Source organism: Kitasatospora sp. NPDC032150 (assembly GCF_055579945.1).
In genome coordinates this window covers 148,468-203,320 of the sequence record NZ_JBVIMH010000006.1, presented here as the reverse complement: position 1 = coordinate 203,320, position 54,853 = coordinate 148,468, and the positions used below count along the sequence as shown (strand labels likewise).

Annotated in this window: 53 protein-coding genes and 1 tRNA gene (1 of these 54 cut by a window edge); 31 read left to right on the top strand and 23 right to left on the bottom strand. The window is 71.7% G+C overall.

What is annotated here, in order from left to right; all coding sequences use genetic code 11:
• The first annotated feature begins 81 nt into the window (after positions 1-81).
• Positions 82-975, top strand: a complete 894-nt coding sequence (locus ACZ5ON_RS10280) for a rhomboid family intramembrane serine protease (protein ID WP_465588506.1) — start codon at positions 82-84, stop codon at positions 973-975.
• Between the two features lie 308 nt (positions 976-1,283).
• Here the strand turns inward: ACZ5ON_RS10280 and crgA are convergent, their stop codons facing one another.
• On the bottom strand, positions 1,284-1,532 hold the full coding sequence (crgA, locus tag ACZ5ON_RS10275) for a cell division protein CrgA (protein ID WP_465588501.1): 249 nt from the start codon (positions 1,530-1,532) through the stop codon (positions 1,284-1,286).
• A 215-nt stretch (positions 1,533-1,747) separates the two neighbouring features.
• Between crgA and ACZ5ON_RS10270 the strand changes: the two genes are divergently transcribed.
• The 6 genes from ACZ5ON_RS10270 to ACZ5ON_RS10245 all read left to right on the top strand — a co-directional run bounded on the left by ACZ5ON_RS10270 (position 1,748) and on the right by ACZ5ON_RS10245 (position 6,194).
• Entirely contained in the window at positions 1,748-2,497 is a 750-nt protein-coding gene (locus ACZ5ON_RS10270; protein ID WP_465588702.1) for a DUF881 domain-containing protein, read from the top strand.
• Positions 2,498-2,620: 123 nt separating this feature from the next.
• A complete protein-coding gene (locus ACZ5ON_RS10265) occupies positions 2,621-2,791 on the top strand; it encodes a hypothetical protein (RefSeq protein WP_344638999.1) in 171 nt (56 codons plus the stop codon).
• A gap of 66 nt (positions 2,792-2,857) precedes the next feature.
• Positions 2,858-3,520 carry an aminodeoxychorismate/anthranilate synthase component II gene (locus tag ACZ5ON_RS10260; protein ID WP_465588496.1) on the top strand — a complete coding sequence of 221 codons (663 nt, stop codon included), beginning with the start codon at positions 2,858-2,860 and terminating at the stop codon, positions 3,518-3,520.
• A gap of 4 nt (positions 3,521-3,524) precedes the next feature.
• Complete coding sequence (locus ACZ5ON_RS10255) at positions 3,525-4,505, top strand: class E sortase (RefSeq protein ID WP_465588490.1); 981 nt, start codon at positions 3,525-3,527, stop codon at positions 4,503-4,505.
• 204 nt (positions 4,506-4,709) lie between these two features.
• Entirely contained in the window at positions 4,710-5,396 is a 687-nt protein-coding gene (locus ACZ5ON_RS10250; RefSeq protein ID WP_465588487.1) for a class E sortase, read from the top strand.
• 129 nt (positions 5,397-5,525) lie between these two features.
• The gene (locus tag ACZ5ON_RS10245) at positions 5,526-6,194 is read left to right on the top strand and encodes a hypothetical protein (RefSeq protein WP_465588484.1); all 669 of its coding nucleotides are present in this window, start codon (positions 5,526-5,528) and stop codon (positions 6,192-6,194) included.
• 55 nt (positions 6,195-6,249) lie between these two features.
• Here the strand turns inward: ACZ5ON_RS10245 and pknB are convergent, their stop codons facing one another.
• The 7 genes from pknB to ACZ5ON_RS10210 form a co-directional block, all read right to left on the bottom strand.
• Positions 6,250-8,295 carry a Stk1 family PASTA domain-containing Ser/Thr kinase gene (gene pknB, locus ACZ5ON_RS10240; protein ID WP_465588481.1) on the bottom strand — a complete coding sequence of 682 codons (2,046 nt, stop codon included), beginning with the start codon at positions 8,293-8,295 and terminating at the stop codon, positions 6,250-6,252.
• Between the two features lie 256 nt (positions 8,296-8,551).
• Complete coding sequence (locus tag ACZ5ON_RS10235; RefSeq protein WP_465588478.1) at positions 8,552-10,015, bottom strand: peptidoglycan D,D-transpeptidase FtsI family protein; 1,464 nt, start codon at positions 10,013-10,015, stop codon at positions 8,552-8,554.
• Between the two features lie 76 nt (positions 10,016-10,091).
• On the bottom strand, positions 10,092-11,480 hold the full coding sequence (locus ACZ5ON_RS10230; RefSeq protein WP_465588698.1) for an FtsW/RodA/SpoVE family cell cycle protein: 1,389 nt from the start codon (positions 11,478-11,480) through the stop codon (positions 10,092-10,094).
• Between the two features lie 123 nt (positions 11,481-11,603).
• Entirely contained in the window at positions 11,604-13,208 is a 1,605-nt protein-coding gene (locus ACZ5ON_RS10225; RefSeq protein WP_465588475.1) for a PP2C family protein-serine/threonine phosphatase, read from the bottom strand.
• Positions 13,205-13,366, bottom strand: a complete 162-nt coding sequence (locus ACZ5ON_RS10220) for a hypothetical protein (protein WP_465588472.1) — start codon at positions 13,364-13,366, stop codon at positions 13,205-13,207. Before ACZ5ON_RS10220 ends, ACZ5ON_RS10225 begins: the two co-directional genes overlap by 4 nt.
• Before the next feature lie 6 nt (positions 13,367-13,372).
• Positions 13,373-13,891 carry an FHA domain-containing protein FhaB/FipA gene (locus tag ACZ5ON_RS10215; protein WP_465588467.1) on the bottom strand — a complete coding sequence of 173 codons (519 nt, stop codon included), beginning with the start codon at positions 13,889-13,891 and terminating at the stop codon, positions 13,373-13,375.
• A gap of 12 nt (positions 13,892-13,903) precedes the next feature.
• Positions 13,904-14,788, bottom strand: coding sequence for an FhaA domain-containing protein (locus tag ACZ5ON_RS10210; RefSeq protein WP_465588464.1), 885 nt, complete (start codon positions 14,786-14,788; stop codon positions 13,904-13,906).
• 436 nt (positions 14,789-15,224) lie between these two features.
• On the opposite strand from ACZ5ON_RS10210, the gene ACZ5ON_RS10205 reads away from it, so the two are divergent.
• A tRNA-Leu gene (locus ACZ5ON_RS10205) sits at positions 15,225-15,308 on the top strand.
• A gap of 135 nt (positions 15,309-15,443) precedes the next feature.
• On the opposite strand, the gene ACZ5ON_RS10200 is transcribed toward ACZ5ON_RS10205, so the two are convergent.
• Both ACZ5ON_RS10200 and ACZ5ON_RS10195 read right to left on the bottom strand, forming a co-directional pair.
• Positions 15,444-16,625, bottom strand: coding sequence for a sensor histidine kinase (locus ACZ5ON_RS10200; protein ID WP_465588461.1), 1,182 nt, complete (start codon positions 16,623-16,625; stop codon positions 15,444-15,446).
• Positions 16,622-17,293 (bottom strand): response regulator, encoded by a 672-nt coding sequence (locus tag ACZ5ON_RS10195; protein WP_465588458.1) that lies wholly within the window; start codon positions 17,291-17,293, stop codon positions 16,622-16,624. Before ACZ5ON_RS10195 ends, ACZ5ON_RS10200 begins: the two co-directional genes overlap by 4 nt.
• Before the next feature lie 394 nt (positions 17,294-17,687).
• Between ACZ5ON_RS10195 and ACZ5ON_RS10190 the strand changes: the two genes are divergently transcribed.
• Positions 17,688-19,406 (top strand): phosphatidylglycerol lysyltransferase domain-containing protein, encoded by a 1,719-nt coding sequence (locus ACZ5ON_RS10190; protein ID WP_465588695.1) that lies wholly within the window; start codon positions 17,688-17,690, stop codon positions 19,404-19,406.
• Positions 19,407-19,775: 369 nt separating this feature from the next.
• On the opposite strand, the gene ACZ5ON_RS10185 is transcribed toward ACZ5ON_RS10190, so the two are convergent.
• Entirely contained in the window at positions 19,776-22,559 is a 2,784-nt protein-coding gene (locus tag ACZ5ON_RS10185) for a SpoIIE family protein phosphatase (protein ID WP_465588455.1), read from the bottom strand.
• Between the two features lie 351 nt (positions 22,560-22,910).
• Between ACZ5ON_RS10185 and ACZ5ON_RS10180 the strand changes: the two genes are divergently transcribed.
• From ACZ5ON_RS10180 to ACZ5ON_RS10160, 5 genes are all read left to right on the top strand, one after another.
• Entirely contained in the window at positions 22,911-24,116 is a 1,206-nt protein-coding gene (locus ACZ5ON_RS10180) for a rhodanese-like domain-containing protein (protein WP_465588450.1), read from the top strand.
• Positions 24,117-24,309: 193 nt separating this feature from the next.
• Positions 24,310-24,951, top strand: coding sequence for a DUF5819 family protein (locus tag ACZ5ON_RS10175; RefSeq protein ID WP_465588447.1), 642 nt, complete (start codon positions 24,310-24,312; stop codon positions 24,949-24,951).
• Positions 24,948-26,123: an HTTM domain-containing protein gene (locus ACZ5ON_RS10170; protein ID WP_465588444.1), complete on the top strand. Its 1,176-nt coding sequence runs from the start codon at positions 24,948-24,950 to the stop codon at positions 26,121-26,123. Before ACZ5ON_RS10175 ends, ACZ5ON_RS10170 begins: the two co-directional genes overlap by 4 nt.
• On the top strand, positions 26,105-26,332 hold the full coding sequence (locus ACZ5ON_RS10165) for a hypothetical protein (RefSeq protein ID WP_465588439.1): 228 nt from the start codon (positions 26,105-26,107) through the stop codon (positions 26,330-26,332). Before ACZ5ON_RS10170 ends, ACZ5ON_RS10165 begins: the two co-directional genes overlap by 19 nt.
• Before the next feature lie 5 nt (positions 26,333-26,337).
• Positions 26,338-26,994: a TrmH family RNA methyltransferase gene (locus tag ACZ5ON_RS10160; protein ID WP_465588692.1), complete on the top strand. Its 657-nt coding sequence runs from the start codon at positions 26,338-26,340 to the stop codon at positions 26,992-26,994.
• A gap of 30 nt (positions 26,995-27,024) precedes the next feature.
• On the opposite strand, the gene ACZ5ON_RS10155 is transcribed toward ACZ5ON_RS10160, so the two are convergent.
• The 3 genes from ACZ5ON_RS10155 to ACZ5ON_RS10145 form a co-directional block, all read right to left on the bottom strand.
• Complete coding sequence (locus tag ACZ5ON_RS10155; protein WP_465588436.1) at positions 27,025-28,023, bottom strand: XRE family transcriptional regulator; 999 nt, start codon at positions 28,021-28,023, stop codon at positions 27,025-27,027.
• A 189-nt stretch (positions 28,024-28,212) separates the two neighbouring features.
• Positions 28,213-30,378 (bottom strand): S53 family peptidase, encoded by a 2,166-nt coding sequence (locus ACZ5ON_RS10150; protein ID WP_465588433.1) that lies wholly within the window; start codon positions 30,376-30,378, stop codon positions 28,213-28,215.
• A gap of 568 nt (positions 30,379-30,946) precedes the next feature.
• Positions 30,947-32,428, bottom strand: a complete 1,482-nt coding sequence (locus ACZ5ON_RS10145; protein ID WP_465588430.1) for an FAD-dependent oxidoreductase — start codon at positions 32,426-32,428, stop codon at positions 30,947-30,949.
• Between the two features lie 110 nt (positions 32,429-32,538).
• On the opposite strand from ACZ5ON_RS10145, the gene ACZ5ON_RS10140 reads away from it, so the two are divergent.
• A complete protein-coding gene (locus ACZ5ON_RS10140) occupies positions 32,539-33,798 on the top strand; it encodes a bifunctional glycosyltransferase family 2/GtrA family protein (RefSeq protein ID WP_465588426.1) in 1,260 nt (419 codons plus the stop codon).
• 164 nt (positions 33,799-33,962) lie between these two features.
• Here the strand turns inward: ACZ5ON_RS10140 and paaN are convergent, their stop codons facing one another.
• Together paaN and ACZ5ON_RS10130 are read right to left on the bottom strand one after the other, a co-directional pair.
• Positions 33,963-35,663 carry a phenylacetic acid degradation protein PaaN gene (paaN, locus tag ACZ5ON_RS10135; protein WP_465588423.1) on the bottom strand — a complete coding sequence of 567 codons (1,701 nt, stop codon included), beginning with the start codon at positions 35,661-35,663 and terminating at the stop codon, positions 33,963-33,965.
• Positions 35,664-35,807: 144 nt separating this feature from the next.
• Positions 35,808-37,100 (bottom strand): hypothetical protein, encoded by a 1,293-nt coding sequence (locus tag ACZ5ON_RS10130; protein WP_465588418.1) that lies wholly within the window; start codon positions 37,098-37,100, stop codon positions 35,808-35,810.
• Between the two features lie 274 nt (positions 37,101-37,374).
• Between ACZ5ON_RS10130 and ACZ5ON_RS10125 the strand changes: the two genes are divergently transcribed.
• Positions 37,375-37,965: a TetR/AcrR family transcriptional regulator gene (locus ACZ5ON_RS10125; RefSeq protein ID WP_465588415.1), complete on the top strand. Its 591-nt coding sequence runs from the start codon at positions 37,375-37,377 to the stop codon at positions 37,963-37,965.
• A gap of 46 nt (positions 37,966-38,011) precedes the next feature.
• On the opposite strand, the gene ACZ5ON_RS10120 is transcribed toward ACZ5ON_RS10125, so the two are convergent.
• Positions 38,012-38,458 carry an Lrp/AsnC family transcriptional regulator gene (locus tag ACZ5ON_RS10120; protein WP_344638974.1) on the bottom strand — a complete coding sequence of 149 codons (447 nt, stop codon included), beginning with the start codon at positions 38,456-38,458 and terminating at the stop codon, positions 38,012-38,014.
• A 231-nt stretch (positions 38,459-38,689) separates the two neighbouring features.
• Between ACZ5ON_RS10120 and pdhA the strand changes: the two genes are divergently transcribed.
• The 5 genes from pdhA to ACZ5ON_RS10095 all read left to right on the top strand — a co-directional run bounded on the left by pdhA (position 38,690) and on the right by ACZ5ON_RS10095 (position 45,146).
• Complete coding sequence (gene pdhA, locus ACZ5ON_RS10115; protein ID WP_465588411.1) at positions 38,690-39,832, top strand: pyruvate dehydrogenase (acetyl-transferring) E1 component subunit alpha; 1,143 nt, start codon at positions 38,690-38,692, stop codon at positions 39,830-39,832.
• 62 nt (positions 39,833-39,894) lie between these two features.
• A complete protein-coding gene (locus ACZ5ON_RS10110; protein WP_465588689.1) occupies positions 39,895-40,872 on the top strand; it encodes an alpha-ketoacid dehydrogenase subunit beta in 978 nt (325 codons plus the stop codon).
• Between the two features lie 5 nt (positions 40,873-40,877).
• A complete protein-coding gene (locus tag ACZ5ON_RS10105; RefSeq protein WP_465588408.1) occupies positions 40,878-42,245 on the top strand; it encodes a dihydrolipoamide acetyltransferase family protein in 1,368 nt (455 codons plus the stop codon).
• Positions 42,246-42,792: 547 nt separating this feature from the next.
• On the top strand, positions 42,793-44,466 hold the full coding sequence (locus tag ACZ5ON_RS10100) for a globin domain-containing protein (protein ID WP_465588405.1): 1,674 nt from the start codon (positions 42,793-42,795) through the stop codon (positions 44,464-44,466).
• A gap of 125 nt (positions 44,467-44,591) precedes the next feature.
• A complete protein-coding gene (locus ACZ5ON_RS10095) occupies positions 44,592-45,146 on the top strand; it encodes an alpha/beta hydrolase fold domain-containing protein (protein WP_465588402.1) in 555 nt (184 codons plus the stop codon).
• Positions 45,147-45,173: 27 nt separating this feature from the next.
• On the opposite strand, the gene ACZ5ON_RS10090 is transcribed toward ACZ5ON_RS10095, so the two are convergent.
• Together ACZ5ON_RS10090 and ACZ5ON_RS10085 are read right to left on the bottom strand one after the other, a co-directional pair.
• A complete protein-coding gene (locus ACZ5ON_RS10090; RefSeq protein WP_465588399.1) occupies positions 45,174-45,395 on the bottom strand; it encodes a DUF397 domain-containing protein in 222 nt (73 codons plus the stop codon).
• The gene (locus ACZ5ON_RS10085; RefSeq protein WP_465588396.1) at positions 45,395-46,252 is read right to left on the bottom strand and encodes a helix-turn-helix domain-containing protein; all 858 of its coding nucleotides are present in this window, start codon (positions 46,250-46,252) and stop codon (positions 45,395-45,397) included. The genes ACZ5ON_RS10090 and ACZ5ON_RS10085 overlap by 1 nt, the downstream gene beginning before the upstream one ends.
• A 274-nt stretch (positions 46,253-46,526) precedes the next feature.
• Between ACZ5ON_RS10085 and ACZ5ON_RS10080 the strand changes: the two genes are divergently transcribed.
• From ACZ5ON_RS10080 to ACZ5ON_RS10060, 5 genes are all read left to right on the top strand, one after another.
• Positions 46,527-46,967 carry an ATP-binding protein gene (locus tag ACZ5ON_RS10080; protein WP_465588393.1) on the top strand — a complete coding sequence of 147 codons (441 nt, stop codon included), beginning with the start codon at positions 46,527-46,529 and terminating at the stop codon, positions 46,965-46,967.
• A complete protein-coding gene (locus ACZ5ON_RS10075) occupies positions 46,964-47,254 on the top strand; it encodes a hypothetical protein (protein ID WP_465588390.1) in 291 nt (96 codons plus the stop codon). Before ACZ5ON_RS10080 ends, ACZ5ON_RS10075 begins: the two co-directional genes overlap by 4 nt.
• Before the next feature lie 2 nt (positions 47,255-47,256).
• Positions 47,257-47,412 (top strand): hypothetical protein, encoded by a 156-nt coding sequence (locus tag ACZ5ON_RS10070; RefSeq protein WP_465588387.1) that lies wholly within the window; start codon positions 47,257-47,259, stop codon positions 47,410-47,412.
• Between the two features lie 100 nt (positions 47,413-47,512).
• Entirely contained in the window at positions 47,513-47,890 is a 378-nt protein-coding gene (locus ACZ5ON_RS10065; protein ID WP_465588383.1) for a PadR family transcriptional regulator, read from the top strand.
• Entirely contained in the window at positions 47,887-48,486 is a 600-nt protein-coding gene (locus ACZ5ON_RS10060) for an HAAS signaling domain-containing protein (protein WP_465588380.1), read from the top strand. Before ACZ5ON_RS10065 ends, ACZ5ON_RS10060 begins: the two co-directional genes overlap by 4 nt.
• 62 nt (positions 48,487-48,548) lie before the next feature.
• Here the strand turns inward: ACZ5ON_RS10060 and ACZ5ON_RS10055 are convergent, their stop codons facing one another.
• Both ACZ5ON_RS10055 and ACZ5ON_RS10050 read right to left on the bottom strand, forming a co-directional pair.
• Positions 48,549-48,719: a hypothetical protein gene (locus ACZ5ON_RS10055; protein ID WP_465588377.1), complete on the bottom strand. Its 171-nt coding sequence runs from the start codon at positions 48,717-48,719 to the stop codon at positions 48,549-48,551.
• A 454-nt stretch (positions 48,720-49,173) separates the two neighbouring features.
• Complete coding sequence (locus ACZ5ON_RS10050; protein ID WP_465588374.1) at positions 49,174-49,698, bottom strand: NUDIX domain-containing protein; 525 nt, start codon at positions 49,696-49,698, stop codon at positions 49,174-49,176.
• A gap of 495 nt (positions 49,699-50,193) precedes the next feature.
• On the opposite strand from ACZ5ON_RS10050, the gene ACZ5ON_RS10045 reads away from it, so the two are divergent.
• On the top strand, positions 50,194-50,610 hold the full coding sequence (locus ACZ5ON_RS10045) for an SsgA family sporulation/cell division regulator (RefSeq protein ID WP_465588371.1): 417 nt from the start codon (positions 50,194-50,196) through the stop codon (positions 50,608-50,610).
• 74 nt (positions 50,611-50,684) lie between these two features.
• Here the strand turns inward: ACZ5ON_RS10045 and ACZ5ON_RS10040 are convergent, their stop codons facing one another.
• Positions 50,685-51,062 carry a phage holin family protein gene (locus tag ACZ5ON_RS10040; RefSeq protein ID WP_465588368.1) on the bottom strand — a complete coding sequence of 126 codons (378 nt, stop codon included), beginning with the start codon at positions 51,060-51,062 and terminating at the stop codon, positions 50,685-50,687.
• 172 nt (positions 51,063-51,234) lie between these two features.
• Here ACZ5ON_RS10040 and ACZ5ON_RS10035 point away from each other — a divergent pair, with 172 nt between their 5' ends.
• From ACZ5ON_RS10035 to ACZ5ON_RS10020, 4 genes are all read left to right on the top strand, one after another.
• Positions 51,235-51,552 (top strand): cupin domain-containing protein, encoded by a 318-nt coding sequence (locus tag ACZ5ON_RS10035; protein ID WP_465588365.1) that lies wholly within the window; start codon positions 51,235-51,237, stop codon positions 51,550-51,552.
• A gap of 222 nt (positions 51,553-51,774) precedes the next feature.
• Positions 51,775-52,557 (top strand): thiaminase II, encoded by a 783-nt coding sequence (gene tenA / locus ACZ5ON_RS10030; protein WP_465588362.1) that lies wholly within the window; start codon positions 51,775-51,777, stop codon positions 52,555-52,557.
• Positions 52,558-52,864: 307 nt separating this feature from the next.
• A complete protein-coding gene (locus ACZ5ON_RS10025; protein ID WP_344637428.1) occupies positions 52,865-53,065 on the top strand; it encodes a DUF5326 family protein in 201 nt (66 codons plus the stop codon).
• A gap of 591 nt (positions 53,066-53,656) precedes the next feature.
• Complete coding sequence (locus tag ACZ5ON_RS10020; RefSeq protein ID WP_465588358.1) at positions 53,657-54,418, top strand: VC0807 family protein; 762 nt, start codon at positions 53,657-53,659, stop codon at positions 54,416-54,418.
• An 89-nt stretch (positions 54,419-54,507) separates the two neighbouring features.
• Here ACZ5ON_RS10020 and ACZ5ON_RS10015 read toward each other — a convergent pair whose 3' ends face one another.
• Positions 54,508-54,853, bottom strand: the end of a protein-coding gene (locus ACZ5ON_RS10015) for a flotillin family protein (protein ID WP_465588355.1). It continues 1,148 nt past the right edge of the window; the window shows 346 of its 1,494 coding nt (coding positions 1,149-1,494); the start codon falls outside the window, past its right edge — the gene reads right to left on this strand; its stop codon occupies positions 54,508-54,510.

Below are 54,853 nucleotides of genomic sequence, written 5' to 3'. Positions count from 1 at the left end.
CCGGCAGTAGCCTTGACGGTCCCGGCGGTACCCCGTTCTCGGCGGTGCCGCCGGGATCGCTCTTGAGGAGGGAAACCCCGGATGCTCCCGGACGAGTCGGCCCGACCACAGCCCGAGGCGGCCTCGGGTCTGTCCCGCTGCTATCGGCACCCCGAGCGGGAGACCGGCATCGCCTGCACCCGCTGCGGGCGCGCGATCTGCCCGGAGTGCATGGTGAGTGCCTCGGTGGGCTTCCACTGCCCGGACTGTGTGCGGGGCACCCGGCAGGAGGCCGTGCGGACGCAGGCCCGCACCCGCTTCGGCGGTGTGCACGCGCAGGACGGCGTGCTGATCACCAAGATCCTCATCGGGATCAACGCCGCGGTCTTCCTATTGACCGAGTACCTGCGCCCGGAGCTGAAGGAGACGCTCTCCCTGCACAGTCTGGTCCCGCCCTACTGGTTCCAGCCGTACGGCGTCGCGGCCGGGCCGGACCAGTGGTACCGGCTGGTGACCGCCGCCTTCGTGCACACCGGGCCGCTGCACCTGGCGATGAACATGGTCTCGCTCTGGGTGATCGGCCCCAACCTGGAGCGGACGCTGGGCCGGCTGCGCTTCACCGGCCTGTACGCCGTCTCGGGACTGGCGGGCAACGCCTTCGCGTACCTGGTCTCCGGGGGGAGCCTCTACTCGATGGGGGCCTCCGGGGCGATCTTCGGGCTGCTGGGAGCCACCGCGGTGCTGTTCCGGGTCACCAGGACGCCGCTGGCGCCGCTGATGGCGCTGCTGGTCTTCAACCTGGTGATCACCTTCTCGGTGCCGTACATCGACTGGCGCGCCCATGTCGGCGGCCTGGTGGCCGGGGCCGTCACCGGAGTGGGCCTGATGTACGCCCCTCGGGCGCACCGCGGCCTGGTACAGGGGTTGACGGTGGCCGGGATGCTCGGGCTCTGCGTGCTGCTCGTGGTGGTGGAGACGGCCCGGCTCGGGGTGTGAGCGGCGAGCGGCGCGGCAGTGGTGCGCCCCGTTGTCCACAGCGTGCACGGGGCTGTGCACAGCCCGTGTGGAGGGCTGGCTGGGGATATCGCTTCTACGCGCGTCCAGCTGTGTCTTTGTCGAGTCGCAGGGACGCTTTCCACTGGGTGTGGAGAAGAAGTTATCCACAGGCCGGGGTGACTTTTCCCCAGTGTGGATAACTGTGTGGATAAACGTACGGTGCGACGGTCCGGGCCGGGGCGAGCGCAGGCAGCAGCACCGCTCCGGGCCGGGGCTCGGAGCGGTGCGGGAAACAGGTCAAACAGGACTTACTTCCACTGGGTGGAGACGCCGAAGCCGGCGGCGATGAATCCGAAACCGGCCAGGATGTTCCAGTTGCCCCAGCTCTGGACGGGCCAGGTGCCGCTGGTCACGTAGTAGGTGACGATCCACACCAGGCCGATCAGGAACAGCGCCAGCATCAGCGGTGCGACCCAGCTGCGTCCGGAGCTGATCTTCACCGCGGCCGTGGTCGGCGGGGTGTAGTCGGACTTCTTGCGGAGTCGAGACTTCGGCACGAGGGGTTCTCCTGTCGATGCGCTGTGACCGCGCAGGGTGCAGCGGGGCGGGCGGCGGTGGCGACCGGTCTGTGCGGGGGAACGACCGGTCCGGACCTCCGCCAGACGAACCTGGGGACGTTCCGGACAGGGCACTCCGCACATGCCACCTGCGTCCGTTAGCGTAGTGGCTCGCCGGGTCTGAGGGAGATAAGGGTACGGTGCCGAATTTCACGATTCCCCGGGGTTCCGGCGCTGCTCGCCGCCCCGGCACCCGAATTGTCGGACGTGCCCTGACCTGCACTGTTTTCGCCCTGGCCGGTCTGCTCTTCTACATCAGCGCGGAGACCGCCCACGGCACCGATCTGCGCACCGACAACTCGCTGCTGCGCATGAGCGACGTGATACGCCAGCGCAGCGCCCAGAACCAGCAGCTCCAGGCGCAGCTGACCGATCTCCAGCACCGTGCCGACGCCCTCGCCAAGCAGCAAGCGGGCCCGTCCGACACGGGCCGTCTCGATCCGCTGCGCGGGGCCGCCGGGCTGGAGCCGCTGAAGGGCCCGGGTCTGGTCGTCACGCTCAACGACGCCCCACCGGACGCCACCGCCCGCATCCCGGGCGTCCCCGAGCCGGGGGTCAACGATCTGGTGATCCACCAGCAGGACATCCAGGCCGTGGTGAACGCGCTGTGGCGCGGGGGCGCGGAGGGCGTCCAGGTGATGGACCAGCGGCTGATCGCCACCAGTGCGGTCCGCTGCGTCGGCAACACCCTGCTGCTGCAGGGCCGGGTCTACTCGCCGCCGTACGTGATCAGGGCGGTCGGCCGCACCGAGGCGCTGCGGGCGGCGGTCAACGCCGATCCGGCGATCGGCAACTACCTCAAGTACGTCGCCGCGTACGGGCTCGGCTGGAAGGTGCAGGAGAGCACCGGGGTGACCCTGCCGGGGTACGCGGGCAGTGTCGATCTGCACTCGGCGGACGGTTAGCGGGCGAATGGCCCGGGCCGTCGGCGGGCGCCGGGGCGCGGAAGTGGACAAGTCCGGCGATGTGGCCTGCCCGGCAGGTGGTGCGGTCTAGTCTTGACACCGACCTGAACCCGAAGGAGCGGCATGTACGGCTGGATCTGGCGGCACCTGCCTGGGAACACCCTGGTCCGGTTGGTCCTCGCGGTGCTGCTCGTGCTCGGGGTGGTCTACGTCCTGTTCCAGTACGTCTTCCCGTGGGCCGAGCCGCTGCTGCCCTTCGGGAACGTCACGGTGGACCAAGGCGGAGCCGGCTGACCGGCCCCGCTCTCCCGCTCTTCCCCCTGCCGGCCGGCAGGATCGCACTTCAGGAGTAGCGCGCGTATGACCTCCGCCGGAAGTTCACCCCGGATCCTCGTGGTGGACAACTACGACAGCTTCGTCTTCAACCTCGTCCAGTACCTGTACCAGCTGGGCGCCACCTGCGAGGTGGTGCGCAACGACGAGGTGACGGTCGAGCACGCGGTGCGCCGTGACGGCGAGCGGGGATTCGACGGGGTGCTGCTCTCCCCCGGGCCCGGGGCGCCGGAGGAGGCCGGGGTCTGCATCGAGATGGTGCGCCACTGCGCGTCGATCGGGCTGCCGGTCTTCGGGGTGTGCCTGGGCCTGCAGTCGATCGCGGTGGCGTACGGGGCGGTGGTCGGCCGGGCGCCGGAGCTGCTGCACGGCAAGGTCTCGCAGGTGACGCACGAGGACGGCGGGGTGTTCGCGGGGCTGCCCTCGCCGATGACCGCGACCAGGTACCACTCGCTCGCGGTGGAGCCGGTCACCGTTCCGGACCACCTGGTGGTCACCGCGCGAACCGACAGCGGCGTGATCATGGGGCTGCGGCACCGCGATCTCCTGGTCGAGGGCGTGCAGTTCCACCCGGAGTCGGTGCTCACCGAGGGCGGGCACCGGATGCTCGCCAACTGGCTGGCGGAGTGCGGCTTCCCGGAGGCGGTGCCCCGCTCGGCCGGGCTCGCCCCGGTGATCGGCCGGAGCTGACGGGGTGACGACACTGCGCCCGGAGGGGGGCGCGCAGACCGGGGCGGGACCGGGGCGGGACGCGGGTACGGGTGAGTGGGGCGTCTACGAGCCGGCCCGGGAGTCCGCCTGGCCCCCTGCTGAGCAGACACTGAAGCTGCGGCCGGTACCCGGGGAGGGCCCGGCCGGCCCGGACACCGCCGCGCCCGGTTCCCGGGCGGAGCGGCGCCGCGCGACGGGCCGTACGGCGGCCCGCTCGGGCGGCGGACGGCGCCGGGCCGTCGGCCGGCCGAGCGGGCCGAGGCCCAGGCCCAGGGAATCCAAGCGGGTGGTGCTCGGCCGGCTGGTCGGCGAAGTGTTCATCACCCTCGGCGCGGTGATGCTGCTCTTCGTCGCCTACCAGCTGTGGTGGACCAACGTGCAGGCGGACGCCTCCGCCGACGGCACCCGCAGCAAGCTGGAACAGCAGTGGAGCAAGCCGCAGCCCGCACCGACCCCGGGCGGTACGGACAAGCCCGCCGGGGCGTTCGAACCGGGCCAGGGCTTCGCGATCATCCACATCCCCAAGCTCGGCCTCACGTACCCGATCGCCGAGGGCACCGGGAAGCAGCAGGTGCTGGACAAGGGCCTGGTCGGGCACTACGTCGGCACCGCGATGCCCTCCGACAAGACCGGCAACTTCGCGGTCGCGGCGCACCGGACCACGCACGGCCAGCCGTTCCGGAAGATCGGGCAGCTGGTGCCGGGGGACAAGATCGTGGTGGAGACCGCGACCTCGTTCTACACGTACGAGGTGGCGGGCGGCATCCCGGAGACGCCGCCGTCCGACGTCTCGGTGCTCCAGCCGGTGCCGAAGGGGTCGCCGTTCACCCAACCGGGTCGTTACCTCACCATGACGACGTGCACACCCGAGTTCAGTGCCCGGGGAAGGCTGATCGTCTTTGGCAAGATGGTCGAGGAACGGCCGCGGAGCCAGGGGCAGCCTCCTGCGCTGACCGGCGGCTAGGCACCCGTACCCGAGGGGCGAGGCGGCGTGGACATCGTGCTGGACGGACCCTCAGGCCCCTCAGGACCCCCAGGACCCCCAGGACCCTCAGGACCCCCAGGACCCTCAGGACCCTCAGGCCCCTCAGGACCCCCAGGACCCCCAGGCCCCTCGGGGCCCTGTGGACCTTCACGGGCCACCCGGCGGCGCGGGTGGCGCCGTCAGGTGGGCGCGGTGGCGGGCGTGGCCGGAGAGCTGCTGATCACCGTCGGTCTGGTGCTGGCGCTGTTCGTCGGGTACTCGCTGTGGTGGACGGACGTGGTCGCCGACCGGCGGGCCGGGATGCAGGCGCAGCGGCTGCGCGGCAGTTGGTCCGCCCCGCCGGTGCCCAGCACCTCGGCGCAGGCGCCTCCCCCGCTGTACCGGGCCGGGGACGGGGTGGGCTTCCTGCACCTGCCCGCGCTCGGCCGGGACTACCAGGTGCTGATCCGGATGGGCACCGGCAGCGAGGTGCTCGACGAGGGCGTGGCCGGGGTCTACGAGGAGCCGTACCGGGCCGCGATGCCCTGGGAGGAGCAGGGGAACTTCGCCCTCGCCGCCCACCGGGACGGCCACGGCGCCAAGTTCCACGACCTCGACCGGCTCGCCGAGGGCGACCCGATCGTGGTCGAGACCAGGGACCGCTGGTACGTCTACCGGGTCGACGGCACGCTGCCGCAGACCTCGAAGTACGACACGGGCGTCATCGCCCCCGTCCCGGCCGGCTCCGGCTACACCGCTCCCGGCCGGTACATCACGCTGACCACCTGCACCCCGGTGTACACCTCCACGTACCGGATGGCGGTCTGGGGAAGTCTGGTGAGGGTGGATCAGGTGGACGCGGGGCGGACCCCGCCACCGGAGCTTCGCTGAGGCGTGTGGCAGGGGTGCGCGCGGGGTGCGCGCCTCGGCGCGCTCCTCCGCAGAGGTGACGCGGCGTCAACCGAGGTCGTTGGAAGTTCGGCAGAACAGGTGCCTGACGACGGGTTGAGGCGAGCGCCGATGAACCACGAAGCCGTACTTCTCGAATCCCGCACCATGCGCGGCAGCCTGGTGGAGCGCACCGAGGTGCTGGACAAGGTCCGGGCGCTGCGGTTGCTTCCGGACGGGGTGCATGTGACGCGGTCCATGGTGGCCGCCTACTTCGAGGTGGACGAGGAGGCCGTCCGGACCCTGGTCCGCCGCCACCGTGAGGAGTTGACGGACAGCGGCATGGCGCTGCTGAAGGGTGCTGACCTGCAGGATTTTCTAGGGGTCAATATGACCCCTAGAAAATCCCCGGGCCGCGGCCTGCTGGTCTTCCCCCGCCGGGCGGTGCTGAACGTGGCGATGCTGCTGCGGGACAGCGAGGTGGCGCGGCGGGTCCGCCGGCAGCTGCTCGACCTGGCCGAGGCCCCGGCCACCTGGCCGGAGGCGCTGGTCGCGGAGATCGCCGAGCGGGCGGCGGCGGGGGCGCGGGCGGAGCTGGCCGAGTTGCGCGGGGCTTACGCACGCCTGGTCCGCCGGCTGGAGACGGAGCAGGCGCTGGTGGCCGCGATGAGCGTCCGGCTCGCGGACACGGTGGGCGAGGTGCGCACCCTGGGCGGCCGGATGGACATGCTGTGCGCCCTGAGCGGCGCCCCCGGGCCTGGCAGGCGGCGGCACCCGGGGCCGGGCCCGGGCAGGCGGTAGCGGGGCAACGCGAAGGGGGCCGCGGTTGCGGCCCCCTTCGGTGTGCGTGCGGTGATCAGTGGGTCTGGCCCTGCCCCGGCGGGGTGGGGCTGTTGTTGCCCCGGGGGTCACCCGGCCTGGTCCAGAGCTGGACGGTGGTGCCCGGGTCGACCTGCCCGGTCGCCGGGTTGGCGTTCATCACGATGGCGTTCTCGTCCACCGGGCCCATGACCACCTGCGGGACCAGGCCCGCCTTCTGGAGGGCGTCGAAGGCCGCCTTGTAGGTCTTGCCCACCAGGATTGGGACGGGCACCTTGTCCGGGGTCTTGTAGACGGTCAGGGTGACCCTGGCACCCTGGGCCGCCTTGCTGTTACCCGGAGGGTCCTGGTCCGAGACGATGTTGACCTTGGAGGGGTCGGGGGCCGGTGCGTTCTTGATGGCGACCGTGAAGCCGGCGCTCTCCAGGGCCTGCCGGGCCGCGTCGACCTGCTGGCCGATCACGCTGGGGACGTTGGTCGGCTGCTTGCCCTGGGAGACGACCAGGTCCACCGAGGTGTTCGGAGCGGCGTTGCCGGTGACCGACTGGGAGATGACCTTGTCCTGGGCGACGCTGTCGTCGTTCTTGTAGGTCACGTTGCCGACCGTGAAGCCCGCCTTTTGCAGGGCGGCCTTGGCGTCGTCCTGGGACTTGCCGGTGACGTCCGGGACGGGGACGGCGGCCGGGCCGCTGGAGAGGTGCACCTTGATCGGGGTGTTCACGTCGACCTGGGTGCCGGCGGCCGGGTCCTGGGTGCAGACCTGGTCCTTCTGGATGTTGTTGTCCGGGCAGGCCACGGCGTCGGCCGCGGTCACCTGGAGCTTGGGGTTCGCCGCGGCCGCGGCGGCCTGGGCGTCCTTCAGTGACTTGCCGACCAGGTTGGGCGCGGCGACCTTGGAGCCCGAGGTGTTGTTCGACTGGGTCATGGCGTCGAGCACGAAGTAGGCGCCGACCAGCACCAGTACGGCCGCGATCCCCAGGATGATCCAGGAGGTGCTGCCCTTCTTCGACTGGTCCTGGCGCCGGCCGCCCGACTCGTAGCCGTCGTCGCCGTCCTGGTAGCCGTAGCCGGACTGCTGCCCGCCGACCGGGGCCATCATGGTGGTCGGTCCGGAGCCGCCCTGCTGCGGGAGCAGGTTGGTCTGGCCGTACGGGTCGTGCTGGGCCTGGAAGCCCTGCTGGTCGTAGCCGTAGCCGGGGGCGCCCATGCCGAAGGCGGCGGCCTGCTGGGCGGCGGCGACCGGGAGGCCGTCGAGGAAGCGCTCGATGTCGTCGCGCATCTCGTCGGCGCTCTGGTAGCGGTAGTCGCGCTCCTTGGCGAGGGCCTTGAGCACGATCGCGTCGATCTCGGGGCGGACCTCGGGGTCGTACGAGGACGGCGGCATGGCCTCCTCGCGGACGTGCTGGTAGGCCACGGCGACCGGCGAGTCGCCGATGAACGGCGGGCGCACGGTGAGCAGCTCGTAGAGCAGGCAGCCGGTGGAGTAGAGGTCGGACCGGGCGTCGACGGTCTCGCCCTTGGCCTGCTCGGGGGAGAGGTACTGGGCGGTGCCGATGACGGCGGAGGTCTGGGTCATCGTCATGCCGGCGTCACCCATGGCGCGGGCGATGCCGAAGTCCATGACCTTGACGTTGCCCTGGCGGGTGAGCATGACGTTGGCGGGCTTGATGTCGCGGTGGACGATGCCGGCCCGGTGGGAGTACTCCAGGGCCTGGAGGATGCCGATGGTCATCTCCAGGGCGCGCTCGGGCAGCAGGCGGCGGCCGGAGTGCAGCAGTTCGCGCAGGGTGGACCCCTCGACGTACTCCATCACGATGTACGGGATGGAGATGCCGTCGATGTAGTCCTCGCCGGTGTCGTAGACGGCGACGATGGCGGGGTGGTTCAGGGACGCCGCGGACTGGGCTTCGCGGCGGAAGCGGGCCTGGAACGACGGATCCCTGGCCATGTCGGCCCGGAGCGTCTTCACAGCGACGGAGCGGCCGAGTCGGGTGTCATGGGCGAGGTACACCTCGGCCATGCCGCCGCGCCCGAGGACGCCGCCGAGCTCGTACCTGCCGCCGAGGCGACGAGGCTCTTCCATAGTTCCGACCCTCTCCCTCACCTAGGTGGTGAGGATGTGACGTAGGTGTCCGCGCACGCTCTCTTGGACGCTGTCCGCCGTCGTGATGGTTCTGCGACGACGTGGGCGAGCGGCGGGCACACCCGCTGCTGCGGATACGCTACCGGTCCTGCCGGAACCTGCCGGGACAGGCGGCCGGCTGAGACCAGACCGGTATCGACCGGCCGCGTCCCATTGTGACAAGACTGCCACCCGTACAGCGGCCACTCTTCGGGTCCTACTTGTTGAGAGCGGCCTCCATCACCGACTTGGCGATGGGTGCGGCGATGCTGCCGCCGCTGATCTCGTTGCTGGAGGCGGCGCCGTCCTCGACCACCACGGCGACCGCGACCTGCTGGCCGTCGGAGGCCTTGGCGTAGGAGACGAACCAGGCGAACGGCAGGCCGGAGTTGTCCTGGCCGTGCTGGGCGGTGCCGGTCTTGCCGCCGACCGTGACGCCGTCGATCTGGGCCTTCTTGCCGGTGCCGTCCTTGACCACGCTCTCCATCAGCTGCTGCAGCTTCTGCGCGGTCTCGGGCTTCATCGGCTGGCTGAACTGGTGCTCGGAGTGCGTGGAGACGGCGGTGAGGTTGGCCGAGCGCTCCTCGCTGACCAGGTAGGGCTGCATCAGGGTGCCGTTGTTGGCGATCGCGGAGGCGACCATGGCCATCTGCAGCGGGGTGGCGCGGGTGTCGTGCTGGCCGATGGCGTCCATCGCGGTGCCGTCGGGGGTGGAGCTCTTGGGGTAGTAGCTGGCGGTGGCCCGGATCGGGATGTCGATCTTGTCGTTGTTGAAGCCGAACTTCTCGGCCTGGGCCCGCAGCTTGTCCCGGCCCAGATCGGCGCCGATCTTGCCGTAGACGGTGTTGCAGGAGACCGCCATCGCGTCGCGCAGGGTGGCGCCCTCGCAGGGCTCGTCTTCGCTGTCGTTCTTCAGCTCGGTCTTGGTGCCGGGCAGGATGTACGGCTTCGGGGTGTCGGTCTTGTCGTCGGGCCCCTGGAACATGCCGTTCTCGAACGCGGCGGTGGCCGTCACCAGCTTGAAGGTCGAGCCGGGCGGATAGGTCTCCTTCAGCGCCCGGTTGAGCATCGGCTTGTTCGGGTCGCTCTGGAGCGCGGTCCAGGCCTTGCCGTCGGTGGCGGGGTCGCCGCCGGCGAAGGTGGACGGGTCGTACGAGGGGGTGGAGACCAGGGCGAGGATCGCGCCGGTCTTCGGGTCCAGGGCGACGGCGGCGCCCTTCTTGTTGCCCAGGCCGTCGAAGGCGGCCTTCTGCGCCTTGGGGTTGATCGTGGTGACCACGTCGCCGCCCTGCTTCTGCTTGCCCGTGAGCATGTCGAGGGTGTTGCGGAAGAACAGGCGGGAGTCGGTGCCGGCCAGGATGCCGTCCTCCAGCTTCTCCAGCTGGCTGCTGTCGTAGGCCTGGGAGGAGTAGCCGGTGACCGGGGCGTACAGCGGACCGTCGATCCAGGCGCGCTTGTACTTGTAGCGCAGGCCGTTGACGAAGTCGGACTTGGTGACGGGCTGCCCGGCCACGATGATGTTGCCGCGCGGGTAGGCGTAGCGGTCGTACTTGTTGCGGTCGTTGTGGCTGTTGCTCGCCCAGGCGTCGGCCTGGACGCCCTGGACCCAGTTGGTGCGGACCATCAGGGCGAGGATCAGGACCAGACAGAAGACCGAGACCCGTCGGATGGGCTTGTTCACTGGGCTCCTCGCCTCCTTCGTGCGGTCACTGGGATTGATTCAACCGCATCTTTCTTTACGTCCGCTGTGGGGGTATTCACGACTGCGCGGCCTGGGTCGGTTCCGCCGAGGGTCGCCGGGCGCTGTCGCTTATCTTCAGCAGCAGGGCGAGCAGGGCCCAGTTGGCGACCACCGAGGACCCGCCCTGGGCGAGGAACGGCATGGTCATACCGGTGAGCGGGATCAGTCCGGTGACGCCGCCGGCGACCACGAACACCTGGAGTGCGAACGCCGAGGAGAGGCCGACGGCGAGCAGTTTGCCGAACGGGTCGCGGGCGGCGACGGCGGTGCGCAGGCCGCGCTGGACGACCAGGGCGTAGAGCAGGAAGAGCGCCATCATGCCGGTGAGGCCGAGTTCCTCGCCGAAGGATCCGAGGATGAAGTCGCTCTTGGCGGCGAACTGGATCAGCCAGGAGCGGCCCTGGCCGAGGCCGGTGCCGGTGACGCCGCCGGAGCCGAAGGCCATCAGGGTCTGGCCGATCTGCTCGGTGGAGCCCGGCGGGGGGTGCGGCGAGAAGGCCGCCATCGGGTCGAGCCAGGCGTCGATGCGGGTCTTCACATGTGGTTCGGAGGTGGCGACCAGGGCGGCGCCGCCGAAGGAGAGCAGCAGGCCGACCACGATCCAGCTGGTGCGTTCGGTGGCGACGTAGAGCATCACCACGAAGAGGCCGAAGAACAGGAAGGAGGTGCCGAGGTCGGTCTCGAAGACCAGGATCAGGATGGAGAGCAGCCAGACCACGATGATCGGGCCGAGGTCGCGTCCGCGTGGCAGGTACAGGCCCATGAAGCGGCGGCTGGCCAGGGCGAGGGCGTCGCGCTTGACCATCAGGTAGCCGGCGAAGAACACGGTGAGGATGATCTTGGCGAACTCGCCGGGCTGGATCGAGAAGCTGCCGATGCGGATCCAGATCTTGGCGCCGAAGTCCTCGGCGCGGGAGGGGAAGAAGGCGGGCGCGGCGAGCAGCACCAGGGCGACGGCCATCGAGATGTAGGTGTAGCGCTGCAGGATCCGGTGGTCCTTGAGCACCACGATCACGCCGATGAACAGGGCGACGCCGAGAGCGGACCACATCAGCTGGTTGGCCGCGGCGGGGAAGTTGCCGCGCAGCAGCTTGCCGGCCTTGTCGAGGCGCCAGATCATCACCAGGCCGAGCCCGTTGAGCAGGGTGCCCAGCGGCAGCAGCAGGGGGTCGGCGTACGGCGCGAAGCGGCGCATCGCCAGGTGTGCGACCAGCGCGAGCGCCCCCATCCCGACGCCGTACGCCAGCATGCCGGTGGGGAGCCGGTTGTCCATGGCGAGGCCGACGTTGGCGTAGGCGAAGATCGGCACCAGGACCGCGAAGGCCAGCAGGGCCAGTTCGGTGTTGCGCCGGTTGGGCGCGCCCTGTGGCGTGATGGTGGTGTTGGCACGGCGCCCGGGGCGCATGCCGGAGCGGGCGCTGGGGCGGTCGGCTCCGCGCCGACCGCCGCTATGGCTGCTGCTCAGGTCAAAGGTGCTCACGTGGTAACCGCCCCCTGACGGCTGAGTGGGCCCGTGCGGGGGCCGGGGTCACTGGGTCGCGCAGGAGTTGGCCAGCTGCTGTTCCTGCTCGCTGAGGGTCGGCGCGGCGCCGGGGCTGCCGGCCGGGTGGGCGGCGTCCTGCGCGGGGGCCGGGCTGCTCTGGGTCCCGATGGCGCTGCCGGCGGCCGCGGGGCTGGGGCTCGCGCTCGGGGTGGCGGCCGGCGGCTGGGCGGAGGGCTTCGCCCCTTCGGAGATCTTCTTGCAGATCTCGGCCTGGGCGGCGAGGTGCTTCACCTGGTCGTGGGCGTCGTCCAGGCTCTTGGCCTGGATGGTGTTGCTCACCTGGGTGCGCTGGTAGGCCGGCAGGAACTTGAGTTCGATGTCGTCGTGGCGTTCGTACACCGACGAGAGGTTGATTCCGGCCAGGTTCTGGTTGAGGCCGCGGTAGACGGCCACGTGGTCGCCGTCGGTACCGACGTAGTACTGGTCCTGGGTCCACTGCCAGCCGAACCAGCCGGCCCCGCCGATCAGCCCGAGTGCCAGGGCCACGGCGAGCGAGACCTTCAGTCCGCGGCCCTTGCGGCGCGGGGTGTCCTCGTCGTCCTCGTAGTCGTCGTCCTGGTACGGCTGCTGCGGCTCCGGGGTGCCGTACGCGTCGTACGTCCCGTCGTAGCCGGCCCCCTGGGGTTCGCCCTCGGGGTAGCCGTAACCGTCGCCGTAGCCCTCGGCCGGGCCGAAGCCCGGCTGCTCGTAGCCGCTGGCCGGGCCGAAGGCGCCCTGCGGGCCCTGCGGCGGGCGGCCGAGACCGGCGGCGCGGCCGGCCGGGGTGTTCAGGATGGCCTGGTCGTGCGCGCTGGACGGCGGGGCGTCGGCGACCGCGCCGACCACCACCGGGATGTCGGCGAGCTGGCCGCTGAGGGTGTCGGTGGCGCCGACGTCGATCACGTCCGCGACGATGCAGGTGATGTTGTCGGGGCCGCCGCCGCGCAGCGCCAGCTGGATCAGCTCCTGGACGGTCTGCTGCGGGGCGTAGAAGCTCCCGAGCGTCTCCTCCAGGGTCTGGTGGCTGACCGGCCCGGAGAGGCCGTCCGAGCAGATCAGGTAGCGGTCGCCGGCCCGTACGTCGCGGATCGACAGGTCGGGCTCGACCTGGCCGCGGCCGTCCAGCGCGCGCATCAGCAGGGAGCGCTGCGGGTGGGTCTCGGCCTCCTCCGGGGTGATCCGACCCTCGTCCACCAGGCGCTGCACCCAGGTGTGGTCCTGGGTGATCTGGCTCAGGGCGCCGTCGCGCAGCAGGTAGGCGCGGGAGTCGCCGATGTGGACCAGGCCCATCCGCTGGCCGGTCCAGAGCATCGCGGTGAGGGTGCAGCCCATGCCCTCGAGCTGCGGGTCCTCCTCGACCATCTGGCGCAGTCGGTCGTTGGCGCCCTGGACCGCGTCCTTGAGCAGGGTGAGCAGGTCGGCGCCCGGGATGTCCTCGTCCAGCCGGACGATCGAACCGAGCACCTCGGAGGAGGCGACCTCGCCGGCCGCCGCGCCGCCCATGCCGTCGGCGACGGCCAGCAGCCGCGGCCCGGCGTAGCCGGAGTCCTCGTTGCCCTCCCGGATCAGACCCTTGTGGGACCCGGCCGCGAAACGCAGCACCAAGCTCATGCCCCCGCCTCGCTTCGCTCGGCGGTGTTCCCGCCGGACCTGGACACGATGTGCTCGCTCATGCGGAACGGGACCCCCTTCAGGGCGTCGGCGCGCACCAGGGCGGCAGCGTGGCAGCCGCGTGCCCGGCCGGGCGTGAACGGGATGCTGTCCCTCATGCGCTACTACTTCCGCAGTTCGATGACGGTCCTGCCGATACGGATCGGCATGCCCGGCTGGAGCGGGGTGGGCGTCGTGAGCCGCTGCCGGTCCAGATAGGTGCCGTTGGTGGAGCCTAGATCCTCGACCGTCCACTGCCCAGTCTGATCCGGGTAGATCCTGGCATGCCTGGAGGACGCGTAGTCGTCGTCCAGCACGATCGTGGAGTCGTGCGCCCGGCCGAGCGTGATGGTCTGGCCCTGCAGGGCCACGGTGGTGCCGGCCAGCGAGCCCTGCACCACGACCAGCTGGGTCGGCGCGCCGCGGCGCGGCCTGGACTGGGTCGCGGCGGTCTGCGGCGGCCCGGCGGGCCGGGCCGCGCCGGAGGCGCTCTGGGTCGGCGCCCCGGTGGGACGCCGCGAGGACCGCGGGTTCACCTTGGTGCCGAACAGGTCGCTGCGGATCACTTGCACCGCGACGATGACGAACAGCCACAGCACGGCGAGGAATCCAAGCCGCATGACCGTCAGGGTCAGATCTGACATAGGTGGCCCGTTCTACCCTTCGACCTGTCGGTAGACGATGGTGGTGCTCCCCAGGACGATCCTGGAGCCGTCGCGGAGCGTAGCGCGCTGGGTGTGCTGTCCGTCCACCACGATGCCGTTGGTGGACCCCAGGTCGAGCACCATGGCGGGCGTGCCGGGACGGATCTCCGCGTGCTTGCGGGAGACACCGGGGTCGTCGATCCGGACGTCCGCCTCGGTGGAACGGCCGAGCACCACGCCGTTGCCGGTCACTTGGTGCCGGGCGCCGTTGACCTCGATCCAGCGGCGGGTGGTGGACGCGCCACCGCCCGAGCCGGGGAACGGGCGGACGTTGCCGCCCGCGGCGGGCGGCACGGTGGGGGGCGCCGACGGCATCGGGGGCATCGCCGGGGGCGAGGCGGGCGGCGGCGGCGCGCCGTACGCGCCCGCGCCCTCCTGCTGCCACGGCGCGCCGGGCGCGGGCGGGGTGGGCTGGCGTCCGTAGCCGGCCTGGGCCGGCGGCGGGACGGCCTGCGGGGGCTCCTCGGAGGCGAGGGTGCGGCTGCGCACCCGGTAGAGGCCGGTGTCGAGGTCGTCCGCCTTCTCCAGGGTGACCTGGAGCGGGCCCATGAAGCTGTAGCGCTGCGCGTCGGCGTACTCGCGCACCATGCCGGCCAGCTCGGTGCCGAGCTGGCTCGAGTACGGGCTGAGCCGCTCGTGGTCGTGCGGACTGAGCTCGACGATGAAGTCGTTCGGGACCACGGTGCGGTCCCGGTTCCAGATGGTGGCGTTGTTGTCGCACTCGCGCTGCAGCGCCCCGGCGATCTCCACCGGTTGGACCTCGGATTTGAACACCTTGGCGAAGGTGCCGTTCACAAGACCCTCGAGCCGCTGCTCGAACTTCTTCAGGACTCCCATGGGGCACCCCCTTCCAAGGGCTTCGGTCGGGCCCGCTGCTCGGCCTACTTGCGGTACTTCCGTACTGATCGTATCCACGCCCGGCCCGTTCGTACGGTTCCCCGGGGATGTGGTGGCCGCCACGGACCCCTGCGCGGGGCGGTGACGGCCGCTTCGGCGGGGCGCTCGGGACGGTGTTCGGGAGTGGCAAGCCAGGGCTACCCGGACACGGGCCCGCTCACCCCTGGCGGATCGGGCCGGGACTCCGTCCGGGGGTACCGGGGCCGCCTCCGGTTGCGGGGCCGGGGGAACGGATTCGTAGGCGGCCCGCAGGTCGTGCTAATGTTTTCCACGTCGGAAGGGGCGCCCGCAAGGGAGCCGAACGGAAGACCAGCAGAGATAAGGTAAACTTCTCGGCGGGTCGGAAGAGCGGAAACACTCCAACGGCAACACCCATGCGCGGGTGGCGGAATAGGCAGACGCGCTGGATTCAGGTTCCAGTGCCCGAAAGGGCGTGGGGGTTCAACTCCCCCCTCGCGCACAGCGAAGCCCCGCAGATCTTCGGATCTGCGGGGCTTTTTTGTTGATTCACGGGTTTGTTGATTCACGGGCCCGGTGGTGATTTCGGAGCACCGGGGTTCTCCCGGGAATTCCCGGTGCTCCGGTGCCGGGCCGGCTACTCGCCCACGGCGGGGAGTTCCGCCTGGACGGTGAAGCCGCCGTCGGGGGTGGCGGCGGCGCTGAAGGAGCCGCCGAGCAACTGGGCGCGCTCGCGCAGGCCGACCAGGCCGTGGCCCCCGCCGGGGAGCGGGCCGGGACCGGTGCCCCGCCGCAGCGGCGGGCGCTCGTTGTGGACCTCCACCAGCAGCCGGGTGCCCTTGGAGGCGAGGCGGACCGCGACCGGGGCGCCGGGGGCGTGCTTGGTGATGTTGGTGAGAGCCTCCTGGACGGTGCGGTAGGCGGCCCGCTCGACCGCCTCGGGCCAGGGCCGGTCGCCGGGGCTGAGCTCACTGCTCACGGACAGCCCGCTGCCCTCGATCAGCCGGGGCAGGTCCGCGAGCCTGGGCTGCGGGACGAGCGGCTCCTCCTGCCGCACGCCGGCGGCGCGCAGCACGCCCACCATCTGGCGCAGCTCCACCAGGGTGCGCACGGACAGCTCCCTGATGGTGAGCGCGGCGGTTCTGGCCGCGGGGTCCGCGGTGCTCACCTGGAGGGCTCCGGCCTGGATGCTGATCAGGCTGACCTGGTGGGAGACCACGTCGTGCATCTCGCGGGCCAGCCGGGCCCGTTCGGTGGCCAGCACCCGCTCGGCCAGCAGCCGGCTCTCGCGCTGCTGGCCTTCGGTCAGCTCGTCCAGCCGGAGGGCCAGCTCGCGCCGGGTGCGGGCGAGCAGGCCGAGCGCGGTGGGCGCGGCGCCGAGCATCGCGCACTGGATGGCGTAGAGCGCGTTGTCCCGGTCGAAGGCGAACGGGTGGTCGGTGAGCGGCCAGTGGAAGAACTCGGACAGGGCGAAGGCGCAGGCGCAGACTGCGGCGACCCACGGCCGGGGCCGCCGGGAGGCCACCGAGTAGACGGCGGTGATCTGGGCGATCCAGATGAAGGTGACGAAGCTCGCGGGCAGGGTGAGCAGCAGCACCAGCACCGGGTAGCGGCGGCGCAGCAGCAGTGCCAGGGTGGCCAGCGCGGCCAGGGCGCGCTGCCACCACGGGGTGTCCAGGGTGACCAGGACGGAGTCCACGGTGGAAGCGAGGACGGGCAGCAGCAGCATCAGCCAGGGCGCGGTGAGCCAGCCCGGCCGGGTGCGGCGGGATGTCGCGGACGGCGGATGGTCTTCGGCCGGGGCGGTGTCGGGGGTCATTCGCCGTTCTGCTCGGGGTTGCGGACCAGGCCGGCCCGGTTGGCGACGACGGCGGCCTGGACCCGGTTGGCGGCGCCCAGCTTGCCGAGGATGGCGCTGATGTGGTCCTTGACGGTGCCGGTGCCGAGGAAGAGCCGGTCGGCGATCTCGGCGTTGGACAGCCCCTCGCCGAGCAGGGCCAGCACGTCCAGCTCGCGGCCGGTCAGGCCGCGGGTGAGCGCGGTCGCCTCGGCGTCCGGGCCGCCGCCCTCGACGTAGCCGCTGATCACGGTCCGGGTGACGGTCGGGGAGAGCACGCTGCCGCCGGCCGCGAGTATCCGGACGGCGTGCACCAACTGCTCGGGGGCGGTGTCCTTGAGCAGGAAGCCGGCCGCGCCGCCGCGCAGTGCGGTGCCGATGTACTCGTCGGTGTCGAAGGTGGTGAGCATGGCCACGGCCGGGGGGTTGGGCAGTGCGCGCAGCCGGCGGAGCACCGAGATGCCGTCCAGGTCGGGCATCCGGATGTCCAGCAGGACGACGTGCGGGCGCAGCACGGTGACCCGGTCCTCGGCCTGGCTCCCGGAGCAGTCGCCGACGACCTCCAGGTCCGGGGCGGATCCGACGATCAGGCCGAGGCCGGAGCGGACCAGGATCTCGTCGTCCACGATGAGTACGCGGATCGGCGTCATGGTCTTCTTCTCCTCGGGTGGGGCGGGTCGCCGGGGACGGCGAAGGCGGTCTGCCGGGTCCGAGCCTAGGGGCAGGTGGGAGCGGGTGACGCCCGGATCGGCGGGAAAGCACCCCCGCCGATCGGCGGGGGCCTGAATCGGCTACCTGGTTCACGTCATTCTCATCTTCGGTGAGCAACCATGGATTGCGGCGCCCCCCTCCCGGAACGGGCCGATCAGAACGCGGCCGTAATGGCCCGGCTCGTGCCGTGGGCGCGGTGCGGATGCGCCCCCACAACTGATCGTTTGGAATTGAGCCGTGTCCTCCACTGTGAAGCCGGAGTCGTCCGCCGTTCCCGGTTCGCGCTCCGGCGCTCTGGCGAGCCTGCTGGCGCGCTGGCGGCCGAGGGCCGCCATGGCGACCGTCTGGTACCTGAGGTTGATCGCCCTGGTGAACCTGGTGGCGGTGCTGGCGGTACCGTTCCGCAACCAGGTGGAGTCGCACAACGAGGGTGGGTATTTCACCCCGTACCTGGCGACCGCCGGTCTGACCTCGGCGGTGCTGTCGCTGTTCCTGGCCGTGGCGATGCGGCGGCGCAAACGGGCCGCCTGGATCTTCAACACCGTCGTCGGCGGGCTGACCTTCCTGGTCTTCGTGCTGCTGATGACCGTGTCCGGAGAGGGCGAGGACTTCGTCCGGCATCCGTTCAACTGGTTCTCCATGGTCATCACCGGGCTGTTCCTGTTGGCCCTGGTGGTCAGCCGGAAGGAGTTCACCTCCAAGGGGGACCGCTCCAACCCGAAGACCGGGCTGGCGGCGGCGGTCGTCGGCCTGGCGCTGGGCGGCGGGGTCGGTGCGCTGCTGGTCCAGACGACCAACACCGTGACGGGTGCCGGCTTCTGGGACCGCTTCGGCTACTCGATCGCCCGGATGGTCACCGTCGAGCCGTCTGCCCACGTGATCGACGTGATCAACGTGCCGACCTGGGTGAACGCCTTCATCAACGCGATGAGCGCGGTGCTCTTCCTGCTGGTGGTCTACCTGGCCTTCCGCAGCCCGCGCGGGCAGGAGCTGCTGACCGGGGAGGACGAGCAGCGGCTGCGCGCTCTGCTGGACAAGCAGGGCGAGCGGGACTCGCTGGGGTACTTCGCGCTGCGCCGGGACAAGGCGGTGATCTTCTCGCCGAGCGGCAAGGCCGCGGTGGCGTACCGGGTGGTCGGCGGTGTGTCGCTGGCCTCCGGCGATCCGATCGGGGACCCGGAGGCCTGGCCGGGGGCGATCGACGCCTGGCTGGCCGAGGCCAAGGAGCACGCCTGGGCGCCGGCCGTGATGGGTGCCTCGGAGGAGGCCGGAGTGATCTACGCCCGGCACGGTCTGGACGCGCTGGAGCTGGGCGACGAGGCGATCGTCGAGCTGGACGAGTTCTCGCTGGACGGCCGGGCCATGCGGGTGGTCAGGCAGGCGTACAACCGGGTGAAGCGGGCCGGGTACACGGTGCGGATCCGCCGGCACGAGGACATTCCCGAGGCCGAGATGGCCGAGCTGGTCGAGAAGGCGGACCACTGGCGGGACGGTGCCACCGAGCGCGGCTTCTCGATGGCACTCGGCCGCCTCGGCGACCCGGGGGACGGCCGCTGCGTGATGCTGGAGTGCCACAACGCGGAAGGCCAGCTGAGCGCGCTGCTGAGCTTCGTGCCGTGGGGTGAGCGGGGTCTCTCGCTGGACCTGATGCGCCGGGACCGGGAGAGCGAGAACGGCCTGGTGGAGTTCATGGTGATCGAACTCCTGCAGCGGGCGAAGGAGGTCGAGATCGACCGGGTCTCGCTGAACTTCGCGATGTTCCGGTCCGTTTTCGAGCGGGGTTCGAAGCTGGGTGCCGGGCCGGTGCTGCGGCTGTGGCGTTCGGTGCTCGGTTTCTTCTCCCGGTGGTGGCAGATCGAATCCCTCTACCGGGCGAACGCGAAGTACCGGCCGATCTGGGAGCCGCGTTATCTGCTCTTCGAGAAGAGCAGCGAGATTCCCCGCATCGGTATCGCCAGCGCCCGCGCGGAGGGCTTCATCACCGTGCCGAGCCTCCCCGCCCTGTTCCGTCGCCGGCATGCGAAGGCCGCCGTCCCGGCGGACAACTCCTAGCTGCCGGTGGCGGAGCCGAGCGGGAAGGGGTGACCCTCCGCCGGGGGGCGGAGGGAACCCGTCCGGAGCGGCTCCGGTCGTACGGGAACGACTCGCTCGAACACCCGACTGAACAGAACCGAATACCGTGACCCGAGTAGGGGGCACCGCCGAGCGGCGGTGCCCCCTCTTCTTCTCCGCCTCCAGGACGATCCGTGATTCCCCTTCCGAGCTGGGACACCGCGTTCATCCGCTGCCCGGGGTTGCTGCAGTGGCGCACGGAATCACCGGCGCACCGTCGGTTCTTCTTTTCCGGGGCAATAGGCCGGGGGGACAGACAGCAGTGCGGCGGACCCGGCCGGCGGCCCGCCTTCCGCGCCGCCGGGGTACTCAGCGGCGCGGAAGGGCGAGTTCGAACCAGACGACCTTGCCGACGGCCTTGCGGGCAGTGCCCCAGCGTTCGGACAGCTTGCTGACCAGGTGGAGGCCGCGGCCGCTCTCGTCCATGGACTCGGCGGGCTCCAGCGAGGGCAGGTTGTGGTTGTCGTCGCTCACCTCGACCAGGAGCTTGTCGACCCGGATCAGCTGGAGCTGGATGTGGTCCCTGGCCACCCGTACCGCATTGGTGAGCAGTTCGCTGACCAGGAGTTCGGCCGTGTCGGCGAGCGCCGTCAGCTGCCAGGCGGCGAGCTGCTCGCGGACCAGGGTGCGGGAGCGGCGCACCTCGGCGTCGCCGACCGACAGCTCCCAGGTGGCCACCTCGCTCGGGGCGACCCCGTCGAAGCGGGCCACCAGCAGTGCGATGTCGTCCTGCCGGTCCTCCGAGTGCAGCCGGTCCAGGACGACGTCGCAGGCCTCCTCGGGGGTCTGCTTGGGGTCGATCAGGTTGCCGCAGAGGGCGGCGAGCCCCGCTCCTATGTCCCCGCCCCGGACCTCGACCAGGCCGTCGGTGCACAGCACCAGCATCGAGCCGTCGCTGACGTCGATCTTCTTGGCCACGAACGGCACCCCGCCCACGCCGATCGGCGCGCCCTCGGGGATCTCCAGCAGCTCGCCCCGGCCGTCCGGGTGCACCAGCACCGGGGGGACGTGGCCGGCGCTGGCCAGCTCGCAGGTGCGGTTGATCGGGTCGTAGACCGCGTACAGGCAGGTGGCCAGATGGTCGTCGCCGAGCTTCTGGGCCAGGTTGTCCAGGTGGCGCAGCAGCTGTCCGGGCGGCAGGTCGAGGGCGGCCAGGGTCTGCATCGCGGTGCGGAAGCGGCCCATCGCGGCGGCCGAGTGCAGGCCGTGGCCCATCACGTCGCCGACCACCAGGGCAACCCGGCTGCCGGGCAGCTGGATCGCGTCGAACCAGTCGCCGCCGACCTCGGCCCGCCGGTCGCCGGGCATGTAGCGGTGGGCGATCTGCACGCCGGGGATCTTCGGCGGGCGGGTGGGGATCATCGAGCGCTGGAGCGTGGTGGCGACCTTGGCCTCGGCCCGGTGCAGCCGGGCGTTGTCCAGCGAGAGGGCGGCCCGGGCCGCCAGTTCGCGCAGGGTCGCCGCGTCGCTCTTGTCGAAGCCGGCCCGGTCCGGCAGCCGCAGCAGCTTGAGGATGCCGAGCACGGTGCCCCGGGCGGAGAGCGGCAGCACCAGCATCGAGCGACCGACCACCACCGGGACCAGGTCGGGCCCGCCGAGCGAGGCGGCGTAGTCCACCGCGACGTCCGGGTTGATCACCGGGACCAGGACCGGCTGGTTCTCCTGCAGGGCGAGACCCGGCGGGGTGGAGCGGGGCATGGCCAGCAGCGCGCCCTCGTCCAGGACGTGCTCCCAGCGGCCGGAGGAGGCGTTGAAGGCGCGGGCCACCCGGCGCAGCATGGTCTGGTCGTCCGGCCGGTTGGCGGGCAGCTCGGAGTCGGAGATCAGCCCGTCCATCAGGTCCACACAGGCGAAGTCGGCGACTCGGGGCACCAGGACCTGGCACAGCTCGCGGGCGGTGGTGTCCAGGTCGAGGGTGGTGCCGACGCTGCTGCCGACATCGCTCAGCAGGGCCAGCTGCTCGCCGGCCTGGCTGTTGGTCAGCACCTCGACGGAGGAGGGGGCGGCCGGCCCCGGGGGGAGGTCGGCGTCGCGCACGGGGGTGCGGCCGTTGGCGGCGGACTCGATGGCGGAGCCTCCCGGGATCGGGCCGGACGGGCCGGGGGACGTGCCGTGCGGACGGTCGACCCGGTGGCCGTCCGTATCGGCGGGTGCGGCGGTGCTCTGGTCGCCGTTCGCGGCCATGGCCGAGGCGGCGGCCTCGCGCGGCCCGGGGACGGCGGTGTTGAGACTACGCGAGCCGTCGGCGCCCTCGGCGGGCAGCAGTTGCAGGCCGGTTGCGACCGGCCCGCCCCCGGGGCGGCCCGCCTCCGGCGGGCGCCGGGTGGCTCTGGGCTGGACGGCCCGCTGCTGCGCTGTCGGGTAGCGGCGACCCAGCCCGGCGGCGATGCGGGCCACCCCGGAGCCGGCCGGCTCGTAGGGGAGGACCGGGAGTCTGGTGGTGGCGTCCACCCAGAGCGCGGGCAGGCCGGCGGCGGCCAGCTGGGCGAGCAGCCGGGCGCGGCGTTCGGGTGAACCGCCGGGCAGCAGGGCGGCCAGCGCGTCGGTGCCGCGCTCCCCGGCCGGGGCCAGGGCGGCGAACACCCGGTGGGCGCCGCCCTGGGCGGCGGCGTAGGAGAGCAGCCGGGTGCCGAGCGCGATCCGGGGGCCGGAGGCGCGCAGCTGGCGGGCGTCGGTGGCCAGGGCGAGCAGGCTGCGCCCGCCCGGTTCGGTCAGCGGGTAGGCCCACCAGAGGACGTCGCGGGGGCGGTCCTCGCGGTCCGTCACCGTCATCGACCCGGCCCAGGCGCCCTGCTCGAACTGGGTGAGGTCGTCCAGGGTGTCGAAGGCGTCGCAGCGCCGGGCGGTGCCGGGCGGGCGGGCGGCCGCGGTCTCGGCGCGCGGGTCGACGGCGGGGAGCAGGCCGGAGGCCGTGCGGCCGCAGGCCACCTCCGCGCGGTGCCCGAAGAGCTCCTCGGCGGCCCGGTTCCACTGGGCGATCCGGCCGTCCGGGCCGATCAGCACGGAGGCGAGGCGCAGTAAGGCGACCACCCCGGGGTGCTGGTCACCCGGGGGGCCGTCCGGGTGCGGTGTGGAGTTGGGCTCGTCCACCATGGATTCGGTCTGCTCCCGCCTGGCCGTCGTGCGGAGGGCGGCCGTTGTGAGCTCCTGTGTACGTGTGCTGTCGTGGCGGTGCTCGGATGCTGGGTGCCGGTGCTGTTCGTGTCGCTGCGTGTCCCCGCCGCCCGGCTGCCGGTGCGGCTGGTTGTGTGCCTTCCAGCGAAGCACGGAGAGCGCCGCCACTGATAGCGAATCGGGGAGATTCGTCAGTATCAGTTGCGTGTCTTGTGGTGTGCGCCGGGCTCGTACCTCCGGTTCATCCGATCGGAGGAGCACTTGCGGTCGTCGGGGCCCGGGTAGGGTGGCAGCCCGTACGGCCGCGGTGGACGGCCGTGGCGGATGGCCGTGACGGATGAAGGCGAGCAGGTGAGCGCGGAGAGCCCCGTCCAGTGGATCGACCCGGAACGGCAGCAGCTGGAGGAGCTGGTGGCCGCCACCGAGCTCGCCTGGCTGACGCTGGAGGTCGACGTCGAGACCCTGCGGGTCGAGATCGACAACTTCGCGCTCGTCCACCATCAGCTGCTCGGGCCGCTGTACGCCCGGCTGGACGAGCTGGACGCGCTGATCGCGGAGACCGTCGCGGTCCGCAGCGGCAGTCCGGAGGACGTCCGGCGGGCCGCCGAGGCCCGCGGCCGGGTCGAGGCGCTGCCCGACCTGGAGGCGCTGCTGGCCGATCTGCCGCCGGAGGTGGCCGAGCCCGAGCCGCCGCGCCGGGTCCGCCCCGGCAGGGACGCGCAGCGGATCTACCGCGACCTGGCCCGGCGCGCCCATCCCGATCTGAGCACCGACCCGGCCGAGCAGCAGCGCCGCTCCGCCTTCATCGCCCGGGTCAACGAGGCGTACGCGCACGGTGACACCGAGGCGCTGGAGCAGCTGGCCGACGAGTGGTCCACCGCGCCGGAGACCGCGCCGGAGCCCGACGCCCCGGACCGGCTGGAGTGGCTGCGCCAGCGGCTGGAGTGGCTGAAGGCGAAGATCGGGCAGCTGGCGGCCGAGCAGGTCCGCCTGGAGCGCAGTGCGATGGGCGAGCTGCTGCAGCTGGCGCCGCAGGACCCGGAGGGGCTGCTGACCGAGCTCGCCGAGCAGCTGCTGGCCAAGGCCGCCGAGCGGCAGGCCGAGCTCGACCGGCTGCTCGCCCCCGTACCGGACGGCGCCTCCCGTGGCCGTGCGGTACCGGACAATGGTGGAGACCACCGAGACCCTCAGGAGAATCCGACGATGTTCACCCAGCTCCCCAGCACGGACGCCGCCTCGGTGCCCGCCGACGCGCTGCTGCTCGACGTGCGTGAGCAGGACGAGTGGGACGCCGGCCATGTGGACGGTGCGCTGCACATCCCGATCGGCGAGGTGATCGCCCGGATCGGCGAGTTGCCCGAGCCGGACCGGCGGCTGTACGTGCTCTGCCGGGTCGGCGGCCGTTCGGCGCAGGTGGTGCAGTACCTGGTGGCGCAGGGCCGGGACGCGGTGAACGTGGACGGCGGGATGTTCGCCTGGGAGGCGGCCGGGCGTCCGATGGTGAGCGCGAACGGGCGGGACCCGTTCGTGCTCTGATCCGTACCGGGTCCCGGCCCCGGTCCCGGCCCCGGCCCCGGCCCCGGCCCCGGCCCCGGCCCCGGCCTGGGGGACGGGTGCCCCCGTCGCGCGGTTCGGCCGGGCCCTGAGATAGTGCAACCTGCTCGCGGTGGGACCGGGATCCGCGGTGGTGGGCCGGGCGCGTGGTACCTCGCGCCGCTGGGGGGCGTGCATGGCTGAGTCGGGGCGTGGCTGGTCGCTGCCGGCACTGGCGGTGCTCTGCTGCGCGGCGGCGTTCCTGATCGGCGGCAGCGCGGTCTTCCTGGGGGCGCTGTTCCTGCAGTCGGCGCCGCCCAACGCGCTGTCGCAGCGCTACCGGGCGCAGCTGAACGGCATCGTGTACCCGGAGTTCGAGCAGAACTGGAAGCTGTTCGCGCCGAACCCGCTGCAGCGGAACGTCACCGTGGACGCCCGGGTGCAGACCATCTCCGACACCGGCCGGACACGCACCCGGGACTGGGTCGGCCTGACCGCGCAGGACATCGCGGCGATACGGCACAACCCGGCTCCCAGCCATGCGGACCAGAACCTGCTGCGCCGGGCCTGGGACCTCTACGACTCCACGCACTCCGCCGAGGGCGGCACGGTGGGCGGCGAGCGCGGCAAGGCGGCCGAGGAGTACCTCAAGCGGGTCGCGCTGCAGCGCTTCGGGCGGACGGCCGGGGGCGAGCGGATCCTGCAGATCCAGCTCCGGGTGGGGGCGGCGACCATCGCGCCGCCCGCCTGGAGCGGGGAGGAGGTCCCCACCGGGACCTCCTACCGGGAGCTGGCCTGGTGGCCGGTGGACGAGGACGACTACCGGGGGCTGCTGTGACCGGTGCTCAGCAGGAGTGCCCGCCGCTTCCGCCCGGTACCCCCCGGCAGCCCGGGACACCACCCGCCGCTCCCCCGCCGGGCCGGTTCGCGCGGGCCTTCGAGCTGTTCACCACCCGGGCCGCCTTCCCGTACCAGGCGGCGGTGGTGCGGATCGGGTTCGGGCTGACGTGGACGGGCTTCCTGCTGCGCGAGTGGCCCCGCCGGCGGGTGCTGTACGGGGACCGCTCACCCTGGTCGGACGAGCTGGCGGCCCGGCTGCTGACCGAGAACCACGCCTTCACGGCGCTCTCCTGGTACCACGGGCGGCCCTGGTTCGAGCTGGTCTACCACCTGGCGATCGTCGCGGCGGTGCTGTTCACGCTGGGCTGGCGGACCCGGGCGAGCGGTGTGCTCTTCCTGGTCACCGTGCTCTCGCTGCAGAACCGGGCCGTCTTCGTCGGTGACGGCGGCGACAACGTGATCCATCTGATGGCCGTGTACCTGGTGTTCACCCGGTGCGCCCGGGTGTGGTCGCTGGACGCCCGCCGGGCGAGGGACGGGGGCGCGGTCTGGCTCTGGGTGCTGCTGGGGCTGGTGCTGCTGCTGGGGCCGGCGGGGCTTACCTCCTCGGCGGGACCGGCCGGACCGGTGGGTCTGCTGTGGGTGCCGTGGGCGGTCGCCGGGCTCTGGTGGGCCGTCAACCGCCTGCCTCCCGGCAGCGAGTGGCGCGATGTGCCGGACGCGCTGGCCAACATGCTGCACAACTGCGCGATGGCGGTGATCGCCGGGCAGGTGGTGCTGATCTACTCCACCGCCGGCTGGTACAAGGTGCAGGGCTCGCGCTGGCAGGACGGCACCGCGCTGCACTACCCGCTGCACCTGGACTACTTCACGCCCTGGCCCGGACTGTCGGGGGCGCTCGGCGCCGGCCTGCTGCCGGTCTTCCTGCTCAGCTACGGCACGGTGATCGTGCAGGTCGCCTTCCCCTTCACGCTGGCCAACCGGCGGGTGAAGAACGTGCTGCTGGCGGTGATGATGGTGGAGCACGCGGGGATCGCGGTCACCCTCGGGCTGCCGTTCTTCTCGCTGGCGATGATCGCTGCGGACGCGGTCTTCCTGCCCACCTCGGCGCTGCTGCGGGTGGGTCGCGGGGCCCGGGCGCTCGGGCGCCGGTGGCGGCGCGAACCCTAGACTTCCGGTATGTCCTGGTCCGCGGCGCTCACCGGGTGGACTTCGGCGGGCTGCGCTCGGCGCACGAGCGTTGGGACAGCCGGCTGGCCGAGCTGCCGAAGGAGGACCGCGCCGAGGTGGCCAGGGCCGGCGCCCGGCTGGTGATGGCGGCGATCACCGACCTCGACCGGGCGGTCAGGACCCGGCGCACCGTACCCTCGGGGGCGTGAGCAGCATCGGTGTGCCCCACGAGGGCGAGCAGTACGACGACGCCTTCGTTCCCGAGGACCGGGAGGTCGGTCTGGGACCGCACCCCGAACCGTGGCCGGCCGGGCCGCAGTACGACCCCGAGCTGCTCGCGGGCGGCGACCGGCGGAACGTGCTGGACCGGTACCGCTACTGGACCCGCGAGGCGATCGTCGCGGACCTGGACACCCGGAGGCACGGCTTCCACGTCGCGGTGGAGAACTGGCAGCACGACTTCAACATCGGCTCGGTGGTGCGGACGGCCAACGCCTTCCTGGCGGGCGAGGTGCACATCGTCGGGCGGCGGCGGTGGAACCGGCGCGGCGCCATGGTCACCGACCGGTACCAGCACGTGCGGCACCACGACAGCGTCGCCACCCTGGCGGCCTTCGCCGCCGAGCGGGGCCTGCCGATCATCGGGATCGACAACCTGCCGGGCGCGGTGCCGCTGGAGACGTACGAACTGCCCGAGCGCTGTGTGCTGCTGTTCGGGCAGGAGGGGCCCGGACTCACCGAGGAGGCCTGGGCGCACTCGACGGCGGTGTGCTCCATCGCGCAGTTCGGGTCGACGCGGTCGATCAACGCGGGCGCGGCGGCGGCCATCGCCATGCACGCCTGGGTGCGGGCGCACGCCGCCCTCGGCTAGGACGTCGCCCGGTGCGCTCCGCCCGGCGGGCTACTCCCACTCCCAGCGGATGCCGAGCTGACCCGGCTCCTGATCCGGTGCCAGGACGTGGACGCTGGCCGAGGCGCCGATCCACAGCTGCCGGCGTACGCGGTCCTCCTCCGCGCCCGGGGCGCGGTCGAAGCGTTCGCAGTGCGCCGGCATCGCGGCCGGGTCGAAGTGCACCTGGAGCACGTACTCGCGCACCGGGACGGCGAACCGCCGGGCGTAGGTGGTGGTCGGGGCGCCGGGCGGGATCTCCACCTCGTACTCGATGACGGTGCTGTCGCCGAGGCCGAGCGGGCGGTCCAGCACCAGTTCGGCCACCAGCAGGCCGCTCTCGGGCCGTCGGCGGACCCGGCCGAGCCGGGCGTGCCGGATCGAGGTGATCTCCGGGCAGCCGGTGGCCTCCTCGTCGGCCTTGTGCACCACCAGGCAGCGGGACACCCCGCCGACCGTGGCCCGGACCACCTGGCGCAGCCGCAGCAGGTAGCCGCGCCGGTGCTGGTCGACGTAGTAGGCGTCGTGGATGCTGAGCCGCTCAAGCTCCCCGATCGGCGGGGCGTCCAGCTCGGCGAAGACCCCGGAGATCTCGTCCTGGCCGGGCCAGACGTCCTCGACCCGCAGGCTGCTGGTGGCGGCGGGGGAGATCCAGCGGCCGCGCGGGCGGGGCGGGCCGAGCAGGTTGGAGAGGGCGGTGTGCGGGAGGCCGAGCAGCTCCTCGAGGAGGTGGACGGCGCGCAGCGAGGTGGCGCGCTCGGGCTGGCTGCGCCCCCGCCGCCAGTAACTGAGCGTCGTCACACTGATTCTGACGCCATGTTGGCTGAGTTCCGTGCGGATCCGGTCGAGGCTGAGGCCGCTGCTCTCGATGGCGGCGTGCAGCGCCTCGGCGAAATTGGCCGCCGCCGACCGTGGTCCGCCAGCCTGCTGGACCGGGGCACGGGCGGGCCCGTCCCGGTGCTCGCCGACCAGCCTGAGCCGTCCGGCGTGCTGCGGTTGCTGTGAGGCCATCCGGACACCTTCCCCACCCGGCGAGTTCGGTGGGAACCCTACGTACGTTCGAGAGGCTATGTCATCCAGTCGTACGTATGACAGTGGTCACGCAAAATAAACCTGATCTTTTCGAATACTGAAACATCCCGGAAACACGGTCGCCGGTACGGGGGGCACCCCGTACCGGCAACCGGCGTTGAATAGGCGTCAGGAGATGTTCAGCGCCGTGTCGTCGATCACGAAGCTGGTCTGCAGCGAGGAGTCCTCGGTGCCGGTGAACTTCAGGGTGACCGTCTGGCCGGCGAAGGCCGACAGGTCGATGGTCTTCTGGACGTAACCCGAGGCCGCGTCGGCGTTGGAGTAGGTCGCCACCGTGGTCGAGTTGGCCTGGACGGTCAGCTTGTCGTACGCGGTGCTGCCGGTCTCGGCGGTGTCGACGTGCAGCCAGAAGCTGAAGGAGGCCTTGCAGCCCGCCGGGATGCTGACGGTCTGCGAGAGGGTGTCGGTGTGGGCGGAGCCGTAACCGTCCAGCCAGGCCTTGTACGAGCCGGAGTGGGCGGCCTCACCGGAGTCGGTGGTGATCACGCCGCTGGAGGCGGTCCAGCCGGTGTTGCCGCTCTCGAAACCCTGGTTGGCGAGCAGCTGGCTCGTGGTGCAGCCACCGGACGGCGGCGGGGTCGTGCCGCTGCCACCGCCGAGCAGGGCGTTGCTCAGCTGGTCGGCGACCGGGGTGCCCCAGCCGGTGACCTGGTCGTAGCCGGCCTTGGCCGGGAAGTCCTGGTTCGAGCCGGTGCTGACGTCGTGGAAGGCCGAGCCGTAGCTGCTGCTGTTGGCGACCGAGTACAGCTTCGGGCTGGCCTCGCCGAGCACGGCCTGGCCGGCGGCCTTCGCCTTCTGGTTGAACAGCGCCGCGTAGCCGGACCACAGCGGGGCCGCGGCGGAGGTGCCGCCGTAGACCTGCCAGCCGGCCGAGCTGGTGCCCTGGGTGTAGATGGCGAAGCCGCTGTTGGGGTCGGCGTTGGAGGACACGTCCGGGACGGTGCGCATGGTGCCGGTCACGTTGGTGCCGGTCTGCCAGCTGGGCTTCGAGAACTGGGTGGAGACGCCGCCGCCGGCGGTGCTCCAGGCGCTCTCGGAGGAGTAGGTGTTGCCGCTCACCTTGAGGTTGGTGCCGCCGACACCGGTGTTGTGCGGGCTGGAGGCCGGGAAGTCGACGGCCTTGACGGAGGAGCCGCTGGTGGAGCGGGTGCAGTCGCGCGAGCCGTCGTCACCGGAGGCGGAGAAGATGCTGATGCCCTGGGCGGCGGCCTGCTTGAAGGTGTTGTCGATGGCGGTCATCGACGAGGCGGTGGTGTCCGGCTCGCAGGAGCCCCACGAGATGGAGATGACCGAGGCCTTGTTGTCCGAGACGATCTTGGCGGCCATGTCGATCTCGCCCTGGTCGCTGTTGGGGGCCTCGTAGACCAGCTGCTGGGCCTTGGGGGCGACACCGCGGACGATCTCGGAGTCCAGCTCGACCTCGCCCTGGCCCTCGCCCGGCTTGCTGTCGTAGCTGGCGCCGTCCACCGAGACGGTCTGCACGGCCGGGCCGGTCAGGCCGAACTGGCCGTCGTAGGTCGTCAGGTTGGAGGACGAGTAGCCGTCGAACTCCCACAGCGCCACCGTGGTGCCGGTGCCGTCGGTGCCCATCTTGTTCAGGTTGTAGGCGCCGTTGTACTGGGCCGGGCCGAAGCCGCTCGGGGTGGCGTGCGGGGCCGCGTTCTGCGGCTTCGCGATCCGGGTGGTGCGCACGGTCTTGTTGTTCAGACCGGAGACGCCCTGGACGACGCCGGACAGCGAGGCCGGGATGGAGGCGGCGTCGTCGTTGGCGAAGAAGGTCTTGTTCTCCAGCTTGTCGACGTAACGGCTCTCGTGCGTGCCGAAGGCCTTGGCGATCTGCTCGTTGGTGCCGCTGGCGTTCACCACCTGGCGGTTGGCGCTGACCGAGGTGACCTTCAGGCCCTGCTCCTCCAGGTAGGAGCGCACCTGCGCGACATCGGCCTGGGTCGGGCCGAAACGGGCGGTGAACTGGGCCGGGGTCAGGTACTTGCCGAACTGCGGCGACTTCGGGTTGCTCAGCGCCGCCAGGAAGGCGTCCAGCTCGGCGGTGTTGCGCAGCTTGAGGCTGACGGCCACCGAGATCTGCTGGGCGGCGGGGACATCGCCCTGCTTCTGCGAGTGCGCCACCGCGGGGGTCACGGTGTTGGGCAGTGCCACCCGGGCGGCCGAGACGTTGGCCTGCGGGGCGGCGTACGCGGCGGTCGCGCACAGGGGGGCCGCGGTCAGCGGCAGAACGGCCAGTGCCGAGGCAAGGGCGAGCGAGCGGGGTCGCACGGGCTCCTCCGGAAAGTGGGGGGTTGTTCCGGTCCAGAAAACGTTGGGTCAGAACTTCCCAGAAAACTCTCAGGATTGGGCCCATGATCAAGTAATTGGTTGCTAAAAAACAGTCAAGTGTGGAGCTTCAATTATCCACAGAACAACGAAACCTCCATACAGTGAATGGGGCGGCAAGGGGCCCGAGTTGGACCCGGAGCACGATCGGCCCCCGTTGTCTGCGCCCGTGCCGGCCGGCGGAACGCTTCCGCTCGATCCGCTCAACACCCGTCGCCACGGCCCGGGTTGCCGGGAGGGATCACGCCGGGTGCCCGAGTCGGCTCTCCTCGGCCGGCCTCGTCCGCGTGTGGCGCGACGCCGAGCTCGACCCACCCGAGGAGGTGTTCGGCCACGGCAGGCCGGCGGGCCGGACGGGTGCGCGCAGCGCTCGACCCGCTGCGCCCCCGCTCCGGCGACCGCCGCCGGTGCTCGACGGCCGGCCGTGGAAACCGGGCCAGAACGGCCCGGTGCCATGAGATGGTCAACAGCCACTGATGTCCGGCAAATTGTCCGGAATTCTTCGGAATTCTCAGCCCGTCGGAGTTCCGAGCCACTGGGAGAGCGCCGCGCGCAGCTCGCCGCGGCTCGGGTCGATCCCGGCCCAGGCCGCGTAGCCGTCCGGGCGGACCAGCAGGACGGTGTCCCGCAGCTTGCCGTGCGGGTCGGCCGGCGCGGCGGTGACCACCCGGCTCGCCCAGGGTTCGGCCACCGACAGTTCGTCATTGCTGATCAGGACGGACCGGCCGGCCCGCAGCGCCTCGTGCAGGCGGGCGGGGCCGCCGGGTTGGTCCACCGCCAGGCGCAGGTCGGGGATCCGGCGGCCCACCAGGTGGTGCGAGCCCTTGGGTGCGGGGTACTTGATCCCGATTCCGGAGATCTGCCGGGCGCCGAGCTCGGCCAGCGGGCCGATGCGCCCGGCGCCGGCCGCCAGGGCGGTGCGCAGCGCGCGGGTCGGGGCGGAGTGCGCCAGCGCGAGCCGGACGATGGCGCCCGAATTGCGCAGCGCCATCCGGCCGACGGGGTGGCGCTCGGTCTGGTAGGTGTCCAGCAGGGCGTCGGGCGCCCAGCCCCGGACGGCGGCGGCCAGCTTCCAGCTCAGGTTGGCGGCGTCCTGCAGGCCGGTGTTCATACCCAGGCCGCCGGCCGGGGAGTGGCAGTGCGCGGCGTCGCCGGCCAGGAAGAACCGGCCGGAGCGGTAGTTGGGCACCTGGCGCTCGTCGCTGTGGAAGCGGGACATCCACCGGGCCTCGTACAGGCCGTAGTCCACGCCGAGGACGGTGCGGGTGATGTCGGCGATCTCGGCGAGCGAGACCGGGGCGCTCTCGGGGCGCTGCCGGCTGCGGTCCCAGGCGATCACCCGGTACCAGCCGTCACCGAACGGGACGAGGAAGGCGAAGCCCTGGGCGGTCGCGTAGAAGGTGAGCACCTCCTCGGGCTCCCGCCTGAGCCGGACGTCGGCCAGCAGTACCGAGCTGATCACCGACTCCCCAGGGAACGGGATGCCGAGCAGGTCGCGGACGGTGCTGCGGACGCCGTCGGCGCCGACCGCGTACTTCGCGGTGTGCGTGACGCTCTCGCCCTCGGTGCGCACGTCCAGGGCGACGCCGCGGCTGTCCTGGCGCAGCGCGATCAGTTCGGCGCCCCGGACGATGGTCGCGCCGGCCTTCGACGCCCGCTCCGCGAGCAGGCGTTCGGTGCTGGACTGCGGGGTGATCAGGATGAACGGGAAGCGGGTCGGCAGCTTCCTGGTGTCCAGCGCGATACGGCCGAACAGCCGCAGCGAGTCGATCACCTGGCCGGTGGCGATCAGTTCGTCGGCCAGGCCGCGATCGTCGAACAGTTCCAGGGTGCGGGCATGGACGCCGAAAGCGCGGGTGAGGTTGGACTCGGCCGCGCGCTTCTCCAGCACCGTCACCCGCAGCCCCGCCGTTGCCAGATCGCCGGCCAGCAGGAGCCCGGTGGGCCCCGCGCCGACGATCACGACATCCGAGGTCTGCTGCTTGTCGGACATCTGCCATCTCCTGGTGGTCGGACCGGCGTTGCGTGCCGGCGAGCCGGTTCTCAGCTCGCTCTCAGCCTTCCATCATCGCTGCCCCAGATCGGGCTGTGAATCTCACCGACATGACAGAGCCCGCGCTCGCCGACCCGACCCAGTCCGTGCGCCGGGGGATGCCCGCGGCCGATCCGCTGCCCTCGGGCGCGGTGGACGCGGTCACCCGTACCCGGCTGGTCGAGGTGGTCGTCCCGGTCTACAACGAGGAGCACACCCTGGAGCGGTGTGTCCGCCGGCTGCACGCCTACCTCGGTGAGACCTTCCCCTACCCGTACCGGATCACCATCGCCGACAACGCCAGTGTCGACGGCACCTGGCGGGTGGCGACCGTGCTGGCCGAGGAGATCGAGCAGGTCGAGGCGGTGCACCTCGACCTCAAGGGGCGCGGGCGGGCGCTTCGGCAGGTCTGGGGCGCGAGCGGCGCGGAGGTGGTCGCGTACATGGACGTGGACCTCTCGACGGGTCTGGAGGCCTTCCTGCCGCTGGTCGCGCCGCTGCTGTCGGGCCACAGCGACCTGGCGATCGGCAGTCGGCTGCACCGGGGTTCGGCGGTGGTGCGCGGGCCGAAGCGGGAGTTCATCTCGCGCAGCTACAACGTGCTGCTGCGGGCCACCATGGCGGCGAGGTTCTCGGACGCGCAGTGCGGGTTCAAGGCGGCGCGGACGGAGGTGGTCAAGCAGCTGCTGGTCGAGGTGGAGGACGACGCCTGGTTCTTCGACACCGAACTGCTGCTGCTGGCCGAGCGCTCCGGGCTGCGGATCCACGAGGTGCCGGTGGACTGGGTGGACGACCCGGACAGCCGGGTGGACATCGTCCGTACGGTGATCGACGACCTCAAGGGCATGGCCCGGGTCACCCGGCGCTCGCTGGCCGGCGCCGGACGGATCGAGAACCTGCCGACCCGGGTGCGGGTGGCGCAGCTACCGCCGGGCCTGTCCTGGCAGTTGGCGAGCTTCGCGGTGGTGGGCGCGGTGTGCACGGCCTCGTACGTGCTGCTGTACCTGCTGTTGCGGCAGGTGGCGCCGGCGCTGGTCGCCAACGCGGCGGCGCAGGTGCTGACGGCGGTGCTCAACACGGCGGCCAACCGGCGGTTCACCTTCGGGGTGACCGGGCGGCGCGGTGCGGTACGGGCCCAGGCGGAAGGCGGGATCGCGTTCGCGATCGGGCTGGTGCTGAGCAGTGCGGCGATCGGGCTGCAGGGGGTGGCGTGGCCGTCGGCCCGGCAGGGTGGGGAGTTGGCGGTGCTGGTGGCGGCCAACGCGGTGGCCACGGTGGTGCGCTTCCTGCTGATGCGGGTGTGGGTGTTCAACCCGAAGCGGAACCGCTGACGCCGGGTCGGCGGCCGGGGCCGACCGAGGTGTGGGCGCGATCCTCGGGCGGGCGGGTGATGCCCTCGGGGCGCGGGGAGCCGCGCGACCAGCCCGCCACGGACGTGCATGGTCACTCGCGCGGTTCCCCGCGCCCCTGAACCGTCTTCTGCCCTGACCCGCGGTCAGCTGTGGCGGCGGATCTCGACGGTGCGGAAGCGGTTGGCGACGAACGCGCCGTCGCAGTAGGCGGAGTTGGCGGCCGGGTTGGCGCCGGTGCCGTGCAGGTCGGAGAAGGCGGCGGTCTGGTTCGGGTACACACCGCCGGTGAGGTTGAGGGAGAGCGAGACACCGGAGTCGAGGGCGGCCTCGACCAGGGCGGCCTCGACGGTTGCGTCGACCGTCCAGCCGGTGGCGGTCATCGCGCCCTGCTCGGCGGTGGTGCGGCGGAGCATCTCGACCGCGGCCTCGGCGGACTCCACCGCGACCGCGAAGGAGACCGGCCCGAAGCACTCGCTGAGGAAGGTGGCCCGGTCGTCCGGCTTGTCGGCGTCCACCTTGACCAGGGCGGGCGTCCTGATGGTCGCGCCCGGGAACTCCTGCGAGACCACCACCCGCGGGGTGAGCGCGAGTTCGCCGAACTCGCCGCCCGCCGCCTGCACCGTGCGCTGGAGCACGCCCGGGTTGACCACGGCGCCGAGGATCGCGGCGGCCCGGGCGTCGTCGCCCAGCAGGCCGTCGATCGCGGCGGCCAGGTCGGTGACCATCTCGTCGTAGGACTTGCTTCCCTCGTCGGTGCCGATGCCGGTGCGCGGGATCAGGATGTTCTGTGGGGTGGTGCACATCTGGCCGCTGTAGAGCGCGAGCGCGAAGGCCAGATTGGCCAGCATGCCGCGGTAGTTGTCGGTCGACTCGACCACCGCCGTGTTGACGCCGGCCTTCTCGGTGTAGACCTGGGCCTGCTTGGCGTTGGCCTCCAGCCAGTCGCCGAAGGAGGTCGAGCCGGTGTAGTCGATGACCTTCACCTCGGGTCGCACGGCCAGCACCTGGGCCACGGTCGACCCCTCGTGCTCGGCCGCCAGGCAGACCGTGTTGGGGTCGAACCCGGCCTCGGCGAGCACCTCGCGGGCCACCCGTACGGTGAGCGCGAGCGGCAGGGTGGCGCGCGGGTGCGGCTTGACCAGCACCGGGTTGCCGGTGGCCAGCGAGGCGAACAGGCCCGGGTAGCCGTTCCAGGTCGGGAAGGTGTTGCAGCCGATCAGCAGCGCGAGCCCGCGCGGCACCACGGTGAACTCCTTGACCATGGTCAGCGGGTCGCGCTTGCCCTGCGGCTTGGTCCAGTCGGCGCGCTCGGGCAGCCTGGTCTGCTCGGCGAAGGCGTACGCCACGGCTTCGAGGCCCCGGTCCTGGGCGTGCGGGCCGCCGGCCTGGAAGGCCATGCCGTAGGCCTGGCCGGTGGTGTGCATCACCGCGTGGCCGAACTCGTGCGAGCGCTTGTTGATCCGGTCCAGGATCTCCAGGCAGACCGCCGCGCGGGCGGCCGGGCTCGCCGCCGCCCAGGCCGGGCGGGCGGCCTGCAGGGCGCCGATCAGCGCGTCGGGCGTGGCGTGCGGGTAGCTGATGCCCAGCTCGATGCCGTACGGCGAGGTCTCGCCACCGACCAGCTCGCCGTCGGTGGGATGGCCGTCGAGGGCGAAGACGCCGCCGAGCAGAGCCTCGAACGCGGCCTTGCCGTCCGCCGCTCCGCTCTCGCCGTACGCCTTCGCGAACTCGGGGTAGGGGGACCAGTAGTCGCGGCTGCGGATCGCCGCGAGGGCTCGGTCGAGGGTGTCCTGGTGGCGTTCGATCAGTTCGGCGACCGAGAGGGCAGGGGTCGCAGCGGCCATGGTGCGCTCCTCCAAGGGGCGGACGGGACACCCCTCAGAGTAACCGAACGATCGGTCGGGGCACAGGGGTAGCCGCGAGGCGCGCGAGGACGGATGTCGTGGGCGCGGAGGGATTGGCTCCGCGCCCCTGGGCCCTGCCGCGGTCTACGGGATGCCGAGTTCGAAGACGACATAGCCCGCGAACCAGCCGGAGGCGACGGCGCCCACGCCGAGGACGGTGGCCAGGGAGGGTAGCGAGAGGCGGCGCAGGGCGAGGGCGATCGGGATGGTGAGCGGGAAGACGGGGACCACGAAGCGGGAGAGGGTGCCGAACATCTGCTGGCTGCCGAGGACCAGCACCAGGGTGCCCAGGGTGTAGACGGTGATCACCAGCGGCGGGCGCAGCCGCAGCAGCGGGACCAGCAGGCAGGGCAGTGCGAACAGCACCAGGACGGCGATCAGGTCCTCGGTCGGGTACGCGAAGAGGTAGTTGTTGTCACCGGTGAGGACGTGGGTGACCGCGTCGGAGGTGTACTTGCCGAAGTCGAAGAAGTGCAGCCAGGCGCCGCGCTGCAGGGTGAGGTAGCCGTCCCAGTGGCCCATCCGGTAGCCGACCCAGCCGATGTAGCCGAAGAAGCTCAGCGGGGGCAGCAGGATCGCGGCCAGCGGAGCGAGCACCCCGTCCCGGCGGCGGAACAGGGCGACGGCGGCGGAGAGCGCGACGCCCGCGATCAGGGTCATCGAGGTGGGCCGGCTCAGGCCGGCGATGAAGGTGATCAACGCCGCGTTCAGCCACTGCCGGCTGATCACGAAGTAGCAGGACCAGGCGGTCAGTGCGACGAACAGCGACTCGGTGTAGACCGCCCACTCCACGCCCGCGCCCGGGAAGGCGCCCCAGACCGCGGCCGCGATCACGCCGGCCCGGGCCCCGGCCAGCTGCCTGGTGACCGCGAAGATCCCGGCGGCGGCGGCGAAGGAGGACACGATCGAGACCAGCATTCCGGCGCCGTACAGGCCGATACCGGTGCAGTCCGAGACCAGGCGCATCAGGCCCGGATAGAGCGGGAAGAAGGCTGCGGAATTCTGTTGGACGGTGAAGAATCCGCCGTGGTCGGCTATCAGCTCCGGGTGGTAACCGAATTGTGCGACCTGCTGGTACCACCAGCCGTCCCAGCTGCCCACGACATCCCACGGGTGCGCGCCGCCGCCGAATCTGGGGTCCAGCTGGTGGAACCGCCCGGAGGAATCCAGTAGCAGCATGAAGACCGAGAAGCCGATCAGCTTCACCGCCCCGAACAGCGCCAGGGCGGGGCCGAACGCGGCCGCGCCCCGGCGCAGGTGCTCGCGGAACGTCCCGGTGCCGGGGAAGGGCGGGGGCGCGGAGGAGGACGGTGGCACCGGGGGCTCGCCGGGGAGCGGACGGCGGTCCGCTGCCACCGTCTCCTGTATCGCGCTCACTGCGGGGCCCCTCCACCGGTCGCCGTCACCACCCCGCCGGGATCGTCGGCGGTGAACGGCGAGTCTATCCGGCCGCCTTGGAAACCCCGGGGCTCTCGGCCCCGGGTGGGGGCGGTGCGGGAATTCGCTTTCGCGGAGTTTTGGCCGATTTCCGGGCTGGAATCCCGTATTAGCCGGAAAAGGTGCGGAAATCATCGGTGGGAGCTGTCGAGGCCATGCGGATCTTTCGACCCCAGGCTGACGCGCTCCCGGGGCGGCGAGGATACTCGTTCCCATGGCCGAGAACACCACCCGCACCACGTACACCGTCGAGTCACTGCTGGCCGTGACCGTCGAGGTCTTCAACGAGCGCGGGTACGACGGGACGTCCATGGAGGACCTCTCGAAGGCCGCCGGTATCTCCAAGTCCTCGATCTACCACCATGTGCGCGGCAAGGAGGAGCTGCTGCGCCTCGCCGTCGGCCGGGCGCTGGACGGCCTGTTCGCCATCCTCGACGAGCCCGCCGCCCGGAGCGGCCGGCCGGTGGACCGGTTGGAGCACGTGGTGCGGCGGACGGCCGAGGTGCTGCTGGAGGAGCTGCCGTACGTCACGCTGCTGCTCCGGGTGCGGGGCAACACGCCGACCGAACTGTGGGCGCTGGAGCGGCGACGGGAGTTCGACCACCAGGTCGCCGAGCTGCTCAGGGCCGCGGTCGCCGAGGGCGAGCTGCGTTCGGACGTGGAGCCCCGGCTGGCCACCCGGCTGCTCTTCGGCATGATCAACTCGATCGTGGAGTGGTACCGGCCCGGCGTCCGGGCGCAGGACGGGATCGCCGAGGCGGTGGTGCACCTCGCCTTCGACGGGCTGCGTGCACCGACCGCGTAACCAGGGCCCGTCCCAGCCGCCCGGGGCCGGCCGGACGGGATCCCGGCTAGTCCGGCGGGACCTGGTCGGTCTCCTCGAAGACCAGCAGGGTCTGGGTCGCCAGCACCTGGGAGATGCTCTGGATCCTGGTCAGGACCAGCTCGCGCAGTGCGCGGTTGTCGGCGGTGTGCACCAGCAGCAGGACGTCGAACTCGCCGCCTACCAGCGCGATGTGCGCCACCCCGGGGAGCCCCAGCAGCTGCTCGCGCACCGTCCGCCAGGAGTTCTGCACGATCTTGAGGGTGATGTAGGCCGAGGCGCCCTGGCCGGCCCGCTCGTGGTCCACCCGGGCGGTGAAGCCGCGGATCACCCCGTCCTCGACCATCCTGGATATCCGGGCGTACGCGTTCGCCCGGGACACGTGCACCCGTTCGGCGACCGAGCGGATCGAGGCCCGTCCGTCCTGCTGGAGCAGGCGGAGGATCGAACGGTCGACTCGGTCGAGCCTGGACATCTGTTCAGCGGACACGGCCCCCCGCTCTCTCGGAATGGACATGGTGGCACCAGGAGAGCGCCGTTCGAGCCGATTGTCCACCACCTTGGCTCAGCTGTGGCCAGAATGACCAGACAACCGAACAATCGGTAGGGAGCGATGAGCCCCGGCGGCCTGCCGCGCCGCCCCTCGCTCACCACGGCATCACCCCCGCCCCTGTCGCACCCCCTCCCACCCATCGGAGGTGCCGAGATGACCGTTCTCGACCACAGATTTTCAGCCTCCGTCCCGGGGTGGCTCCCCGGCGCGACCGCCCCCCGCACCGACCCGGCACCGCTGCTGCCCGACCCGTCCCCCGTGCGGGTCCTCGGCACCCCGTTGCTGGAGAAGACCGACCCGGCGCTGCTGCGCGAGCTGTACCGGCGGCTGGTCGTCGGCCGCCGCTACAACCAGCAGGCCACCACCCTGACCAAGCAGGGCCGGCTCGCCGTCTACCCCGCCTCCACCGGCCAGGAGGCCTGCCAGGTCGCCGCCGCACTGGCGCTGCACGAGCAGGACTGGCTCTTCCCCAGCTACCGGGACACCCTCGCCGTGGTGGCCCGGGGCGTGGACCCGCTGGAGGCGCTCACCCTGCTGCGCGGCTCCGCCCACACCGGCTACGACCCGCGCGCCACCCGGACCGCGCCGCTCTGCACCCCGCTGGGCACCCAGGCGCCGCACGCCGTCGGGCTGGCCCACGCGGCCCACCTGCGCGGCGAGCGCGCGGTGGCGCTGGCCATGCTCGGCGACGGCGGTACCAGCGAGGGCGACTTCCACGAGGCGCTGAACTTCGCCGCCGTACTGCACGCCCCGGTGGTCTTCCTGGTGCAGAACAACGGGTACGCGATCTCCGTCCCGCTCAGCCAGCAGTCCGCCGCGCCCAGCCTGGCCCACAAGGCCGTCGGCTACGGCATGCCGGGCCGGCTGGTGGACGGCAACGACGCGCCCGCCGTGCACGCGGTGCTCAGCGAGGCCGTGGAGCGGGCCCGCTCCGGCGGCGGCCCGACCCTGGTCGAGGCGCTCACCTACCGGATCGAGGCGCACACCAACGCCGACGACGCCACCCGCTACCGGCAGGAGGAGGAGGTCGCCGCCTGGCGCGAGCACGACCCGATCCTCCTGATGGAACGTCACATGCGCGCCGCCGGGCTGCTGGAGGACCAACTGGTGCAGGAGGCCGCGGACGAGGCCGAGGCGCTGGCCGCCCGGATGCGCGCCGAGTTCCATTCCGACGCCGAACTGGACCCGATGTCCCTGTTCGCCCATGTCTATGCCGAACCCACGCCGCAACTGCGAGAGCAGGCGGCCCAGTTGGCGGCCGAGCTGGCCGCGGAGGCCGAGGTGCAGGGCCGATGAGCACGTCCCACCCGTCGCCCGCCACCGCCCTCGACCGGGCCGCTGAGCGGCAGCCCTCCGCCATGAAGAGCACCAGCATGGCGCAGGCGCTCAACGCCGCGCTGCGGGACGCCATGCGGGCCGACGACACCGTCCATGTGATGGGCGAGGACGTCGGCGCCCTCGGCGGCGTCTTCCGGATCACCGACGGACTCACCGCCGAGTTCGGCCCCGAGCGCTGCCTGGACACCCCGCTCGCCGAGGCCGGCATCCTGGGCACCGCCATCGGCATGGCCATGTACGGGCTGCGGCCCGTGGTGGAGATGCAGTTCGACGCCTTCGCCTACCCCGCACTGGAACAGCTCTTCTCGCACGTCGCCAAGATGCGCAACCGCACGGCCGGCAAGCTCCCGCTGCCGATCACCGTCCGGATCCCGTACGGCGGCGGCATCGGCGGTGTCGAGCACCACAGCGACGCCTCCGAGGCCTACTACACCGCCACCCCCGGCCTCCACGTGGTCACCCCCGCCACCGTCGCCGACGCCTACGGCCTGCTGCGCGCCTCGATCGCCTCGGACGACCCGGTGGTCTTCCTGGAGCCCAAGCGGCTCTACTGGGGCAAGGAGGAGTGGGACCCGGCCGTGCCCGTCGAGCCGATCGGCAAGGCGGTGCTGCGGCGGACCGGCCGCTCGGCGGTCCTGATCACCTACGGGCCCTCGCTGCCGGTCTGCCTGGAGGCGGCCGAGGCGGCGAAGGCCGAGGGCTGGGACCTGGCCGTACTCGACCTGCGCAGCCTGGTGCCGTTCGACGACGCGACGGTCGCCGAGGTGGTCCGCTCGGTCGGGCGGGCGGTGGTCGTCCACGAGTCGACCGGCTTCGGCGGGGTCGGCGCGGAGATAGCCGCCCGGGTCACCGAGCGCTGCTTCCACCACCTGGCCGCGCCGGTGCTGCGGGTCACCGGCTTCGACATCCCCTACCCGCCGCCGATGCTGGAGCACCACCACCTCCCCGGGGTGGACCGGATCCTGGACGCGGTCGCCCGGCTGCAGTGGGAGGAGTGACGATCATGCCCGTGGTACGCGAGTTCACGCTGCCGGACCTCGGCGAGGGGCTCACCGGCGCCGAGGTGATCCGCTGGATGGTCGAGGTCGGCGAGGTGATCGCCGTCGACCAGCCGGTGGTCGAGGTCGAGACGGCCAAGGCGGTGGTCGAAGTGCCCTGCCCCTACGGCGGGGTGGTCACCGCGCGGTTCGGCGAGGTCGGCGAGGAGATCGCGGTCGGGGCGCCGCTGGTGACGGTCGCCGTCGCTACGGCGGGCGCGAGCGAGGGTACGGGCTCCGGACCGGCCGGTGGGGCTGCGGCAACCGGCGCGGCGGCGGACGGTGCGGCGGCGCCCGGTGCGGCGAACGAGCGCCCGCTGGTCGGGTACGGCGTGCTGGAGAGCGCCAAGGGCGGGCGCCGGGCCCGGGTCCGGATCGATCGACCTGCTCCGGCGGCTGCCCCTGCCCCTGCCCCCGCCCCCGCTCCCGCTCCCGCTCCCGCCCCTGCTCCGGTGCCGGAGGCCGCTCGGGTGGTGGCGTCCGCGGTGGTCCCGGTGATCTCGCCGCTGGTGCGGCGGATGGCCCGCGAACACGGCCTGGACCTGGCCCGGATCACCGGCAGCGGTCCCGACGGCCTGATCATGCGAGCCGATGTGCAGCGGGCGCTGTCGGAGGCTGTCGCACCGGTTCCCGCCGCGGTCGCCGACGAGGAGGTCGTACCGCTGCGCGGGCTGCGCCGGACGATCGCCGAGAAGCTCACCCGCAGCCACCAGGAGATCCCCGCCGCGACCTGCTGGGTGGACGCCGACGCGACCGGACTCATGGAGACGCGCGCCCAGTTGAACCGGGCGGCCGGTCCGAAGGTGAGCGTGCTGGCGCTGCTGGCCCGGATCTGCACGGCCGGTCTGGTCCGCTTCCCCGAACTCAACTCCAGCGTGGAGAGCGACGGTTCGGGTATCAGGAGGCACCGCGCGGTGCACCTCGGCTTCGCGGCGCAGAGCGACCGCGGCCTGGTGGTCCCGGTGGTCCGGGACGCCCACCTGCTCAACACCGAGCAACTCGGCGAGGAGCTGGCCAGGTTGACCGAGTCGGCCCGGGCCGGGACGCTCACCCCGGCCGAGCTCACCGGTGGCACCTTCACGCTCAACAACTACGGCGTCTTCGGAGTGGACGGCTCCACGCCGATCCTCAACCACCCCGAGGCGGCGATGCTGGGCGTCGGCCGGATCGCGGCCAAACCCTGGGTGCACGAGGGCGGGTTGGCCGTCCGGCAGGTCACCCAGCTGTCGTTCACCTTCGACCACCGGGTCTGCGACGGCGGGACGGCCGGCGGCTTCCTGCGCTTCGTCGCGGACTGCGTCGAGCAGCCGGGGATGCTGCTGCGCCAGTTGTGACTCCCGGTGTCCCCGGCATGGCTGCCGGGGACACGCTGCCACGCCCCGCGCGGCGACGCTGCGCGGGGCGTGGCGGTCGGACCGGTCAGGAGTGGGAGCCCAGGCCGAAGGCCGTGGTGAGCCCCGGCCATCAGGGAGCGGCCCTGATCTCACCCCACCCTCTGTCAGGGTTTCCCGAACCGGCCGCCCTGGCGCCGAAACGGCGTTGCCGGGGGCAGGGAATCCGCCGGTGCAGACCGTGCGGCGGCGGCCGGACAGCGCTGCTCACGGCGTGTCAGCTCGCCGCTTCCAGCCGGGGTCCGGTTCCGGCGGCTTCGGCGGGGGCCGGTGAGAGTACCGGCTCCCCGGCCCGGGTGTCCGTACTTTGCGCGATTTGCCCGATGAACTGTCCGAACGTGCCAGGCTACCGGGGCTTCAGCAGAGCAGAGCCAGGTGTGGTAGCAGGGACGACCGGGGCGGAACGATTCTCTTGGGCACTCGTCAAGTCGCTTTGAAGTCAACACCGTTACTCGTCCGAGCGGGCCTCGCATCTGCAGCGGCGGACACCGTGCCCCAGCCGCCGGAGGCCGCTACGGATCAGCTGCCCGCCCTGGAGCCGGCGCCGGAGCCGCTGCTGGGCCAACTGCCCGGCACCGGCCCGCTGGCGGCGCCCGGAAGGGCGATCGGGACCGGGCTGGTGATCCCGCCGCGCCCGACCAGGCCGCCGGCCGTGCCGGCGCCCGCGCTGCCGGCCCGGGTGGAGCCGCCGAGTCCTCCGGCGGAACCGCCGAGGCCCGGGACGACCAGCTCGGCCGAGGCGCTGCCGGTACTGCCCCTGGTGCCGGCGATCGAGCCGATGTTCACCCGGGCCCCCGGGCTCAACTGGGCCGGTCCGGGCGACCACTGGTCCCGGGCCTGGGCGTCGGACGCCTCCCGGCTCCCGGTCGCGCCGCCGCTCCCCGCAGCACCGCCACACCGGGCTCTGCCCGGCGGGTCGGCGTTCCCCGCGCTCCCGGCGCTGACCGCCGTCCCGGGAGCCCCCGCGCTGCCGCGGCCGGTCGCCGTAGTGACGGCCGTGGCCGCCGGGCTAGGAGCCGAACAGCCGCCCACCGCACGCGACATCGAGCTGGTCCGGTCCTGCCTGGCCGTCGTGGAACCGGTGGCCGACCGCGCCACCGCGCACTTCTACGCCCTGCTCTTCCTGCGCGACCCGGAGATCCGGGCGCTCTTCCCGGCCGCCATGGACCTCCAGCGCGACCGGCTGTTCCGCACCCTGCTGACGGCCGTCCGCGACGCCGCCGACCCCGCCGTGCTGGCCGGGTACCTGGCCCCGCTCGGCCGGAGCCACCGCAAGTACGGGACGCTGAGCGGCCACTACGGTTCGGTGGGCGAGTGCCTGGTCGCGGCCCTGCAGCGGTACTGCGGCAGCCACTGGACCGCCGAGGCCGAACTGGCCTGGCGCCGGGCGTACGGGCAGGTCGCCCGGGTGATGTCCGGCGCGGCCGAGCAGGCGGCGAGGACCTCGCCGCCCTGGTGGCAGGCGGAGATCGTCGCGCACCGGCTGAGCACCCCCGACATCGCGGTGCTCACCCTCCGCCCCGACCAGGGGTACCCGTACCGCGCCGGCCAGTACACCGCCCTGGAGACGCCCTGGTGGCCCCGGGTCTGGCGGCACTACTCCTTCGCCGCCGCGCCGCGCCCCGACGGTCTGCTGACCTTCCACGTCAAGGCGGTCCAGGCGGGCTGGGTGAGCAACGCCCTGGTCCACCGGGCCGCCCCCGGGGACGTGCTGCGGCTCGGACCGGCAGAGGGCGGCATGGTGCTGGACCACGCCGGCGGCGCCGACCTGCTCTGCGTGGGTGGCGGCACCGGCATCGCGCCGATCACCGCGCTGGTCGAGGAGTTGGCCGCCCACGGCACCCGGGGCCGCTCGGTCGAGGTCTTCTACGGCGCCCGCCGGCACACCGGGCTGTACGGCCTCGACGCCCTGCGGCGGCTCGCCCACGGCAACCCCTGGCTCACCGTCCGCCCGGTCCTCTCCCAGGAGTCGGGCGGGGCGGGCGGAGCGGAGAGCGGAGAGCTCCCGGACGCCGTTGCGAGGCGCGGACCCTGGGCCGGCCACGCGGCCTACCTCAGCGGGCCGCCGGCGATGGTGCGACGGACCGCGGCGGTACTGGCGCGGTCCGGCGTACCGGCGGAGCGGATCCACCACGACCTGCCGGGGGAGTCGGCGGCACGGTGAACTGACCGCAGGACGCCGACTCCTGCTCCTCCTCCACCGGGGACGGGCGGTACGACGTGGGTGTGACGTGGTTCACTCGGAAAGGGTGACAGGGTGTTGTCGCGGAGAGCTGCGACAGTCGATGCATGACGATCACTGACGAGGACTGCCTCGCCGAGACCCTGGCATTCAACGAACGGTTCGAGGCTGCTGCCGCGAGCCGTCCACCTCGTGGGGAGGCGCCGGACGCAACCGCGCTGGCGCTCCTGCGGCGCAACCGGCTCGCCGGCGACACGCCACCGGTGCGACTGCCGCAGGGCCAGGACCGCGTCGTTGCCGGCGGGGTGAAGGTCCGGACGTTCGTGCCGGACCACGTCGACGGCGTGTACCTGCACATCCACGGCGGTGGCTGGGCTTTCGGCTCTGCGGACGGGCAGGACGAGAGGCTGTGGCGGCTCGCCGTACAGGCACGGCTGGCCGTGGTGAGCGTGGAGTACCGCCTGGCGCCGGAGCGGTCAGGACCCTCGCCGATGCCGGGGTGCCACTGGCCCGTATCGACGCGCTGCTGCACGCGCAGCCGGCCGAATCTGGAGCTGATCTTCTCTCGGATCGCCGAGGCATCACCGGCGTGGCAACGGCTCCTCGATGTGCTCGCCCGCCGCGCCAAAAAGCGGCGCCGAACCGTTGGGCATGACGGCTGAGGCTGGCACCCTGGTTACGTCCGACAGTTAGACGGTCGGGAAGTCGCCTGCCTTGATGCCCGCGACGAAGGCCGACCAGGCGTCGGCGGGGAAGACGAGGGCGGGGCCGTGTGGGTCCTTGGAGTCGCGGACGGGGACGACGTCAGTGAGTCCGTCGGCGACCTCGATGCAGTTTCCCTGGTTGCCGCTGAACTTGCTCTTGCGCCACGCAGCGTGACTCAAGTCCACGCTGTCCCGGTCCGCATGCATCACTCAAGATCCTTTGCAATCTGCGCGATCAGCCGCCGCGACGGCCCAACGTCGAGTGCCGCTGCCCGGAGCCGATCAAATGCCTGGTCGTAAGCCGCCACGTCGTCGTCCCGTTCGAGGTAGAGGCTACTCGTCAGGGCCTCGGTGTACACCACGTCGAGATCGTTCCGGACCGGGAACTCCAGGATGGCGAACGATCCGAGAACGCCCGGATGAGCACCGGCGGCGAAAGGTACGACCTGCAGGGTGATGTGCGGTTCCCTGGAACTGGCGACAAGCTGTTGCAGTTGCTTCGCCATGACGGCCTGACTGCCGATCAGTCGGCGCAGCGCGGCCTCATCCACGATTGCCCAGAGCTTCAGCGGTTCTTCTCGCTGAAGTGCCGCGTTCTGCCGGGCCAAGCGCACATCGACGAGTGCATTGACCACGTCGGGCGTGGCTTCCGGCTGAAGTTGCCTGGTCACCGCTCGTGCGTAGTCAGCGGTCTGGAGCAGTCCGGGAATCAGCGACGACTCGAAGTTCCGGACCGACACGGCCTCTGCCTCGAAGCTGATGAACGAGGCGTAGCGCTGCGAGATCACGTCGGAGTACGGCTGCCACCAGACCCTGCGCTTGCCCTCGCGTGCCAGAGTCGCGAGCGCCTCGCGGGTTGCCGGGTCGGTGACTTGGTAGACGTCGAGGAGTACCCCGACCTCGTTCGCGCGCACACCGGAGCGGCCGGTCTCCAAGCGGCTGACTTTGGACTGGTGCCACCCGAGGCGGGACGCGACTTCGTCAACTGTGAGGTCGAGCCTTTCTCGGATCTTCCGGAGTTCCGCACCCAGCATCCGGCGGCGCACGGTGGGCGTTGCGGGCACGTTGCTGCCTCCCTCTGTCGCACTGCCTCGTCGGATCACAGTCTGTCCTGCTGAACAGGGCGTCGTCACACGAGATCTGAAAGTGCATATGCACTTTTACTCATGCGGTTGCATGAAATGGCAGGCAAGGGGCATGCTACGGCACGTAGTCACTCGTTAGACGCAGAGTGATTACGGAGGCCGGTTGGGCGGGCATTCCTATGCCTGATCCCGGCTGCCGCCGGGCCGTGCGCCTGGATCACGGTTACCGACCATGCCCGGAAGGGGCGTTGCCATGACCGGAACGTTGCAGAGGCCGCTCGCTGCGACTGGCGAGCTCTCGTGTTGGCTCCCGCGTCACCGCAAGTCGGCGGGTAGAGCCCGCAGGCTGCTGCGGGACTTCCTCGCTGGCCTCGACGGCGGCGAACAGTATGCGGACACCGGCGAGTTGCTGCTCTCCGAGCTCGTCGCCAACGCCGTCGAACACGCCCGCGTACCGCCCGGTCGCCTGATCCAGGTCCGCTTCGAACTCTCGCCCGCCATACTGCGAATCGAAGTCCACGATGCCAATGCCCGCCATCCGAAGCCCTGTTCGGCGAGCGAGGGTGACGAGGAGGGGCGAGGTCTCTGGCTCGTTCAGCAACTGTCCGCCGACTGGGGGTGCCACCCCAGGCCGGGCGGCATCGGCAAAGCCGTCTGGTGTCTGATCAGTCCGACCCGGCGGAGCGCGGTATGAACACCCCGAGCACGGACAACATCCCGGTCGTCGTGGAGATCGAGGGCGTCACCGCTCCCGCCACGTTCACCCGCCTCCCCGACGCGCTCATCGCCGTCTGGGACGCCCTGAAGCTCCTACCCCTCGGCACTCTCCAGGCTGACGCCTTCCGCTACTTCCTCACCCGACCCGACGCCGCCGAGCGCGCCATGGAGTTCCTCCGGCGCGACGGCCGGCTCGACCTCTCCTTCACCCTGCACGGCCAGCCCCACGCCGTCCGCCTTCGCCACCAGGACGCGGAGCGCTGACCATGGACGACGATCCCCAGGCCGAGTACCGCGAAGCCGCCGAACGCCACCGCCGAGGACAGTCCGACCCCCGTGCCGTCCTCCTCGCCTACGCCTTCTCCAGCGTCTGCATCGCCCTGCTCGCCCTCGCCCTGCTCCTCTCCGCCCACCGCCGCTGATGCCGCGTCATCAACACAAATCAACATTGTCAGAGGGTCAGGTTGACGGCTCACCAGTGAGCCCTGGAGCCATCTTGTTCCGCATGCTATCTTGCGTTGCATGGTACCTGGCACGGCACACATCGACGGTTCCGGCGCAGCGGACGGGTCGGTGGCCACTCAACTGCGCAAGGGGGTGCTGGAGTACTGCGTGCTGGCGCTGCTGAGGGACGGTCCGCGCTACGGGGTCGAGTTGCTGCAGGAGCTCGGTCGGTTCCCGATGCTGGCGACCAGCCAGGGCACGATCTACCCCCTGCTGTCCCGGTTGCGCCGCGCCGGGCTCGCCGACACCTTCCTGCGCGACTCGGCCAGCGGCCCGTCGCGTCGCTACTACACCCTCACCCCGGCCGGCCGCAGTGCGCTGGAGGAGTTCACCACGCTGTGGCCCGCCTTCCGAGCAGCCGTGGACCACGTCCTAGCCCAAGGAGAGAAGCCATGACCCCGATCGAGCACCCGCTGGTCCGCGCCTACCTGGACGCGGTCACCCGGCTCACCGCCACGCTGCCCGAGGAGCGCCGCCGCGAACTGCTGGCGGACCTGCGCGAGCACATCGAGGTCGCGTTGGCGGACCGCTACCCCGTCGACGAGGACGCGGTGCGGCAGGTCCTGAACAACCTGGGCCGCCCCCAGGAGATCGCCGACGCCGCACTCGACGCGGAGGGCCGGCCGCGACCCGAACCGGAGAGCGCCGCCCGCACCAAGCTCACCATCGCCCTCGCAGTCCTTCCGGCGCCGATGTCCCTGGTCCCGGTCCTCGGACCGGTACTCGCGCTGGCCGCCGCCATCGCGGCCCTGCTCAGGATCTGGAAGTCCCCGCAGTGGACCCGGCGGGAGAAGAAGCAGGCGACCCTGCTCCTGTTCTCACCGGTGGTGGCCGTGCCGCTGGTCGCCGTCGCCTTCTCCGTGTCCTCGGCCGGGCTGACCCCGCTCGACGTCCTCGTCGTCTGCCTGGTGGGCTTCAGCCTTCCCGTCCTCGGGGCAGTCCGGCTCGCCCGCTCCGCCGCCCGCCTCCGCACCGGCGCTCTCACGGCCTGACCTGCCGTTCGCCGGGCCGGCCGACGGGCTGACTACATGCCAGATAGTGAGGCGTCGGCGGCTCAGCTGCCCGCGTCCGCCTTCGGCCGCACGTCCACGGTCAGTTGGCCGCCGTCCTTCGGGTGCACCGTGCAGTAGGCGAAGCGTTCGGCCCCGGAGAGCCAGTCCGCCTTGGACGTGCCCAGTACCACCCGGCCGAAGGCGAGGTCGGAGTGGGCGGCCTCGGTGTCCATCGCGGCCACCTGGCAGTTGGCGCCGAGAACCGCGACCGCGGTGCTCCAGCGGGCCTCGGCGGTGGGTTCCTCGATGTTGAGGACCTTGGTGACCTGCGCCTGGTGCGGCTGGGAGCAGTCGGCGGCCTTCCGAGGCGTACCGCGATCAGGCCGGCCACCAGCACCGCCGCGCTGATCAGGACGGCCCGGCGTGCCTGGTTCCGTGGCGTGCCGCCCTTCGGTATCGGCCCCATCGCCTGCGGGGCCTTGCGCCCGCCGAAGCGCTCGGCCAGCTTCCGCAGCTGTTCGGCGACCTGTCGAGGATGGCAACCCAGGGTGGGGCCATGCGCCGACGCCCTTGCCCGGGTCTCGCCTCGGGGCGTTCCGGCGGTGCCGTGCGGCTACCCGCGTGCGCGCTCGTTGCCGTCCGGCCCGCCCGCGCTTTCTGCAGCGCGCGCCGGCGGGCCGGACGCCCTCAGCCCAGGTCGTGGGCGAGCAGGGCCCGGATGCCCTCGATGTTGGCGGCGAGATAGGCGCGCAGGCTGGGCGGAACGACGTTCACCGAGGTCACGCCCTCGCGGGTGAAGGGGAGGCGGACGATCTCGTACTCGCCGTGTGGGTCGTCCACCTCGGGGCCGTGCCTGCGGGTGGGGTCCATGGCGGCCAGGCGGCAGACGAAGAAGTGCTGGACCTTGACCCCGTGCGGATGGGCGAGGGTGCCGTCGTCGTGGTGGGCGTGGGAGACGGTGTCGACGAAGCCGGGCACCACGTCCACGACCTTGCCGCCGAGTTCCTCGTCGATCTCCCGGTGCAGTGCGTCCACCACGGTGCGGTCACCGGCTTCGACGCCGCCGCCGGGCGTGATCCAGTACGGATTGCTGCCGGGCCGGGTCCGTTTGATCAGGACGATGGAGGCCTGGGCGTGCGGGTCGTCCGGGTCCAACTCCAGCAGGATGGCCCGGGCCGTGCGTTTGACGACCGGGCGGACGGGGCCGGGCATGGCCACCTCCGGTGCGCGAGCGTTGTGCGGAAGTCTCCCGCGTGCGGGCCTGCCCGAAACCCGAACCGGCCGAAGAACGGGAGGGTTCGGTTCCGCTGAACGGATGATTCTGCGTGTTCGGGGGTGTGGTTCCGCCGGGATGGGTGTAGCGGCCAGGGATCTTCGATTGGAAGGTTTCGCGCTTTACCAATCGTTGAACATATGGTTGCCTTCTGGCATGGAGGGCGATTCGAAGGCGCTTCGACGGATCCGTTGCTGAGAGTGATTGCAGGCGTGCCCACCCTGTGCTGCAATGAGCGTCAATCGGGCAAACGGAGCAGCCAACTCCGGGTCGGGGCCACCACGGCGGACGGTGCGACTGCCCGGGGCGTACGGCCCGTCGGGTCCCCGGTGGATCGCACGCACCGAACGTGGCCGACGGGTTGGACCCGGATCCGGGGGGCCATAACAGTCGCACAGCCGGGGCAGGCCGGTCAGAACGTGAGGTAGTGGCGCATGCACAGCACGGTCCAGGGCCACGTGGTGATGCACCTCGTGGTCTCGAACGAGCTCTCCTTCCGCATCCTGGTCGACCTCGAGTACGACCCCGCCGACCCGTATGCGATCCGGTTCACCTTCCACCTCCCCGGCGACGCGCCGGTGACGTGGGTCTTCGCGCGGGAGCTGCTACTGGACGGGATCAGCCAGCCGACCGGCGAGGGCGATGTGCACATCCACCCGCTCGGGGAGGAACTCGCCGAGGTCGGCATCATGCTGCGCTCGCCCGAGGGCGACGCGGTGCTGCGGTCCTCCGCGCCGCCGCTGATCGCCTTCCTCGCCCGCACCGACCGGCTGGTGCCGGTGGGCGAGGAGCGCACCGGCGGCGATCTGGACGAGCAGTTGGCGCTCATCCTCAGCGCCGGGACGCGCTGATCGAGGTCTCCGCACACCGAGGGCCCGCCGTCCACGACGGCGGGCCCTCGGCGTTGGGGAAGGACGGTCGGTGGTCAGTCCTCGTCGTCGAAGGCCAGGTGGAGACCCCAGGACACCAGGCTGATGATCAGCGAGCCGAGCAGCGCGGGCCAGAAGCCGGTGACGTGGAAGTCCAGGTGGAGGTGGCCGGAGGCCCAGGAAGTCAGCAGCAGCATCAGGGCGTTGATCACAAAAGTGATCAGCCCGAGGGTGAGCACGAACAGCGGCAGCGAGAACAGCTTGACCACCGGCTTGATCAGCCAGTTCACCACGCCGAAGACCAGCGCCACCGCGAGCACGGTGACCGTCTTGTGCTGCCAGCCGTCCGTCGTGAGGTCGATGCCGTTGATGATCCAGGCGGCGACCCAGATTGCGGCCGCGTTGATGAGCGTTTTGACGACGAAATGTTTCACGGGTCCGCCCGCATCCAATCTCCTGTGAGCAAGTCTTGCCCTATAGGCGTACCGCAGTCGGAGCGAAAGCCAAACCGGCGGGGCAGCCCGGTGGTGCGGCGGCCGGTGCCGGATGCGGTTGAATGCACCCATCGCGTGGCCGAGTGACGGACGAGGATGTGGAGCGGCGCCGATGAAGGTCTTCCGGCTGGACGAACTGGACGCGGAGCGGGCCGCCAACCAGGGCGCCTACCTGCGCTTCCTCAAGGAACGCAGTATGTCCGCCGGGTTGTACGCGCTTTCGCCGGGCGACACCGACACCCAGTCGCCGCACGCGCAGGACGAGATCTACCAGGTCATCAGCGGCCGGGCCGAGTTGACCGTCGGGTCGGAGACGACCACGGTCGGACGCGGGAGCGTGGTCTTCGTCCCGGCCGGGGTGCCGCACCGGTTCCACCACGTCACCGAGGAACTGCGGGTGTTGGTGATCTTCTCTCCCCCGGAGGACTGACCGGCCACGGGCCCCGGTGCGCCGGGGCCGGACGGCCGTGAACGGCGACCCGGCCGGGCGGTAGGGTCGGCCGCGTACGCAGTCGAACCGCGGGAGCCCGTGGCAGCGGGCTGAGAGGGCGCTGAACGACACCCCCGGAGCGGGGGGTTGCCGCGCCGACCGCCAGAACCTGGCCGTGGCAGCGGGGAACCGCCTGCCCGGGACAGGGAGGGAGTCCACACCGTGTCCCATCCGCACGCCGCAGAGCAGCCGGAGTCCCACGCCGCCGAGCAGTCCGGGGAGTTCGGGCAGTCCGGCCAGGCGCAGTCGGGGCCGCCCGAGCCGTACGCCGCCGAGCGGCCCGGTTCGCTCACCGCCGAGCTCTGGGCGGCCATCGCGCCGATCTACGCGGAGATCCTCGGCCACCCGTTCATCGCCGGGCTCACCGACGGCACCCTGCCGCGCGGGGCCTTCCGCCACTTCGTCATCCAGGACTCGCACTACCTGCGCGACTACGCCCGCGCGTTGGCCGTCTGCGCCGCCAAGGCCCCGGGCGAGCAGGACGTCCGGGCCTTCGCCGACGACGCGATCGGCGCACTGGCCGCCGAGCAGGGCATGCACGCCGAGTTCCTGAACGCCTTCGGCCAGACGGCCGCCGAGGCCGCTGCCGAACCCGTGCTGCCGACCACCCGGGCCTACACCAGCTACCTGCTCGCCACCGTCTACGGCGGCTCGTTCGCCGAGGCCGTGGGAGCGGTGCTGCCCTGCTACTGGATCTACGCCCGGGTCGGCGAGCAGCTGCTGGCGAAGTCCTCGCCGCAGCCGCTGTACGCCAAGTGGATCGCCACCTACGGCGACGAGGCGTTCCAGTCGGTGGTCCGGCGGGTGCTGGAGCTGACCGACCGCCTGGGCGAGGAGCTCGCCCCGGCCGAACGGCGGCGGGTGATCGAGCACTTCACCACGACGTCCCGCTACGAGTGGATGTTCTGGGACGCCGCCTGGCGCGGTGAGACCTGGCCGGTCTGACGTCCGGCGGCCCGTTGCTCCTTCCGCCGGCGCAACGGGCCTCCAGAGCCGGTCAGTTACCGGTGACGGTGATGGTCCGGCCGTCGCTGATCGCCGGACCGTCGCGGGTCGCGAACGTCTCGCCGGGCTGGGTGTCGACGGGGGCGGTGGGGGTATCCCTGGGCCCGGACTCGGGGGGATCTCGGGGTTCTATGGGGGGCCGGAAGCCTCGTCTGCGTGCTGCGACGCCCGTACGATCGAAGCATCGGAAGCGGACGGGACGCGACGGAAGAGCCGGCGCCGGCCCGAGGGGAGATAAGGATCCGACATGGCTGAGCTCTGGAAGTCGCTGCCCTCCTGGGTGCGCAATATCGTTGTCCCGGTCCTCGTCCTGGTACTGGCGTGGAACCTGGTCTGGTTCGTGGTCGGCGTGGTGAGCTCGCTGCTCGGCCTGCTGATCAAGGGCCTGGTGGTGGTCGGCCTGGCCGCCGCGGTGGTGGTGCTGGTGAAGAAGGCTGCGAAGAGCTGACCCGGGCGGCCGGGTCACCGAGACGGCGTGACGGGCCCTGTTCCTCCCCCCAGTGGGAGCGGCGGGGCCCGTCGTCGTTCCGGCGGTTGAGAGGGCGCACGGCCGCCAAGCCGCTTCCGCCCGGGCAGTTCGGACCCGGGTGGTGAACGCGGTGTCCAGGTCCCAGCGGGGTGTCCAACCCTGGTCGCGGGCACGGCCGGTGTCCAGCACCACGCTGTGCGCGAGCTGGTCCACGGCGTACGGAGTGAGGCCCGCAGAGGGCACCGCCCTGGCGACCAGACGGACCGCCCGGAGCGGGAGATGACGTATCACCGGCTCGGTGACCCCGTGCATCCGGAGCACCCGGCGGACGGCTTCGTCGCGGCGGTACGGCGTTGGATCGGCGACGTTGTACGCGTCGGGCGCCCAGCCGGGAGCAGCGAGGCAGGCGTCCGCCAATACGGGTACTCAGTGCTGAGTGGGCATCAGCTCTACATGACATCCGTCATGTCGCTTCCCGGACGGCAGACACTGCCTGCGGACCGGCCCCGGACGGGATTCTTGAGGCACAGGGAAGGCCCGCAGCAGGGACGACAGGAAAGGTCACCGATCATGGCACTCACCGCTGGCAATGTGATGGAGCAGCCCACCGGGATCGCTCAGGCGGAGACCGCTCTGGCCGGGACCGCCGCGGCCGAGGAGAAGCACAGCGAGCTGGCTCCGCTCCGGCCGCTGCTGATCGACGTCGCGCTGCCGCTGCTGGCCTACTACGCGGCGCACTCGGTGTTCCACCTGAGCATGATCGCCTCGCTGACCGTCTCCAGCGTCGTTCCCGCCGTCCGCACCGCCCTCCAGCTGGTGCGCGAGCGCTCGTTCAACGCGTTCGCCACCCTGATGCTGGTGGTCAACCTGGCGGGCATCGGCCTGTCGGCGGTCACCGGGGACGCCCGGCTGATGATCGCCAAGGACGGCGCGATCAGCAGCGTGATCGGCCTGGCGGTGCTGGTCTCGGCCTTCGCCGGGCGGCCGATGATGACCGCCGGGATGCGGCCGTTCGTCGTCAAGGGGAAGCCGGCCATGTCGGCCGCGTGGGACCGGCTGGCGTCCGGCGCGGCGGCCTCGGTGGGTGCCTCGGTCTCCTTCCGGCGCTGCGAGCGGGCCTTCTCGCTGATCTGGGGCACCGTGCTGGTGGCCGAGTGCGTGGCCAAGGTGATCGGCGCCTACACCCTGCCGGTGGCGACCATGGCCTGGATGGGCACGGTCTTCCTCGTCGCCGCGATCCTGGTCGGCATCGTGGCCGGCAACGCCGCCGCCGGCCGGATCCACGGTCTGGTCGCCGCCGAGGCCGAGCGCACCCCGGCCCCGCTCGCCTGAGCCCCGCCGCCCCGCTTCCCTGCAAGAGCCCCGGGCCCGGCCACCGAGACGACGGTGGCCGGGCCCGGCTCATTCAGTGCGCGGTGGAATCAGTTCCGCTGCTCCTGCACCGGAATCGCCTGGGCAACGGGCTTGGCGGCCGCGGCCGGGGCCGTCGGCGCGGCGTCCGCCGCCCCCGCCTCGCCGCCGCCCGCGTTCATCGCGGAGAGCAGCTGGCGGGCGAGTCCGAGGCCGGTGCCGCCCATGGTCAGCGCCTTGGCGAACATCTCGCCCATGCCATCGGCGCCGTTCAGCAGCACCATGTGGTCCACGTTGCCGAAGGCCTCGGCACCCGCGCGGACGATCTCGGGCCACTTCTCGGCGAGTTGCTGGGCCACCACGGCCTCCTGGTTCTCGGCGAGGGCGGCCGCGCGGGCCTTGATCGCCTCGGCCTCG

Bases quoted from the DNA above. Each gene is read 5' to 3' on its own strand.
- ACZ5ON_RS10075 (WP_465588390.1), top strand. From the start codon at position 46,964: ATGAACACCCCGAGCACGGACAACATCCCGGTCGTCGTGGAGATCGAG.
- pdhA (WP_465588411.1), top strand. From the start codon at position 38,690: ATGACCGTTCTCGACCACAGATTTTCAGCCTCCGTCCCGGGGTGGCTC.
- ACZ5ON_RS10070 (WP_465588387.1), top strand. From the start codon at position 47,257: ATGGACGACGATCCCCAGGCCGAGTACCGCGAAGCCGCCGAACGCCAC.
- ACZ5ON_RS10035 (WP_465588365.1), top strand. From the start codon at position 51,235: ATGAAGGTCTTCCGGCTGGACGAACTGGACGCGGAGCGGGCCGCCAAC.
- ACZ5ON_RS10155 (WP_465588436.1), bottom strand. From the start codon at position 28,023: ATGGCCTCACAGCAACCGCAGCACGCCGGACGGCTCAGGCTGGTCGGC.
- ACZ5ON_RS10225 (WP_465588475.1), bottom strand. From the start codon at position 13,208: ATGAGCTTGGTGCTGCGTTTCGCGGCCGGGTCCCACAAGGGTCTGATC.
- ACZ5ON_RS10105 (WP_465588408.1), top strand. From the start codon at position 40,878: ATGCCCGTGGTACGCGAGTTCACGCTGCCGGACCTCGGCGAGGGGCTC.
- paaN (WP_465588423.1), bottom strand. From the start codon at position 35,663: ATGGCCGCTGCGACCCCTGCCCTCTCGGTCGCCGAACTGATCGAACGC.
- ACZ5ON_RS10025 (WP_344637428.1), top strand. From the start codon at position 52,865: ATGGCTGAGCTCTGGAAGTCGCTGCCCTCCTGGGTGCGCAATATCGTT.
- ACZ5ON_RS10125 (WP_465588415.1), top strand. From the start codon at position 37,375: ATGGCCGAGAACACCACCCGCACCACGTACACCGTCGAGTCACTGCTG.
- ACZ5ON_RS10080 (WP_465588393.1), top strand. From the start codon at position 46,527: ATGACCGGAACGTTGCAGAGGCCGCTCGCTGCGACTGGCGAGCTCTCG.
- ACZ5ON_RS10280 (WP_465588506.1), top strand. From the start codon at position 82: ATGCTCCCGGACGAGTCGGCCCGACCACAGCCCGAGGCGGCCTCGGGT.
- ACZ5ON_RS10020 (WP_465588358.1), top strand. From the start codon at position 53,657: ATGGCACTCACCGCTGGCAATGTGATGGAGCAGCCCACCGGGATCGCT.
- ACZ5ON_RS10195 (WP_465588458.1), bottom strand. From the start codon at position 17,293: ATGACGCCGATCCGCGTACTCATCGTGGACGACGAGATCCTGGTCCGC.
- ACZ5ON_RS10230 (WP_465588698.1), bottom strand. From the start codon at position 11,480: ATGCGCCCCGGGCGCCGTGCCAACACCACCATCACGCCACAGGGCGCG.
- ACZ5ON_RS10245 (WP_465588484.1), top strand. From the start codon at position 5,526: ATGAACCACGAAGCCGTACTTCTCGAATCCCGCACCATGCGCGGCAGC.
- ACZ5ON_RS10050 (WP_465588374.1), bottom strand. From the start codon at position 49,698: ATGCCCGGCCCCGTCCGCCCGGTCGTCAAACGCACGGCCCGGGCCATC.
- ACZ5ON_RS10060 (WP_465588380.1), top strand. From the start codon at position 47,887: ATGACCCCGATCGAGCACCCGCTGGTCCGCGCCTACCTGGACGCGGTC.
- ACZ5ON_RS10095 (WP_465588402.1), top strand. From the start codon at position 44,592: ATGACGATCACTGACGAGGACTGCCTCGCCGAGACCCTGGCATTCAAC.
- ACZ5ON_RS10055 (WP_465588377.1), bottom strand. From the start codon at position 48,719: ATGGACACCGAGGCCGCCCACTCCGACCTCGCCTTCGGCCGGGTGGTA.
- ACZ5ON_RS10220 (WP_465588472.1), bottom strand. From the start codon at position 13,366: ATGAGGGACAGCATCCCGTTCACGCCCGGCCGGGCACGCGGCTGCCAC.
- ACZ5ON_RS10140 (WP_465588426.1), top strand. From the start codon at position 32,539: ATGACAGAGCCCGCGCTCGCCGACCCGACCCAGTCCGTGCGCCGGGGG.
- ACZ5ON_RS10210 (WP_465588464.1), bottom strand. From the start codon at position 14,788: ATGGGAGTCCTGAAGAAGTTCGAGCAGCGGCTCGAGGGTCTTGTGAAC.
- ACZ5ON_RS10120 (WP_344638974.1), bottom strand. From the start codon at position 38,458: ATGTCCAGGCTCGACCGAGTCGACCGTTCGATCCTCCGCCTGCTCCAG.
- ACZ5ON_RS10200 (WP_465588461.1), bottom strand. From the start codon at position 16,625: ATGACCCCCGACACCGCCCCGGCCGAAGACCATCCGCCGTCCGCGACA.
- ACZ5ON_RS10090 (WP_465588399.1), bottom strand. From the start codon at position 45,395: ATGCATGCGGACCGGGACAGCGTGGACTTGAGTCACGCTGCGTGGCGC.
- ACZ5ON_RS10045 (WP_465588371.1), top strand. From the start codon at position 50,194: ATGCACAGCACGGTCCAGGGCCACGTGGTGATGCACCTCGTGGTCTCG.
- pknB (WP_465588481.1), bottom strand. From the start codon at position 8,295: ATGGAAGAGCCTCGTCGCCTCGGCGGCAGGTACGAGCTCGGCGGCGTC.
- ACZ5ON_RS10260 (WP_465588496.1), top strand. From the start codon at position 2,858: ATGACCTCCGCCGGAAGTTCACCCCGGATCCTCGTGGTGGACAACTAC.
- ACZ5ON_RS10175 (WP_465588447.1), top strand. From the start codon at position 24,310: ATGGCTGAGTCGGGGCGTGGCTGGTCGCTGCCGGCACTGGCGGTGCTC.
- ACZ5ON_RS10065 (WP_465588383.1), top strand. From the start codon at position 47,513: ATGGTACCTGGCACGGCACACATCGACGGTTCCGGCGCAGCGGACGGG.
- ACZ5ON_RS10185 (WP_465588455.1), bottom strand. From the start codon at position 22,559: ATGGTGGACGAGCCCAACTCCACACCGCACCCGGACGGCCCCCCGGGT.
- ACZ5ON_RS10110 (WP_465588689.1), top strand. From the start codon at position 39,895: ATGAAGAGCACCAGCATGGCGCAGGCGCTCAACGCCGCGCTGCGGGAC.
- ACZ5ON_RS10215 (WP_465588467.1), bottom strand. From the start codon at position 13,891: ATGTCAGATCTGACCCTGACGGTCATGCGGCTTGGATTCCTCGCCGTG.
- ACZ5ON_RS10145 (WP_465588430.1), bottom strand. From the start codon at position 32,428: ATGTCCGACAAGCAGCAGACCTCGGATGTCGTGATCGTCGGCGCGGGG.
- ACZ5ON_RS10190 (WP_465588695.1), top strand. From the start codon at position 17,688: ATGGCGACCGTCTGGTACCTGAGGTTGATCGCCCTGGTGAACCTGGTG.
- ACZ5ON_RS10265 (WP_344638999.1), top strand. From the start codon at position 2,621: ATGTACGGCTGGATCTGGCGGCACCTGCCTGGGAACACCCTGGTCCGG.